The sequence below is a fragment of the Burkholderia sp. IMCC1007 genome (assembly GCF_027257875.1).
Lineage (GTDB): Bacteria > Pseudomonadota > Gammaproteobacteria > Burkholderiales > Burkholderiaceae > Burkholderia.
On sequence record NZ_JAPVQY010000049.1, the window covers coordinates 1 to 56,901 of the forward strand.

A 56,901-nucleotide genomic window follows, 5' to 3' on the forward strand; every position below is an offset into this window, starting at 1 on the left:
GCGGCGGCGCGCACGCCGCACGGGCCGGCCAGCACCGCGAGCGGCAGCGGCTCGCCCGCGCGCGGCGCCCAGTCGGGTGCGGCGAGCCAGGTGAGCGGCTCGGTAAACAGCAGCGTGCCGTCGTCGCGCGGCGGATCCTCGCCCGGTTCGTGCCGTACGACCACCGCGTCGAGTCGCCGCTCGTCGTACTGCACGAGCAGGTTCGACGACGTTCCCAGATGCATTTCGAGCGAGAGCCCCGGATCCTGCCGGTGCAGGCTCGTCAGCACGGCCGGCAGGTCCGGCACCGCGACGTGTTCGCTGACGCCGAGCGACAGGCGGTGCGTGCCGGTGGAGATCGTGTCGAGCGCGTGATCGTGCGCGTCGAGCAGCGCCCGCGCGGCCGGCAGGAAGTTCTCGCCGTCGGCCGCGAGCTTGACGACGCGCGGCGTGCGCGCGAGCAGCGGCTTGCCGAGGTGGGTTTCCAGCCGCTTCAGCTTCAGGCTGACGGCCGACTGCGTGGTGCCGAGCGCGTCGGCGGCACGCGTGAAGCTGGCGAGATCGGCGACCAGCACGAACGCGCGAACTGCATCGAGGTCGAGGACTTTCATTTCTAATGTAAATAAATGAAATATGTATCGATGACTGTTCATTATAGCTCGGCGCGCCTAACCTGACGTGGCGTTCTCGTTTTTCAACGTCATCGAAAGGAGCAGGACCATGCCATTTACCCGTATCGCAGTGCGCGAAGGCAAACCGGCCGCCTACCGCGCGGCGCTCGTCGACGGCGTGCATCGCGCGCTGATGCACACGTTCAATGTGCCCGAGGACGACATCTTCATGGTCGTGACCGAGCATTCGGCCGAGAACTTCGTATTCGGCCGCCATTACCTCGACATCGAGCGCAGCGACGATCTCGTGATGATCCAGATCACCGCGAACAACACGCGCACGCTCGAGCAGAAACAGGCGCTGTACCGGACGATCGCCGAAAACCTCGCGCGGCAGCCCGGCGTGCGGCAGCAGGACGTTTTCATCAGCCTCGTCGAGGTGCTGAAGGAGGACTGGTCGTTCGGCAACGGCATCGCGCAATACGCCGTTTGATGCACGGCAGGGCGGCGGGGCGACAAGGGCCGGATCGTCGCCCGCGCGTCTGTGCGCCGTGTACTATGGAAGCTGCTTCATTGACGACGCCGGCAGCGGGCATGCGCCGGCGCTTCTTCATGTGCGGGAGTCTCCATGTCGCGTGTGCTGGAAATCGTGTTGTGCCTGTCGCTCGAAGGTTGGCCGGTCAAGGCGGGAAGCCGGACGCGAGGCGCGCAGCGCGACTTCGGTGCTGAACTCGTGCGCGCGTGGCGGATCTGCCCGCAGGTGCGCATGCGTCGCGGCCACGAGCGCGTGACGATCGAGCCGTGCCAGATCGAAGAGGCCGAGCCGAACCCCGGCGAGAGCTGGTGGACGTGGGTGGAAGCGAATGCACAGGGGCGGCGCGTCGTCGCGTCCCGCACGAGGGCGTTTGCGCCGGGTGTCGTGGAGCGCGAGCTGTTCGACGCCGAGCATGCGGGCATCGTCGTCGCGATGCCGGACCCTGCAACGCAGGCAGACCCAGAATCGGCAGAAGCAACGGACGAGCGCGATCGCGCGCCCGCGGGCGCCGTGGACGAAGCGGCGCTCGCCGCGTCGGCCGCGCCGCCGCCGTTGCAGCTCGTGAGCGAGCGGCGGCGCGGCCGATGGGCGGACGACAGCGGCGTGGTGGTCGAGATGACGCTCGACGACATCGCGCTGCATGGCGGCAGCGAGCCGCCACGCCGTCGCGTCGAGCTGCGTCTCGCGGCGCCCGACTGGGAAACACCGCCCGCGCGCGCAGCCGCATTGCATGCACTGTTCGCCGCCGCGCGCGAACTGAGCGGCGCGTGGCCCGCATTCGTGCAACTCACCAGCGTGATCGATCGCGCGTGCGCGGGCGAGCCCGCCGTCGCCGAGCCGGTCAAGGCGCAACCCGTCGACCTGACCGGGATCCGCTCGCAGCGCGCCGCGCTGTTCGCGCTGTCCGGCGACATCGCCGCGCAATGGCTTGGCAACGAAAGCGGCGTACTCGATCGCGACGATCCCGAATTCGTGCACCAGATGCGCGTCGCGCTGCGCCGGTTGCGCACGCTGATGCGCTTGTTTCCGCGCTTCGCGGACGAGCAATGGCAGAACACGTTCGGCGTCGACCTGCGCTGGCTCGCCGCGCTGCTCGGCACCGTGCGCGACTGGGACGTGTTCTCGACCGAAACCCTGCCTGCGCTGATCGAGGCCGACGGCGGCAGCGCCGACTGGAACGGCACGCTCGACGCCGCGCGTGCGCAGGCGGCCGCCGCGCGTGTCGAATTGCGGCAGGGCGTGCATTCCGCGCGCTATGCGCGGCTGACGCTCGGCTGGCTCGAATGGCTGAGTACGCTCGCGCTGCCGTCCGCCGAAGACGACGCCGCCCCGTCGCTGCGGCGCCACGCGACCAAGCGCGTGCGCCGGTTGTTCGGCCATCTGTATGCATCGCCGTCGCTCACGTCGCTCGACACGGCCGCGCGGCACCGGGTGCGGATCGATGCGAAGCGGTTGCGCTATGCGCTCGAATTCTTCGCGTCGCTGGCGTCGCGCCGCACGCGCAACGAGACGGTCAAGACGCTCGCGCGCGTGCAGAGCGTGCTGGGCGAGGCGAACGACACGATGGCCGCGCTGCATCATCTCGAACAACTGGCGGCGCCCGCGTACCAGCTCGGGTTCGTGCGTGGCTACGGGGCCGCGCTCGAGCAACACACGGCGCGCGACGCCGAGACGCTGCTCGCGAGCCTGCGCCCGCCGAGGCTCGACGGGAAGTCGGGTTGAGCGGTGCGCTCACTATAATGACCGCCCATTTTCTTCGACCAGACCGATGACCGACGCGTCGCCTCCTTCCTCTTCCGCCGAACCGCTCGAACTGGGCGGCGAACTGTGGCTGCGCGCGGGCGAGCAGACGCTCGGCGGCGCCACCCGCATCGCGCTGCTCGAGGCGGTCGGCGACACCGGTTCGATCACGCGCGCGGCGAAGGCCGTCGGCCTCAGCTACAAGGCCGCGTGGGATGCGATCGATACGATGAACAACCTCGCCGGCGAACCGCTCGTGATGCGTTCTACGGGCGGCAAGGGCGGCGGCGGCACGACGCTGACGCCGCGCGCGACGTCGCTGATCGCCGCGTTCCGCACGATCGAGCGCGAGCATCGCCGTTTCATCGCGGCCGCCGGCGCGGCCGTGGCCGGCTTCGACGTCGACTGGGCGCTGATCGGCCGGATCGGGATGAAGACGAGCGCGCGCAACCAGTTGTTCGGCAAGGTCGAATCGATCGTGCGCGGCGCGATCAACGACGAAGTGACGCTCGTGCTGCCCGGCGGACAGGCGCTCGTCGCGGTGCTCACGCATGAAAGCGCCGACGTGCTCGGCTTGCGGCCCGGCGCGGACGCGTGCGCGCTGGTGAAGGCGTCGTGGATCGTGCTGGCCGTCGACGCCGATGGCGAAGCCGAGGGTGCAGCAGCGTTGAAGGTGTCCGCGCGCAACCAGTTGCGCGGCACGGTCGAACACGTTGCGGCCGGTGCGGTGAACAGCGAGGTGACGCTTGCGCTCGATGGCGGCGGCACGCTCACGGCCGTCGTCACGAACCCGAGCGTCGATGCCTTGCGGCTCGACGCGGGCCGGCGTGCGATCGCGTTGTTCAAGGCATCGAGCGTGATTCTGGCGGTGACGGGCTGACGACACGCGGCGGCACGGGTCTGTGCCGAGGTGTGTCCCGGGGATGCATCCGGACGGACGCGAAACCGGCGCCGCCCAGGGTTGCGACGCGCCGGCTTCGATCCCGTTTCAACTTATGCCGCCCGTGCGGCTTCTCTCAGGCTCCAACGTGGCTGCCGGCGCCACTGCCTTCGCGCGCTCAGTTCACGCGCGTCGGCCACTCGGCGTGCGGCGTCGTCGCCTGCACGCGTCCTTCGCTCAACTGCACAACCTGGTCGCCGAAGGCGGCGACGTCGTCCGGGTCGTGCGAGATGAGCACCATCGGGATGTCGAGCCGCGCCTGCAATTCGGCCAGCTCGTGACGCATGCGCTGGCGCATCGCGCCGTCGAGCGCCGCGAACGGCTCGTCGAGCAGCAGGATGCGCGGTTGCGCGACCAGCGCGCGCGCGAGCGCGACGCGCTGCTTCTGTCCGCCCGACAACTGCGACGGAAACTGCCCGGCGAGCGCGTCGAGTTCGAACGCGTTCAGCCAGTACGCGACTTCGGGCGGCACCGTCTTCGCGCGCGGATTGCGCAGCCCCGGCGAGAGCCCGAACGCGATGTTCTGGCGCACGTTCAGGTGCGGAAACAGCGCGTAGTCCTGGAACAGGTATGCGACGCCGCGTGCGCGCGTCGGCACGTCGATGCCGCGTGCGGCATCGAACAGCGGTTCGCCGTTCAGCGTGATCGTGCCTTCGTCGGGCGACAGCAGGCCGGCGATCGCCTGCAGCGTCATGCTCTTGCCTGCGCCGGACGGCCCGAACAGCACGACGCGCTGCGTGGTGGCGGTAAACGACACGTCGAGCGTGAAGCGGCGCTCGGCGCTCGCGCAGGTCTTGCGGATATCGACGCAGACGGTCATGCCGGCCTCCGTCGTGCAGCGCCGCGCGCGGCGGGGAAGCCGATCGTCGCGCGGCGCGCGGCCGTACGACGCGGATGTGGCACGCGCGTCATGTCAGCTGGCTCCGGGCGGCCCGCGACGGCACGAGCCAGCCGGTCGCGAGCAACACGAGCACGCAGGTGATCGACGTCACGAGCACGAGGAAATTGGCGGTGCTGTCGTCGCCGGCCTGCACGGCGGCGTAGATCGCGACCGACAGCGTCTGCGTGCGGCCGGGCAGGTTGCCGGCGATCATCAACGTCGCGCCGAATTCGCCGAGCGCGCGCGCGAACGCGAGCAGCGCACCAGCGAGGATGCCGCGCACGGCGAGCGGCAACGTCACGCGGAAGAACACCGCGGCCTCGCCGAGCCCGAGCGTGCGCGCCGCGCGCTCGAGGTCCGGATCGACGCTCTCGAACGCGGCGCGCGCCGACTTCAGGATCAGCGGGAACGCGACGACCATCGATGCGACCACCGCTCCCTGCCACGTGAAGACGAGCTCGATGCCGAGCTTGTCGAGCCATGCGCCGAACACGCCGCGCCGGCCGAGCAGCACGAGCAGGTAGTAGCCGAGCACCGTCGGCGGCAGCACGAGCGGCAGCGTCAGCAGCGAATCGACGACGTCGCGCAGCGGCGAGCGCCAGCGCGCGAGCGCGAAGGCGGCCGCGACGCCGAGCACGATGTCGAGCACGGTCGCCCAGCCGGCGACCTTCAGCGACAGCAGCAGCGGTACCCACGCGTCCTGCATCACGCTACGCTCACTTGCCCGCGGGCTTGAAACCGAACGTCGACAGCACGGCCTGGCCCTGCGGCGACGCGACGAAGTCGATGAACGACTGCGCCTGCGCGGCATGGCGGCTGTCCTTGACCACCGCGATCGGATAGGTGATGGCCGTTTGCGTCGGCACGGTCAGCGCGACCTTCACGCGGCCCGGCATGATCGCCGCGTCAGTGCCGAACACGAAGCCCGCGTCGACTTCGCCGCGCGCGACGTAATCCAGGCTCTGGCGCACGTTCGCGGCCAGCACGCCCTTCGCGCTGACGGCGTCCCACACGCCTGCGGCGCGCAGCGCGCCTTCGGTGTAGCGGCCGACCGGCACCGACGCCGGGTCGCCGTACGCGACCCGCTTCACGCCCGGCGCCGTCAGGTCGTTCAGCGACGTCGGCGCGGCCGCGCGGCTGTCGGCCGGCACGATCAGCACGAGCGAGTTCGCGGCGAAATCGCGGCGCGTGCCGGGCACGATGACGCTTTCGCCGGCCGCGCGATCCATCGCCTTCTGATCGGCGGACGCGAACACGTCGGCCGGTGCGCCCTTGGCGATCTGCTGCACCAGCACGTCGGACGCGCCGAAGTTGAACAGCACCTTGGTGCCCGGATGCTGCTTCTGGTACGCATCGCCGACGGCCTTGAACGCGTTCGTCAGGCTCGCGGCGGCCGACACCACCAGTTCGTCGGCAGCGCAAGCCGGCGCGCTGCACGCGATCCCGGCGGCAAGCGCGGCGATCGGCAGAAAGCGGAGCACGGTGCGGCGGAGCGGGCGAACGGTTGAGCGCATGGTCTGGTCGTTTGAATGATCGAAAACCGTCATCGTAATATAGCGCGGGTTATAACGCTCGACATACCGCTCATGTGACGGCGCACATGGAATCGTCAAACGTGAAAGCGGGCGGGAATGACGTGCGCGCGGCCCGTCACGCGTGCAGCAAAGCCGCCGACGATTCGCCGCGTTGCGGCGACGGTGCCGGCGGCTGCGACGCGGGCCGGTAGTTTGGATTGGCTTTCCAGCGCGCGCGAACGAACGGACGCTCGTGGCCCGACAGCTCCAGCGCGACCTTCGTGACCCAGCGGTGCGACGGGACCGTGATGCCGTGCAGTGCGACCGTGACGAGCGCGAGGCTCGCGATCACGGCCGGCACCGACCAGCGGTGCGGCACGGCGTGCCACGAACCGGCGATGAACGCGAGCGCGGCGATCGCGCCGACGATGCAGCCGGTGATCGATTCGGACGGCGAATGGGCATCCAGCGCGACGCGCGACACGCCGACCGCGATGCCGGCCGCGAGCCCGAGCGCGATGCCGGCGAGGCGGACCGGCGTGCGCGTGCGGATCAGCGCGAGGAAGATGGCGACCGGATACACCGACGTCGACAGCATCGCGTGGCCGCTGAAGCCCGTGAAGTCCCACGCGCGGATGCCGATGCCCCAGCCGAGGAACGCGATCTTCGTGAGCGCGACCACCGCGATCGCGGTCGCGAGCACTGCCAGCCACGCGGCGGAGCGCTTCCACGAGTAGCCGAGCGCCAGCCAGACGGCGATCGTGACCGCGAGCGGCAACGTCAGGCCGGCGCCGCCGAACGCGGTGATCATGATCCACAGGTGAGACGACAGGTCAAACATCGGGAAGGAAGCGGGGCAGAGGCGGGACGAATGCTTAAATCAACGCGCGAGCCGGAAAGAACGACTACAACGGATACAAGCGGCCAAACCCGAGTATAGCGCCGCGTGTGATCGAGGCCCGTTTTTCGCGGCGCGGGGAACTATCGGCGAGCAGGAGAAATCCCAGAAACAATGTTATGGTGCATTGCACAAACATGAACGATGCACCTGAGTGGTGTCCCTATTTTCCCGACTGCGAATCCGATCGATGACCAAAAGTCTGACGAAGGTATGGCTTGGCAGCATGAAACGCATGCTGTCTCCGGCCGCCAAACGTGCGGCGCGCGATGCTCAGCGGATCGCGCGCGATACGCTCGAGGCTGCGGCGTCGTCCGCTGCCGCTGATCTGTCCCCGCCGCGCGAATCGCGCGTGCGGCCCCGGGCGGCTGCGTGGGCGGCCGGCGAATGGACGCGGGGCGAACATCCGATGGCGCCGGCGCTCGGGCGCCTGGTCCAGCAGCTTGCCTACGGCCTCTACGTGCCGCCGGGCCGCCGGCGCGGCGCGATGCCGCTCGTCGTGATGCTGCACGGCTGCCAGCAATCGGCCGACGAGTTCGCGCAGGGCACGCGGATGAACCTGCTCGCCGACAAGCACGGTTTCGCGGTGCTGTACCCCGAGCAATCGCAGCGCGCGCACTCGCACGGCTGCTGGCACTGGTACGAAGACACCGACCGCGCGGGCCGCGGCGAAGCGGATACCGTCGCATCGCTCGTCGACACACTCGTCGAAGAGCGCGGTTTCGATGCGTCGCGCGTGTACGTCGCCGGCCTGTCGGCCGGCGCGGGCCTCGCGTCGTTGCTCGCGCTGCACCATCCCGACCGTTTCGCGGCGGTCGCGCTGCACTCGGGCCCCGCGTTCGGTGAGGCGAATTCCGGCATCAGCGCGATGGACGTGATGCGGCGCGGCCTGCGGCAGAACCCGGCCGCGGCCGTCGATGCGCTCATCGACGCCGGTTCGTATCCGGGCATGCCGGCGCTGATCGTGCACGGCGACGGCGATCATGTCGTCGCGCCGAAGAACGCCGATCAGTTGGCCGTGCAGTTCATGCGCCTGAACGGGCTCGCGGACAGCCGCGGCGCGCTGCGCGGCGGCGATCGCGTGGAGACGCGCGAGACGGGCGTCCAGATCACCGACGTGCGTCGCGACGGCGAGCCGGTCGTGCGGCTGTGTCGCGTGAAAGGGCTCGATCATGCGTGGGCGGGCGGCGACGAAGCCGTGCCGTTTCACGCGGCCGTCGGCCCCGACGCGAGCGCGATGATCTGGTCCTTTTTCGAACAGAATCGTCGCACTGTGGCGACGGAACGACGCACCGTCTGATCGACGCTGGTCAAGATCTAGGGTTTTCCCTATAATTCGGGAAAACCCTAGTGAAAGACTTTTGGATTGCGGAGATCGAACATGTACCTGCTGAGCCACCTCTTCCTGATGCTGACCAAGAACGCCGAGAAGGCCGCGAAAGAGCGCGCCGACGCGTACCTGTCCGAAGCGACCGACATCTACGATCTCGAATTCCGTATGCGCAAGATCGATCGCGAAGCGGCGATGAACCGTCCGTTCTCGTTCGGCTCGCGTTAAGCAGCGCAGCACGGGCCGGCGCGTAGCTGGCCCCGCGAATCACGCAAAAGGGCGTGTGCGGCATCTGGCCGCGCACGCCCTTTTTGCATTCAGCGCCCGGCGTCGCGTCAGACGACGGTCAGGCGTACCGGCACGTTGTTGCGCGTGGCGTTCGAGTACGGGCACACGTGGTGCGCCTTGTCGACCAGCGCCTGCGCGTCGGCCTTGTCGAGACCGGGCAGCGACACGCGCAGCTCGATGTCGAGGCCGAAGCCACCTGCGTCGTTCGGACCGATGCCCACTTCCGCCGTGACCTGCGTGTCGGCCGGCAGCGTCTGCTTGTTCTGGCCGGCGACGAATTTCATCGCGCTCAGGAAACAAGCCGAGTAGCCTGCGGCAAAGAGCTGCTCCGGATTCGTGCCTTCGGCGCCCGTGCCGCCGAGCTCGCGCGGCGCGGCCAGCTTCACTTCCAGCTTGTTGTCGGCGGATACCGCGCGGCCGTCGCGGCCGCCCGTGCTCGTGGCGCTCGTCTTGTACAGAATGTTCATCGTGAAGCTCCTGTCGAAAGAAAGGGGAAAGCGGCCCGGTCGGACGGGTGTCGCCGGCCACGGGGAAAATATAGAACACAAATGATTAGTGTGCAAATGAAATTTCGAAGAAAAGGCCCGGCGGTGCCGGGCCGGTAGGCGCTGGAGCGGGTGCGTCAGCTTTCGTTCGCGTCCGACAGCGCGTTGCGCAGCTGCTGGAGATCCGCTCGCAGCCGCACCAGGAACTCGGGTTTTTGCTTCATCGCGCAAAAGAGATCGGCGGGGACCGATCGTGCTTTGTCCTTCAGCGCGCGTCCTTGCGCCGTCACGCGCACGTTCACGACGCGCTCGTCGGTCGCGCTGCGCACGCGCTCGACATAGCCGAGCGCCTCGAGCCGTTTCAGCAGCGGCGTGACGGTGGCCGGGTCGAGGTCGAGCCGGGCGGCGATGTCCTTCACCGCGATGTCGTCGCGTTCCCACAGCACCAGCATCGCCAGATATTGGGGATAGGTCAGCGACAGCTTGTCGAGCAACGGTTTGTACGCCTTCGTCATCGCATGCGACGTGGCGTACAGCGCGAAGCAGAGTTGCTCGTCGAGCGTCTGGGGCAATTGAGGCAGACGGTCCATGATTCAGGCGGCGCGGCTCACGCGCTAACGATTTGCACGCAAATTATTTTGCGCGCAAATGATTCGATTGAACAGCGGAGGTCAGGCACGCGGCGGCGCGCTGGAGAGGGCCGCGGGTGGCGTCCGGCCCGCGCAGGGGAAGGGCGGCCGGCGACGCGCGCCGGCCGATGCCCGGCTCAGCGGCCCGGCGCGGGCGTCGGGGCGCCCGGTTCCTGCACGCCGAAGCAGCCGCGATAGGTCGCGTAGAACGAGCAGTACATCATCGTCACGATGATGATCGTCACCGGCATCATGATCGTCAGCCCGTAGGCGCCGGCGCCGAGCGCCTGCAGCAGGAGCGACAGGCCGAACGACGTGCCGAGCGCGACGCCGAACCACAGCAGCCCGTACACGACGAACGCGCCGCGATTGCGCCAGCAGCTGACGATGCTGAAGAACAGCGCCTTGGCGGGCGGGATGTCATGCCACGCGGTGAGCACGGGCGCGAACCAGAACAGCATCGCGACCGGCGCATAGAGCAGCGTCGCGAGCAGCAGCGCGCCGAGCGTGCCTTGCGCGGCGAGCGCTTCAGGCGTGGTGGTCGTGTCGCCCGTCGTGCCCAGCATCATGTGGAGCAGGGCGCCGCCGTCCACGATCGACGATGCGGCGAACACCAGCACCATCAGCGCGACATAGACGACGCCGAGCAAGAGCAGCCGCTGCGTCGTGGCCGGGCCGTACGAGCGGAAGCCGTCGATCAGGATCGTCGGCATGACCGGCTTGCCGGCCACCGTGTCGCGGCACGCGGCCATGAAGCCGACCGCGATGCCGGGGATGAACAGCAGCGGCAGCGCCGCGCCGATCACCGGCACCATCGACACCAGCGTGATCGCCAGCAGGTACGTGAAAAACAGCGTGATGAACGCGAGCGGATTCCGGCGGAACAGCCAGATGCCTTGACGGAACCAGACATAGCCCGCTTTCGCGGGCACTTCGATCAGTTGCATGCGGTGTGGATCTCGGGAAGCGCCGGCGTATGGGCGATACGCTCGCGCAGGATGCGTTCGAAATGGCCGGGGTCGTGCGGTTTGAGCATTTCGGCCGCGCGCGGCAGGTAGAAATCGTACAGGCGCGACACCCAGAAGCGGTACGCGCCGGCGCGCAGCATGTCGCTCCAGTGGCGGCGCTCCTCGGCCGTGAACGGGCGCACCGTCTGGTACGCGCGCACCAGCGCGTCCGCGCGCGCGACGTCGAGCACGCCGGTCGCGAGGTCGACGCACCAGTCGTTGACGGTGACCGCGACGTCGAACAGCCATTTGTCGCAGCCGGCGAAATAGAAGTCGAAGAACCCGCCGAGCCGGACGTCATGGCCCGTATCGGGCGCCGCGTGCGCGAACAGCACGTTGTCGCGGAACAGGTCGCAGTGGCACGGGCCGCTCGGCAGCGCCGCGTAGTCGTCCGACGCGAAGAATGCGGCCTGGTGCGCCAGTTCACCCTCGAGCAGCGTGCGCTGCGCATCCGAGATGAACGGGACGATCGCCGGTACGTTCTCCTGCCACCACGGCAGGCTGCGCAGGTTCGGCTGGTAGCGCGGGTAGTCGCGCCCCGCCAGATGCAGGCGCGCGAGCATCTGCCCGACCTCGATGCAGTGTTCGACCCCCGGCGCGAGCTCGGCGGCCCCTTCGAGCTTCGTGACGATCGCCGCCGGCTTGCCGTGCAGCTCGCCGAACAGCGCGCCGTCGTCGCGCGGGATCGGATCCGGCACCGGCACGCCGTGGCCGGCCAGATGGCGCATCAGGTGGAGGTAGAACGGAAGTTGTTCCGCCGTCAGCTTTTCGAAGATCGTGAGGACGTACTCGCCGCGGGTCGTCGTCAGGAAGAAATTGCTGTTTTCGATGCCGGACGGAATGCCGCGGAACGCCAGCACGTCGCCCAGTTCATAGTGGCGCATCCATTGCGCGAGATCGGAGTCGGAAACAGCGGTGAAAACGGCCATGCGAGATGCGTCTGGTCAGTTGTCGGCCCGCGCGGGGCGTGCAGCGCGACAGGAGGTGAACGGGAAGCCGGCGCGCCGCGCCGGGATCGGCGCGGCAGGAAATCAGTAGCGCAGGTTGACCGACGGAAGGCGCGTGATCGGGACGCCCGCGTCGTGCGGCTTCGGCGAGGTGTCGAGCGTCGAGCTCATCTGGTAGCGCGTGCCGAAGTTCGACTTCACGTCGATCTCGACCGGCTTGCCGCGATCGCGATACTCGGTGACCTCGGTGCCGTTCTTGCTCTTCTCATGGAAGCTCGGCGTGCGGCGGATGTCGGCGAAGTCCACTTTCGACGTGACTTCGGCGCCCGGCCGGTTGATCTTGCGGAGATCGGGCAGGCCGGCGGCTTCGTTGGCCTCGGCCTGGGCCCGCGCGTCGGCGTCGGGCGTACTGCCGGCGGCGCAGGCAATGCCGGCAGTGGCAAACGTGCCAGCAAACGCGACGGCAGCGGCGACGAGAATGAGCGGCTTCATGATGAGTCTCCAGTGAACCTTCCGATTTTAGCAAATACTGCGCGCGGGCCGGCCTTCGCGTGCAAGCGGGGTGCAAGCGGCGTGCAAGCGGGCCGCCATGAGCGTGACCGGGTTCCGTGGTAATGTCGTCAGATCAGACGAGGTGATGAAAATGAAAAACGATTTGAGCCGCCGGCACCGGGTGCTCACGCCCGAGAGCCCGCCCGTCGAAGCATTCGACGACCCGATCGCCGCCGTCGCGCGGCTGTCGGCCATCTACGACACGAACGCAGGTTTCCTGCGCGATGCATTCGCGCGTTATCGCCGCCACGAAGCGATCACCGAGCACGTGCGCGCGTGCTATCCGTTCGTGCGAATCCGCACCGAGGTCAATACGCACGTCGATTCGCGCCGCTCGTACGGTTTCGTCGCCGGCCCGGGGGTGTTCGAGACGACGGTCACGCGTCCCGATCTCTTCGCGAACTACTATCGCGAGCAACTGCGTCTGCTGACGAAGAACCACCATGTGAAGGTCGAGGTCGGCGTATCGTCGCAGCCGATTCCGATTCACTTCGCGTTCCCCGAAGGCATCCATCTCGAAGGCGAACTCGACCGCGACCGCCTGCTCGCGATGCGCGACATCTTCGATACGCCCGATCTGTCGTACCTCGACGACCGCATCGTCAACGGCACGTTCGAGCCGGCACCCGGCGAGCCGCATCCGCTCGCGCTGTTCACCGCCGCGCGCGTCGACTTCTCGCTGCACCGGCTGCGCCACTACACGGCGACGTCGCCCACGCACTTCCAGAACTACGTGCTCTACACGAACTACCAGTTCTACATCGACGAGTTCGTGAAGCTCGGCCGCACGATGATGACGGAAAGCGACGATCCCGAGGAGCGCGCGTACCGCAGCGAGTACAGCGCATTCGTCGAGCCGGGCGACGTCATCACGTACAACGCTAACCTCGGCAGCGAGGCGGCCGAAGGCACCGCGCCGCCGCGCCTGCCGCAGATGCCCGCGTATCACCTGAAGCGCGCGGACGGCAGCGGGATCACGATGGTCAACATCGGCGTCGGTCCGTCGAACGCGAAGACGATCACCGACCACATCGCGGTGCTGCGTCCGCATGCATGGGTGATGCTCGGTCACTGCGCGGGCCTGCGCAACACGCAGCGTCTCGGCGACTACGTGCTCGCCCACGGTTACGTGCGCGAGGATCACGTGCTCGACGCCGACCTGCCGCTGTGGGTGCCGATTCCGGCGCTCGCCGAGGTGCAACTCGCACTCGAGCGCGGCGTGGCCGAAGTCACGCAGCTCGACGGCGTCGAACTGAAGCGCGTGATGCGCACGGGGACGGTCGCGAGCGTCGACAACCGCAACTGGGAGCTGCGCGATCACCGCGAGCCCGTGCAGCGGCTGTCGCAGAGCCGCGCGATCGCGCTCGACATGGAAAGCGCGACGATCGCCGCGAATGGCTTCCGCTTCCGCGTGCCGTACGGCACGCTGCTGTGCGTATCGGACAAGCCGCTGCACGGCGAGTTGAAACTGCCGGGCATGGCCGACACGTTCTATCGCGGGCAGGTCGACCAGCATCTGCAGATCGGCGTGAAGGCGATGGAGATCCTGCGCACCAACGGGCTCCACAAGCTGCACAGTCGCAAACTGCGAAGTTTCGCGGAAGTGGCGTTCCAGTAACACCGTCGGGCAGCGGCGCAGCCGCGCCTGCAACGACAAAGGCCGCGCGCGAACTCTCGTTCGCGTGCGGCCTTGTTCTCGATGCGTCAATGCGCGGGCCGATCGGCCCGGCGCTCAGTGACTCAGCATTCGCCTTTCTTCGCGTGTCCCGGCGGGCAGTGATAGCCGCCGCGGCCTTCGTGACCATGATGACGCTCGTGGTCTTCCCATTCGCGGCGTTCCCAGTAGCGGCGGCCGTCCCAGTAGCGGTCGCCGTGCCAGCCGACCACCACCACGGGCGCGGGCGCGGGCGCGACGACGACCGGCGCGGGCGTGCCGATGTTGACGTCGACGTTGACGGCGTGAGCGAGGCCGGACAGCGAAAGGCCGAGGCCGGCGAAGGCGAGGGCGATCAGCGAGCGTTGCATGTTCTTTTCCGTGGTGTCGTTGTTGAAAGGTCGGCGCGACGCGATGGACGCGAGGGGGAATCGTTCCACCGGGGGGCCGCCACGCCGACGACTGCAGTGTGCGGGCACAGCGTGGAAAAGGCGAGGCGGATTTATTACGGCGGATTGGCGTGACGCAGCGCGACCGGCTCGCGCGTGCGCAGCGTGATTTGACAATGACGAGCCGCCCGTGCGGCACGTTGCGCGTATTGCGCGGTGCTGGGCCACCGGAATTTGACATTCGACGGCACGCGGCCGCGAAACGGGATTAACGCGGCGTTACAAAGTCATGCGCGGCAGCAGGCCGCATTGCCATGCCGGCCGCGCATGACGCGATGCGCCGGCCATGAGGCCGGCCATCGGCATCGATCGACTGACCGATTTACAGATAGAACATGCGGTCTTCTTCGGGCGGCGGCGGATGACCGTCGCCCTCGTCCGAGCCTTCTTCCTCGCCGCTGTCCTCGTAGAACGCGAGCACCGCGTCGAGCACCTGGTCGGGATCGTCGATCACCTGCATCAGGTCCATGTCTTCCGGATTGATGAGGCCGTTCGGAATCAGCTGGTCGCGGAACCATTGCAGCAGCCCCTTCCAGAACTCGCTGCCGACGAGAATGATCGGCACGAGGCGCGACTTCTTCGTCTGGATCAGCGTGAGCACTTCGGACAGCTCGTCGAGCGTGCCGAAGCCGCCCGGCATCACGATCACCGCGTCGGAGTTCTTCACGAACGTGACCTTGCGCGTGAAGAAGTGACGGAAGCGCAGCGAGATGTCCTGATAGTGGTTGCCGGCCTGCTCGTGCGGCAGCTCGATGTTCAGGCCGACCGACGGCGCCTTGCCGGCGTGCGCGCCCTTGTTCGCGGCTTCCATGATGCCGGGGCCGCCGCCGGAGATCACGGCGAAGCCGGCGTCGGACAGCTTGCGCGCGATCTGCACCGCGAGCTTGTAGTGCGGCGTGTCGGGTTTGAGACGGGCAGAACCATAGATACTGACAGCCGGGCGGATCTCCGACAGGTACTCGGTCGCCTCGATAAACTCTGCCATAATCGTGAACATCTGCCACGATGCGCGCGCCTTCTTGGCCGTCGCGCGCTCTTGATCTGCGAGCGAACGCAGACTCGGAATCACTTTTCTCTTGTTCATAATGCCTGAAGAACGAAATCTGGAAGGTAAGACCCTGCTATTGGTTGACGGTTCGAGCTATCTGTATCGGGCTTACCATGCGATGCCTGATTTGCGTGGCCCTGGCGGGGAGCCGACCGGAGCGCTCTACGGAATCATCAACATGCTGCGCCGTATGCGCAAGGAAGTCAGTGCAGAGTATAGCGCTTGCGTGTTCGATGCAAAGGGCAAGACGTTCCGCGACGACCTTTATGCCGACTATAAGGCAAACCGCCCGTCGATGCCGCCCGATCTTGCACTGCAGGTCGAACCGATTCACGGCGCGGTGCGCGCGCTCGGCTGGCCGCTGCTGATGGTCGAGGGCGTCGAAGCCGACGACGTGATCGGCACGCTCGCGCGCGAAGCCGAACGGCACGGGATGAACGTGATCGTGTCGACTGGCGACAAGGATCTCGCGCAGCTCGTCACCGATCACGTCACGCTCGTCAACACGATGACCAACGAGACACTCGATCGCGACGGCGTGATCGCGAAGTTCGGCGTGCCGCCCGAGCGCATCATCGACTACCTCGCGCTGATCGGCGACACCGTCGACAACGTGCCGGGCGTCGAGAAGTGCGGCCCGAAGACGGCCGTCAAATGGCTGTCGCAATACGACAGCCTCGACGGCGTGATCGAGCACGCGGGCGAGATCAAGGGCGTGGTCGGCGACAACCTGCGCCGCGCGCTCGACTTCCTGCCGCTCGGCCGCAAGCTCGTGACCGTCGACACGGCGTGCGATCTCGCGCCGCATCTCGAATCGATCGAAGCGTCGCTGAAATCCGACGGCGAAGCGCGCGACCTGCTGCGCGACATCTTCGCGCGCTACGGCTTCAAGACATGGCTGCGCGAAGTCGAGAGCGCACCGGCCGAAGGCGGCGGCGCGGATGCGCCGGAAGGCGACCCGGCACCGGTGGTGACGGCCGACATCGTCCGCGAATACGACACGATCCAGACGTGGGAGCAGTTCGACGCATGGTTCGCGAAGATCGATGCGGCCGCACTGACCGCGTTCGATACCGAAACCACCGCGCTCGATCCGATGACGGCGCGGCTCGTCGGCCTGTCGTTCTCGATCGAGCCGGGCAAGGCTGCCTACCTGCCGGTCGCGCACCGCGGCCCCGACCTGCCCGAGCAGCTTCCGCTGGACGACGTGCTCGCGCGCCTGAAGCCGTGGCTCGAATCGGCCGATCGCAAGAAGGTCGGCCAGCATCTGAAGTACGACGCGCAGGTGCTCGCGAACTACGGCATCGCGCTGAACGGCATCGAGCACGACACGCTGCTCGAATCGTACGTGCTCGAATCGCATCGCACGCACGACATGGACAGCCTCGCGCTGCGTCATCTGGGCGTCAAGACGATCAAGTACGAAGACGTGGCCGGCAAGGGCGCGAAGCAGATCGGCTTCGACGAAGTCGCGCTCGAGCAGGCCGCCGCGTACGCGGCCGAAGATGCGGACATCACGTTGCAGCTGCATCAGGCGCTGTACCCGCAGGTCGCGCGCGAGCCGGGCCTCGAGCGCGTGTATCGCGACATCGAGATGCCGGTGTCGGTCGTGTTGCGCAAGATGGAGCGCACCGGCGTGCTGATCGACGATGCGCTGTTGCAGGCGCAAAGCAGCGAGATCGCCACGCGGCTCATCGAGCTCGAGGCCCAAGCGTACGAACTGGCCGGCGGCGAGTTCAATCTCGGCTCGCCGAAGCAGATCGGGCAGATCTTCTTCGAGAAGCTGCAGTTGCCCGTCGTGAAGAAAACGCCGAGCGGCGCGCCGTCGACCGACGAAGAGGTGCTGCAGAAGCTGGCCGAGGATTATCCGCTGCCGAAGCTGCTGCTCGAGCATCGCGGGCTGTCGAAGCTGAAGTCGACTTACACCGACAAGCTGCCGCGCATGGTGAACCCCGAAACCGGCCGCGTGCATACGAACTATGCGCAGGCCGTGGCGGTCACGGGCCGCCTTGCGTCGAACGACCCCAATCTTCAGAACATTCCGGTGCGCACGGCCGAAGGCCGGCGGATCCGCGAGGCGTTCATCGCGTCACCCGGCCATCGGATCGTGTCGGCCGACTATTCGCAGATCGAACTGCGGATCATGGCGCACATCTCGGGCGACGCATCGCTCCTGCGTGCGTTCTCGCAGGGCGAGGACATTCACCGCGCGACTGCCGCCGAAGTGTTCGGCGTGACGCCGCTCGAGGTCAATTCCGACCAGCGCCGGATCGCGAAGGTGATCAACTTCGGGCTCATCTACGGGATGAGCGCGTTCGGCCTCGCGTCGAACCTCGGTATCACGCGCGACGCGGCGAAGCTCTATATCGACCGCTACTTCACGCGTTACCCGGGCGTCGCGCAGTACATGGAAAACACGCGCGCCGTGGCGAAGGAAAAGGGCTACGTCGAAACCGTTTTCGGCCGTCGCCTGTGGCTGCCCGAGATCAACGGCGGGAACGGCCCGCGCCGCCAGGCGGCCGAGCGCGCGGCCATCAATGCGCCGATGCAGGGCACGGCGGCCGACCTGATCAAGCTGTCGATGATCGCGGTGGACGACTGGCTCGCGCGCGACGGCCTGGCGTCGCGGATGATCATGCAGGTGCACGATGAACTGGTGCTCGAGGTGCCCGACAGCGAACTGTCGCTCGTGCGCGAGAAGTTGCCGGAAATGATGTGCGGTGTCGCGAAGCTGAAGGTTCCGCTCGTCGCCGAAGTCGGCGCCGGCGCGAACTGGGAAGAGGCGCACTGACGCGTCGCTGCCTGATTCCCGTATTCCCGCCGCATATTGTTGCGGGGATGCTGAATATCGAGATGGTTTGCTTGTGGTCGACGCGCAAGCTCCCGGACAATGCATGTCAGTCAGGTCATTGTCGCGGGGGCAGCGCGCCCCGCGTTCCGGGATCGGTCACATCGAAGTGTTTCGAACTGCACATCGATGATGTCCGAACTGGTTAATCCAGCGGGCGGTGCGCACGCATCGCGTCTGTATCGTCCGGCGGCAGAAGCTTCGAATCGCAAAGGGGGAGTCAGATGCATCGGATCATCATCGTAGGCGGAGGCGCAGGCGGCCTCGAACTGGCGACGCGGCTCGGCGACCGTTACGGCGCGCGCGGCAATCGTCCCGCGCGTGCGCTCGTCACGCTCGTCGACCGCAATCCGACCCACATCTGGAAACCGTTGCTGCACGAGGTCGCGGCCGGCAGCATGGACCCGTTCACGCAGGAGCTCGAATACGCGGCGCAGGCGCGCTGGCACGGGTTCGAGTTCCAGCAGGGCGAACTGAGCGCGCTCGACCGCGCCGCGAAGCGCATCACGTTGTCGCCCGTCAACGACAGCGACGGCGAGGAGCTGCTGCCGGCGCGCGACCTCGAATACGACACGCTCGTGATCGCGATCGGCAGCACGACGCACTTCTTCGGCGTGCAGGGCGCGGCGGAAAACACGATCGCACTGGATACCGTCGGCGAGGCCGAGCGTTTCCGCAAGCGGCTGATCGCCGCGTGCATGCGCGCCGAACATCAGACGCCGGCCGAGCCCGTGCCGGGTGCGGCGATCGAGCCGCGCATCCAGGTGGTGATCGTCGGCGGCGGTGCGACGGGCGTCGAGTTGTCGGCGGAGTTGCGCAACACCGCGCAGGTGCTGTCCGTGTACGGGCTGCACAAGCTCGATCCGCGGCACGACGTCGGCATCGTGCTGATCGAATCGGGGCCGCGGATTCTCCCGGCGCTGCAGGAGCGCGTGTCGGTGGCGACGGCCGAACTGCTCGAAAAGCTCGGCGTGCGGCTGATGCTGTCGGAGCGCGTGACCGAGGTCGCGCCGGGCGTCGTGCATACCGCGAGCGGCAAGGCCGTGCGCGCGGACCTCACGGTCTGGGCGGCCGGCATCAAGGCGCCGGCGGTGCTGTCGCATCTCGACGGCCTTCAGGTCAACAAGCTGGGCCAGCTCGACGTGCGTCGCACGCTTCAAACCTTCACCGACGACAACGTGTTCGCGCTCGGCGACTGTGCCGCATGCGTGTGGCCCGGCAACGAGCGCAACGTGCCGCCGCGCGCGCAGGCCGCGCACCAGCAGGCGAGCTTCCTGCTGAAGGCGATCGGCTGCCGGCTCGACGGGCGTCCGCTGCCCGAGTTCACGTATCGCGATTTCGGCTCGCTCGTGTCGCTCGGTCACTTCAGCGCGGTCGGCAACCTGATGGGCGGGCTGATCGGCGGCAACATGCTGATCGAAGGTCTGTTCGCGCGGTTCATGTACATGTCGCTGTACCGGCTGCATATCGCGGCGCTGCACGGCTATCCGCGCATGATGCTCGATACGTTCGCGCACTGGCTGCGGCGCACGACGTTGCCGCGCGTCAAGCTGCACTGAGCTGAGCGCACGGGTCGCGCATGGAGCGGGCAGGGAACGCGTTCCCTGCCCGTCGTTGCTTGGGCTGACGGAAGCGTCGCGGCGCGTTGCGCTTGCCGGCGCACCGCGGGCCGTCACGGCCTTTTTCGTTGCGATCTGCAAGCACCCGCTATTCGCTCACGCAGCGGCGTGTTGCGCATGCTGCCTGTGTGCGGATTTTCGGCCGCCGTCCATGCGCGTCGACATCGCCGTCGACGCCGCGCGCGAACCGTCGTAATCGAGTCTTACACATCTGACAGTTGACGCGACAACGGATTATTGGGCATCTTGTCCGGGTTTCCGTTTGCGGCGAGGTGCCCACCGCCGCGACATCCGCGCCGTCCGCCGGCGCGATGCCCCGTCGGGTCGAATTCATGACCGCGACGGTGGCGCCCAATCGAGGAGTGCATTCATGTTGAAACCCGAAGTCGACAGCCTGGTTCCCCACGTTCCGTTCTCGCGCCGCAAGTTCATGCAGGCCACGCTCGGCGGCGCCTTCGCGGCGGCCGTGCTGCCCGTGTCGGCGCAGACCATCACGACCGACAGCGCCGGGCTGGAGGTTGGCACCATCGAGATCCGCTCGGGCGATGCGAGCATCCCCGCGTATCGCGCGCAACCGGTCGACAAGACGAACCTGCCGGTCGTCATCGTGATCCACGAGATCTTCGGCGTGCATGCGCATATCGCCGACGTCTGTCGCCGCTTCGCGAAGCTTGGCTATCTCGCGATCGCGCCGGACCTGTTCGCACGGCAGGGCAACGCGGCGAAGTATCAAACGATGAAGGAGCTGGACGACCACATCGTCAGCAAGGTGCCGGACCGGCAGGTCACCGAGGATCTCGATGCGACCGTCGCATGGGCCGGAAAGAACGGCGGCGACCTGTCGCGTCTGGGCGTGACCGGGTTCTGCTGGGGCGGTCGTCAGGCGTGGCTGTATGCGGAGCACAATCCGCACGTGCTGGCCGCCGTGGCGTGGTACGGGTTCGTCGAAGGCAAGACCGACGAGATGACGCCGTTCAATCCGGTCGACCATGCGTCGTTGCTGAAGGTGCCGGTGCTCGGGCTGTATGGCGAGAAGGATCAGAACATCACGCAGGCGTCGCTCGCGGACATGCGCAAGGCGATCCAGGCGAGCGATTCGAAACGCGCGCGCGAGTCGCAGATCGTCGTGTATCCGGATGCCGGTCACGCGTTCTTCGCCGACTACCGGCCGAGTTACGTGAAAGGCGATGCCGAAGATGGCTGGAAGCGCGCGATCGAGTGGTTCCACAAGTACGGCGTGATGTAAACGCCGAAGCGGCGGCAACTGCCGCCGCGGGATCGGTCGCTGCAGCAACTGCGCCGCGGCGCCGGCCGCCGCTTCATCGTCGTCGCGCCGCGCGGGTGCTCAAGGATTCGGGCCGGTCGCGATCGGCCGCGACGGATCGGCGCTCCATTCGCTCCACGAGCCCGGGTACAGCGACGCGCCGTGCAGGCCGGCCACTTCCAGCGCCAGCGCGTTGTGGCAGGCGGTAACGCCGGAGCCACATTGCAGGATCACGCGATTCGGCTCGGTGCCGGCCAGCAATGCCGTGAACGTCTCGCGCAATTCGTGGCCAGTCTTGAAGCGCCCGTCGGCGTTCAGGTTGTCCTTGAAGAAGCGGTTGCGTGCGCCCGGAATGTGGCCGCCCACACGGTCGATCGTTTCGTTTTCGCCGCGATAGCGGTCCGGTGCGCGTGCGTCGATCACGACGCGCGCGGGCGACGCAACGTTCGCGAGCACGGTTGCCGCGTCGACCGTCGATTCGAGCGGCGCGCCCGTACGGAAATCGCCGGCGGCCGGGTGCGGCACGTCGGTCGTCAGCGGCTCGCCGGCCGCTTCCCATGCCTGCAGGCCGCCATCCAGCACGGCGACCGAATCGTGTCCGAGCCAGCGCAGCAGCCACCACAGACGCGCCGCATAGGCGCCGCCCTGCGCGTCGTAGGCCACGACCTGCTGGCCCTGCTTGACGCCGCGGCTCGCGAGCAGCGTGGCGAGCGCGTCCCGGCTCGGCAGCGGATGACGGCCGTTGGTGCCCGTCTTGCGTCCGGACAGGTCGCGATCGAGATGAAGGTACTGGGCGCCCGCGATATGGCCGGCTGCATAGGCGGCTTCGCCCGCGTTCGGATCGGCGAGATCGAAGCGGCAGTCGAACACGGCGACGCTGCCGGGCGCGGCGGCCAGGCGCTCGGCGAGATTGGCTGCGGAGATGAGCGTGGTGTAATGGGTGTGTGGCATGACGGCTCCCTGGAGTGCAAACGGCCTGATACTCCAAGTCTAAACAAAAAAAGACGGGCCGAAACCCGTCTTTTCATATGCCGAATGCCGGCGAAGCCGGCGCGCCGCGGCGGCCGTCAGAGATCGCCGAGATGGCGGCGCAGGAACTCGTGGAAGTGCTGCATGCCGTCTTCCATCGGGCTCTGGTAAGGACCGACCTGCGACTCGCCGCGCGCCATCAGCGCGCGCCGGCCCGCGTCCATCCGCATCGCGATTTCGTCGTCCTCCACGGCCGTCTCCATATAGGCGGCGCGCTCGGCCTCGACGAACTCGCGCTCGAACAGCGCGATTTCCTCGGGGTAGTAGAACTCGACGATGTTCGTCGTCTTCTGCGGGCCGCGCGGGATCAGCCACGACACGACGAGCACGTGCGGATACCATTCGATCATCAGGCCCGGGTAGTAGACCATCCAGATCGCGCCGAACTCCGGCGGCACGCCGTTGCGGAACTTGAGCACCTGCTCGTGCCATTTCTGGTAGGTCGCGCTGCCCGGCTTGGCGAGCGCGTTGTGCACGCCGACCGTCTGCACGCTGTACCAGTCGCCGAACTCCCATTTGAGATCGTCGCACGACACGAAGCTGCCGAGGCCCGGGTGGAACGGAACGACGTGGTAATCCTCGAGGTAGACCTCGATGAACGTCTTCCAGTTGTAATCGCACTCGTGCACTTCGACGTGATCGAACAGGTATTCGGAGAAGTCGAAGTGATGCTTGGTGCCGAGATTCGCCAGATCGCGCGCGACGTTGCGGCCTTCGGCCTCGAACAGCAGCCCCTGCCAGTTCTGCAGCGGGCTCTTGCCGAGGTTCAGGCATGGCTTGTCGGGGAAGTGCGGCGCGCCGAGCAACTGGCCTTCCAGATCGTACGTCCAGCGGTGCAGCGGGCACACGATGTTCTGCGTGTGGCCGCGCCCGTTGAGCATGATCGCTTGCCGGTGGCGGCACACGTTCGACAGCAGTTCGATCTGGTTCGCCGGGTTGCGCACCAGCACGCGGCCTTCCTTCTCGGACGGCAGCGCAAAATAATCCCCCGCCTCGGGCACCATCAACTCGTGCCCGACGTAACGAGGTCCTTTCTTGAAGAGGGTTTCGATCTCGCGCTCGAGTAGCGCCTCATCGAAATATGCAGTGACTGGAAGCTGGCTGTGAGCCGACTTCAACTGAAGTGCGTCGCTCAGATTGGACATTCCCACTCCCGGTGTTAGCGTGAAAGCAGTGAACAACCCAACCATCGAAAAATCGATTTAGGGAAACGGAGAATTATACCCGGTTCGCCCTGCAAGGCCAGGATTAAGTGCCTGATTTGTGTCAATTTTTTGTCGGGTTGCGTCCGATTGGCGCACAATGTGTGCCTAGGAAGGGGCCCGACTGCGTGCCCGGGCGCCCAAGTCGGCAGGTCGGAAAATTCTCTTTTGCCGTAGAATGTCCGACTTGTTTTGAAATTTGACACCCTCGTCCATGGCGAAAACCGCATCCCCAGGCGCCACCCCGCCCGACAACGGCACCGAACCGTTGCCGGACAACTATGAAACGGCGCTCGCGGAACTCGAGACGCTGGTCGCCAGGATGGAAGGCGGCGCGCTGAGCCTCGAGGATTCGCTCGCCGCGTATCGCCGCGGTGCGGCCCTCGTTGCGTTTTGCCAACAGCAGCTTGAGAAAGTGGAGCAGCAGGTCCGCGTGCTCGACGGCGCGACGCTGAAGCCGCTTTCGTCCGGAACGGCCGCCACGGACAGCGAAGACGACGATCTATGACATTCGAACAATGGATGCGGTCCGTGCTCGACCGCGTCGAGGACGCACTCGGCCACTATTTGCCGGCTGACAACGTGGTGCCCACGCAACTCCACGAAGCGATGCGCTACGCGGTCCTCGGCGGCGGCAAACGCGTTCGCCCGCTGCTGTGCCATGCAGCAGGCGAGCTGACCGGCGCGACGGAAGCGGCGCGCAACGCGGCGGCGGCGGCGCTGGAGATGATCCACGTCTATTCGCTCGTGCATGACGACATGCCGTGCATGGACGACGACGCGCTGCGGCGCGGCAAGCCGACCGTGCACGTGCAGTACGACGAGCCCACGGCGCTGCTGGTCGGCGACGCGCTGCAGTCGCAGGCCTTCGTCGCGTTGACCGACGCCGATGCGCTGTCGCCCGTGCAGCAGGCGGCGCTGGTGCGCGAGCTGGCGCTCGCGAGCGGCTCGATCGGCATGGCCGGCGGTCAGGCGATCGACCTGGCGAGCGTCGGCCTCAAGCTGACGCGCGAACAGCTCGAGACGATGCACCGGATGAAGACGGGCGCGCTGTTGCGTGCGGCCGTGCGGATGGGCGCGCTGGCTGGCGACGCGCCGTCGGCGGAAGCGATGGCTGCGCTCGATGTATACGCGGGCGCCGTGGGTCTTGCCTTCCAGGTCGTCGACGATATTCTCGACGTCACGACCGATTCGGCGACGCTCGGCAAGACGGCCGGCAAGGATGCGGCAAACGACAAGCCGACCTACGTATCGATCCTCGGCCTCGACGCGTCGCGCGAGCTCGCAGCCCAGCTGCGCGCCGAAGCGCATGACGCGCTGAAACCGTTCGGCGCACGCGCACAGCGTCTCGCCGAACTTGCCGACCTGGTGGTGAACCGGGTCAGCTGACGCGAAAGCCCGCCGCTGCGCACACGCTACGGTGCGTGCAATAGAATGCGGGCGCGTTTGATTTCCTACAATGGAACGACGATGTACGACTTGCTGAAAACCATCGACGACCCGGCGGATTTGCGCCGCCTCGATCGTCGCCAACTCCAACCGCTCGCGGATGAACTGCGCGCGTTCGTGCTCGACAGCGTGTCGAAGACGGGCGGCCATCTGTCGTCCAACCTCGGGACGGTCGAGCTGACGATCGCGTTGCACTACGTGTTCAACACGCCGAACGACCGGATCGTCTGGGACGTGGGTCACCAGACCTACCCGCACAAGATCCTGACGGGTCGCCGCGACCAGATGCATACGCTGCGCCAGTACGACGGCATCTCGGGTTTCCCGCGCCGCAGCGAGTCGGAATACGACACGTTCGGCACCGCGCATTCGAGCACGTCGATCTCGGCCGCGCTCGGCATGGCGATCGGCAGCCAGCTGAACGGCGACGACCGCTTCTCGATCGCGGTGATCGGCGACGGTGCGATGACGGCCGGCATGGCGTTCGAGGCGATGAACAACGCGGGCGTGTCGGAAGATGCGAAGCTGCTCGTGATCCTGAACGACAACGACATGTCGATTTCGCCGCCGGTCGGCGCGCTGAATCGCCATCTCGCACGCCTGATGTCGGGCCGCTTCTATGCGGCCGCGCGCGCGGGCGTCGAGCGGGTGCTGAGCGTCGCGCCCCCGGTGCTCGAACTCGCGCGCAAGCTCGAGGAGCATGCGAAGGGCATGGTCGTGCCGGCTACGCTGTTCGAAGAGTTCGGCTTCAACTACATCGGCCCGATCGACGGTCACGATCTCGATTCGCTGATCCCGACGCTGCAGAACATCCGCGAACTGCGCGGCCCGCAGTTCCTGCACGTGGTCACGAAGAAAGGCCAGGGCTACAAGCTCGCCGAAGCCGATCCCGTGCTCTATCACGGCCCCGGCAAGTTCAACCCGGCAGAAGGCATCAAGCCGTCGCCCACGCCCGCGAAGAAGACGTACACGCAGGTGTTCGGCGAATGGCTGTGCGACGAAGCCGAGCGCGATACGCGCGTGGTCGGCATCACGCCCGCGATGCGCGAAGGCTCGGGCATGGTCGAATTCGAGAAGCGCTTCAAGGATCGCTACTACGACGTCGGCATCGCCGAGCAGCACGCGGTGACGTTCGCGGGCGGTCTCGCGACCGAAGGGCTGAAGCCCGTCGTCGCGATCTACTCGACGTTCCTGCAGCGTGCGTACGATCAGCTGATCCACGACGTCGCGCTGCAGAACCTGCCCGTCGTGTTCGCGATCGACCGCGCGGGCCTCGTCGGCGCCGACGGTGCGACGCACGCGGGCGCATACGATCTCGCGTTCATGCGCTGCATCCCGAACATGACGATCATGGCCGCGTCCGACGAGAACGAATGCCGCCAGATGCTGCACACGGCGCTCCAGCAGCCGAACCCGACCGCGGTGCGCTATCCGCGCGGCGCGGGCACGGGCGTGGCGACGGTGAAGGAATTCACCGAGATCCCGCTCGGCAAGGGCGAAGTGCGTCGCCGTACGTCGCAGCCGGAAGGCAAGCGCGTCGCGATCCTCGCGTTCGGCACGATGGTCGCGCCGTCGCTGGTGGCGGGCGAAGAGCTCGACGCAACGGTCGCGAACATGCGCTTCGTGAAGCCCGTCGATGCGGCGCTGGTGCGCGAACTCGCCGAGACGCACGACTACCTCGTCACGGTCGAGGAAGGTTGCGTGATGGGCGGTGCGGGCTCCGCCTGCGTCGAAGCCCTGATGGAGAGTGGGGTTATCCGACCCGTAATACAATTGGGCCTCCCTGACCAGTTCATCGATCACGGCGACCCCGCGAAGCTGCTGTCGCAATGCGGCCTCGACGGCGCGGGCATCGCGAAATCGATTCGCGAACGCTTCCTGAGCCCGGCGGCCGATGTCGCCGGTCAGGCGAAGCGCGTCGCGTAAGCTGGCGCCGCCTGCGGGCGGTGTCGGTGCGACTGGCGCAACCGGTCTTCATTGATGCGGAAAACATGGGCCTGCGGGCCCATGTTGCTTTTCCGGCTGCCGCATGGCGCGGCGTGCGCGTCGTCGGACGCGCGGCTTACAAGGATTGAACAAATGAACCAGATGAATCCCGCCTTCGTGATGCCCGACGTGCAGAGCACGGTGGATACCCGGCAGATCCCGATTCAGCGCGTGGGCGTGAAGGCGGTCCGGCATCCGTTGACGGTGCGTACCGAAAGCGGCGACGTGCAACCGACGGTCGGTGTCTGGAATCTCGACGTGCGCCTGCCGGCCGATCAGAAGGGCACGCACATGTCGCGCTTCGTCGCGCTGCTCGAAGAGAATCGCGCGCCGCTGACGGTCGAACGCTTCCGCGCGATGCTCGCATCGATGCTCGAGAAGCTCGAAGCCGAGGCCGGCCGCATCGAAGTCACGTTCCCGTATTTCGTGAACAAGACGGCGCCGGTGTCCGGCGTGCAGAGCCTGCTCGACTATGAAGTGACGCTCGCGGGCGAAAGCCGCAACGGCGACACGCGCCTGTTCCTGAAGGTGCTCGTGCCGGTAACGAGCCTGTGCCCGTGCTCGAAGAAGATCTCCCAGTACGGCGCGCACAACCAGCGCTCGCACGTGACGATCGATGCAGAGCTGGCCGCCGACCTGCCGGTCGAGGCGCTGATCCGCATCGCGGAAGAGGAAGCGTCGTGCGAGCTGTGGGGCCTGCTGAAGCGTCCGGACGAGAAGTTCGTCACGGAGCGTGCGTACGAAAACCCGAAGTTCGTCGAGGATCTGGTGCGCGACGTCGCGCAGCGTCTCGATGCGGACGAGCGCGTGATCGCGTACGTGCTCGAAGCCGAGAACTTCGAGTCGATCCACAATCACAGCGCGTATGCGCTGATCGAGCGCGACAAGCGCGACGCGGCATAACGCTGCGGCGTTTTGTCGCGCCAATGAGAAAGGCCGCTCGAACGAGCGGCCTTTTTGTATCGTGCTCGCGGCGTCGCGTGGCGCGACTCAGCGTGCGAGCGACGCAAGATCCCAGCGCGGCTTCACCGTGAACGCGTAGTCGGCATTCGCCTGTTCCGGCCAGCGGCCGAGCCGCAGTGCGCCGGCGAGCGCGATCATCGCGCCGTTGTCGGTGCAGAGCGCGAGGTCGGGGTAGTGCACGGCGAACCCGCGCTTGGCCGCAGCGGCCGATAGTGCCGCGCGCAACTGACGGTTCGCGCCGACGCCGCCCGCCACCACCAGGCGCTTGAGCTTCGTCTTCTTCAGCGCGGCGAGCGACTTCGCGACGAGCACGTCGACGGCCGCATCGACGAAGCCGCGCGCGAGGTCGGCCTTCGCGCGCTCGAGCGCGTCGCCTTCGAGCTTCGCGGCCTCGAACTTCTTCATCTGCGTGAGCACGGCCGTCTTCAGGCCGCTGAAGCTGAAGTCGAGATCGCCCGAATGCAGCATCGGACGCGGCAGCACGACGGCGCCCGGCGTGCCCGTTTCCGCGAGCTTCGATACTTCGGGGCCGCCGGGGTAGCCGAGGCCGATCAGCTTCGCGGTCTTGTCGAACGCTTCGCCGGCCGCGTCGTCGAGTGTCTCGCCGAGCGTCTCGTACACGCCGACGTCGGTCACGCGCATCAGTTGCGTATGGCCGCCCGACACGAGCAGCGCGATGAACGGGAACGGCGGCGGCTCATCGACGAGCAGCGGCGACAGCAGGTGGCCTTCGAGGTGATGGATGCCGACGGTCGGCTTGTTCCACGCGAGCGCGAGCGCGTTCGCGATGCTCGCGCCGACCAGCAGTGCGCCCGCGAGGCCGGGGCCCTGCGTGAAGGCGATCGCGTCGATGTCGTCGCGGTGCGTGCCGCTTTGCGCCATCACTTCCTCGAGCAGCGGCAGCGCGCGGCGGATGTGGTCGCGCGATGCGAGCTCGGGCACGACGCCGCCGTATTCGCGATGCATCGCGATCTGCGAATGGAGCGCGTGCGCGAGCAGGCCGCGCTGCGTGTCGTAGAGCGCGAGGCCGGTTTCGTCGCAGGAGCTTTCGATGCCGAGAACGAGCATGGGTGCGGGCAGGGCGCGCCGTATCGGGCGCGCCGCAGGATGGTCAACGTAACCAGCAATTATAGCAGGCGGGGGCTGGCCGCCGCTGCGGGCGGCTCGGGCTGCAGGCCGGACAGGTACAATCCGCGCCATGGAAACTTATGACATCGCCGTGATCGGCGCGGGCGCCGCCGGAATGATGAGCGCCGCGGTCGCCGGGCAACTCGGCCGCCGCGTGGTGCTGATCGACCACGCGCCGCGGCTCGCCGAGAAAATCCGCATCTCGGGCGGCGGCCGCTGCAACTTCACGAATCTGTACGCCGGCCCCGACAACTACCTGTCGTCGAATCCGCATTTCGCGCGCTCGGCGCTCGCGCGCTATACGCCGCGCGATTTCCTCGGGCTGCTCAAGCGGCATCACGTCACCTGGCACGAAAAGCACAAAGGTCAGCTCTTTTGCGACCACGGCAGTGACGCGATCATCGACGTGCTGAAGCACGAATGCGACGCGGGCGGCATCGCGTGGCGCCGGCCCGTGGTCGTCGACGCAGTGCGCCATGCGCCGGAGCACGGCTTCACGCTCGACACGCAGCAGGCGGGGCCGATCCGCGCACGCGCGCTGGTCATTGCGACGGGCGGCCTGTCGATCCCGAAGATCGGTGCGACGGACTTCGGCTATCGGCTCGCGAAGCAGTTCGGCCACAAGCTCGTCGATACGCGGCCCGCGCTCGTGCCGCTCACCTTCGCGCAGCAGGACTGGGAGCCGTTCGCGGCGCTGTCCGGCGTGTCGCTCGAGGTGCGCGTGTCGACCGGCGACAAGAAGCGTGGCGGCGAATTCGTCGAGGATCTGCTGCTGACCCATCGCGGCCTGTCGGGGCCCGGCATCCTGCAGATCTCCAGCTACTGGCAGTCCGGCGACCCGATCCGCATCGACCTGCTGCCGCAGCGCGACGCAGTGGCCGAGCTGCTCGACGCAAAGCGCACGTCGAAGCGCCAGATCGGCTCGCTGCTCGCGGACTGGGTACCGTCGCGTCTCGCGCACGTCTGGCTCGACACGCACCGCGTCGCGGCCGATGCGCGGCTCGCGGACCTGGCCGACAAGACGCTGCGCCAGATCGGCGATGCGTTGTCCGGCTGGACGCTGACGCCGAACGGCACCGAGGGCTACAAGAAGGCCGAGGTGACGAAGGGCGGCGTCGATACGCGCGAACTGTCGTCGGCGACGATGATGAGCGCGCGGGTGCCGGGGCTGTTCTTCATCGGCGAAGCGGTGGACGTGACGGGCTGGCTCGGCGGCTACAACTTCCAGTGGGCGTGGGCGTCCGGCACGGCAGCCGGCCAGGCGGCGGCGGAGTTCGCGCGCGGCGCGTGACGGCCCGCGGGCGGCTCGTGGATGAAGGGACCCGGCCCTTATGTCTTTGTGCGGCGCTCTGCTATACTCGTAAGTCTTCCCCGCAAACCTTTATTCGTGTCGGATCATGACGATCATTCGCGTTAAAGAGAACGAGCCGTTCGAAGTCGCCATGCGTCGCTTCAAGCGCACGGTCGAAAAGAATGGTCTGCTGACCGAGCTTCGTGCGCGCGAGTTCTACGAGAAGCCGACCGCCGAACGCAAGCGCAAGAAGGCTGCCGCGGTGAAGCGTCATTACAAGCGGATCCGCAGCCAGACGTTGCCGAAGAAGCTGTACTGAACGATTGAGCGCCGCGCGATTCACCGAGCGGCGCACCGGCGATTCCGCAGGTCGGTTACGATCGCGGGGCGTGTCGCCGATGCCGGATTCGAGCAACCCGCTTGAGACATTGTCCCAAGCGGGTTTTTGTGTTGACGCCTTTTGCGGGCGTCGAAGTCACACTTCCATCCCGGGTGCAAGATGAGTTTGAAAGAGCAGATCAGCGAAGACATGAAGGCCGCGATGCGCGCGAAGGAAAGCGAGCGTCTGGCGACGATTCGCCTGCTGATGGCCGCGATCAAGCAACGCGAGGTCGACGATCGCGTGACCCTCGACGATGCGGGCATTACGGCCGTGATCGACAAGATGATCAAGCAGCGCAAGGATTCGATCAGCCAGTTCGAGGCCGCAGGCCGCGACGATCTCGTCGCGAAGGAACAGGCCGAACTGACCGTGCTGGGCGCGTACATGCCCGCGCAACTATCGGACGCCGAAGTGGCCGCCGAAGTGCAGGCCGCGGTCGCGGCCACGGGCGCGGCAGGCCCGCAGGACATGGGCAAGGTGATGGGCGTGCTGAAGGGCAAGCTCGCCGGCCGTGCCGACATGACGGCCGTTTCCGCGCAGGTCAAGGCCGCGCTTTCGAAGTAACTCCCGCTTCCCGGCGCGTCGCATGCGCGTGCGCCGGGGCATCGTATTGTCTTTTTTTCGGTCGATCCCACGGTGATTCCGCATTCGTTCCTGCAGGATTTGCTGAACCGCGTCGATATCGTCGACGTGGTGGGCCGGTACGTGCAGCTCAAGAAGGGCGGCGCGAACTTCATGGGGTTGTGCCCGTTCCACAACGAGAAGAGCCCGTCGTTTACCGTCAGCCCGACCAAGCAGTTCTATCACTGCTTCGGCTGCGGCGCGCACGGCACGGCGATCGGCTTCCTGATGGAACACGCAGGCCTGACGTTCCCGGAAGCGGTCCAGGAGCTCGCGCAATCGGTCGGCTTGACCGTGCCGCACGAGCCGTCGATGCGCGGCGGTGGTGGCGGCGGTGGCGGCGGTGGCGATTACCCGGCGCCCGTATCGAAGTCGGTCACGACTGCGCTGTCCGACGTGATGTCGGCCGCGTGCGACTACTACCGCAAGCAGTTGCGCGGCGCGACGGTCGCGATCCAGTATCTGAAGAACCGGGGCCTGACCGGCGAGATCGCCGCGCGCTTCGGGCTCGGCTATGCGCCGGACGGCTGGCAGAACCTCGAAACCGCGTTCCCGGACTACCGCGACGATTCGCTCGTCGAATCGGGGCTCGTGATCGTCAGCGAGAAGACCGACGGGCAAGGTGTCGCGCGCCGCTATGACCGGTTCCGCGAGCGGATCATGTTCCCGATCCGCAACGTGAAGGGGCAGGTGATCGGGTTCGGCGGCCGCGTGCTCGGCAGCGGCGAGCCGAAGTACCTGAACTCGCCCGAAACGCCGCTGTTCAACAAGGGCAGCGAACTGTACGGGCTGTTCGAGGCGCGTCTCGCGATTCGCGAGCGCAAGTACGTGCTGGTCGTCGAAGGCTACATGGACGTCGTCGCGCTCGCGCAGCTCGGGTTCCCGAACGCGGTCGCGACGCTCGGCACGGCGTGCACGCCGATCCACGTGCAGAAGCTGCTGCGCCAGACCGACACGGTCATCTTCAGCTTCGACGGCGATTCGGCCGGCCGGCGCGCGGCGCGCCGTGCGCTCGAGGCATGTCTGCCGCATGCGGCGGACAACCGCACGATCCGATTCCTTTTCCTGCCGTCCGAGCATGATCCGGACAGCTACGTACGCGAATTCGGCGCCGACGCGTTCTCCGAGCAGGTCGAGCGCGCGATGCCGTTGTCGCAATTTCTGTTGAACGAAGCAATTGCCGGCAAGGCGCTCGATCAGCCGGAAGGCCGCGCGAAGGCGCTGTTCGATGCGAAGCCGCTGCTGCAGGCGCTGCCCGCGAACGCATTGCGGGCGCAGATCATGCACATGTTCGCCGACCGGCTCGATATCCCGTTCGAGGAAGTGGCCGGGCTATCCGACGTCGATGCGCGGATCGCCGCGCCGCCGCGCCAGGCGCCCCCGCGCAGCGAACGGCGGCGCGTGACCGACAGCGAAAAGCGGGCATTGCGCACGCTCATCATGCATCCGCGGATCGCGTCGCAACTCGACGACGACCAGATCGCGACCCTGCGCGCGCTGCCGCGCATCGGCGAGTTGTTCGCCGAGGTGGTCGATCATGCGCGCGCGCTGGGCGACGGCGCCGAGTTCCGGCTGCTGTCGGATGTCCTGCGGACGTCCCCGCATGCGGCGACTTACGAGGAAATCTTCCGCGAAATTCTGGACTATGATGAAAATGTCCGCGACTTGCTGTTACAGAATCCGGAAGACGAGACGGTGCCCGAGCGGCAGCGTGAACAGGAACGGATCGCGGGGGAAGAGCTGCAGGCAGCGGTGCTCAAGATGCGCTATGACGCTTGCTGCGACCGGCTCGACAGGCTGGCGCGGCAATCCACTTTCACACCCGAGGAACTGGCCGAATTGACGGAATTGAACCAGCAGCGAACCGACATGAAGCGTCGGCTCGGGCTGTAGGCGGCCGGGGCGCCAGGAGAGGGCTCCCCCGCGTGCTATAATATAAGGTTTCCAGCGGTTTGTTTTCTAAGCAGAGGCGAAATTCGCGATGGCAAAGACGACAGGCGGAAAGAAAGCAACGGGCAAGGGCTCGACGGAGCTGACCACGAAGGTCACAACGGCCAAGTATGCTTCTTCCACCAGGACAACGTCTTCGGTCACGTCAGCCCCGGCGGGAAAGAAAACCGCGGCCGGCACTGCTCAGGCTGCGCCGGCGTCGGCAGCCAGAACACGGGCTGCCAGACCCGACTCCGGGCCGGCCCAGCCGGCGGCGAAGCGGGCAAGTGCGAAAAGCGCAAGGGACACGACTGCCGCCGCGGACGAAACGGCAGTACGTACTACTCATGCACCAACGGTTCAACCGGCTGTCGTCCAGCAGCCGCGAGTCGATATAGCCGGTACGGCGAACTCCATGACCAAAAAGCTGAACGAAGTATCCGTCGATGACGACGCAAATCAGAGCGACGAGCAGCCCGCAGCCGCGGCTGCCCCGGGCAAATCCAAGGTGCGCGACCGTCGCGCCAAGGAGAAGGCGCTGCTGAAGGAAGCGTTCGCGACGAGCACGCCCGGCACGGCCGAGGAGCTCGAAGAGCGCCGCGTGAAGCTGCGCGCGCTGATCAAGCTCGGCAAGGAGCGCGGCTTCCTCACGTATGCCGAAATCAACGACCACCTGCCGGACAACTTCACCGAGACCGAAGCCCTCGAAGGCATCATCGGCACGTTCAACGACATGGGCGTGGCGGTTTACGAGCAGGCGCCGGACGCGGAAACGCTGCTCCTGAACGACAACGCGCCGGCCGCGTCGTCGGACGATGAAGTCGAAGAGGAAGCGGAAGTCGCGCTGTCCACCGTCGATTCGGAATTCGGCCGCACGACCGATCCGGTCCGGATGTACATGCGTGAAATGGGCACGGTCGAGCTGCTCACGCGCGAAGGCGAAATCGAGATCGCGAAGCGGATCGAGGACGGCCTGCGCCACATGGTGATGGCCATCTCCGCGTGCCCGACGACGATCGCCGACATCCTCGCGATGGCTGAGCGCGTCGCGAACGAAGAGATCCGCGTCGACGAGCTCGTCGACGGCCTGCTCGATCCGAATGCCGCGGACGCCGCCGATACCGACGGCTTCTCCGCGAAGGAAGCGGAAGCGATCGAGAACGAGGACGAGGACGCCGAAGAGGAAGAGGAAGAAGAGGAAGAGGAGGAAGACGACGGTGCCGCGCAGGCATCGGCGAACGCCGCCCAACTCGAAGCCCTCAAGCGCGCGTCGCTCGAGAAGTTCTCGCAGATCAGCGAGTGGTTCGACAAGATGCGCCGCGCGTTCGAAAAGGAAGGCTACAAGTCGAAGGCCTACCTGAAGGCACAGGAAACGATCCAGACCGAGCTGATGACGATCCGCTTCACCGCGCGTACCGTCGAACGCCTGTGCGACACGCTGCGTGCGCAGGTGGACGAGGTGCGTCAGGTCGAGCGTCAGATCCTGCACATCGTCGTCGACAAGTGCGGCATGCCGCGTTCGGAATTCATCGCGCGCTTCCCGGGCAGCGAGACGGACCTCGACTGGGCCGAGAAGATCACCGCGGAAGGCCATCCGTACAGCGCTGTGCTGTCGCGTAACGTTCCGGCGATCCGCGAACAGCAGCAGCGCCTGCTCGACCTGCAGGCGCGCGTCGTGCTGCCGCTGAAGGACCTGAAGGAAACCAATCGCCAGATGGCGGCCGGCGAACTGAAGGCGCGTCAGGCGAAGCGCGAAATGACCGAGGCGAACCTGCGTCTCGTGATCTCGATCGCGAAGAAGTACACGAACCGCGGCCTGCAGTTCCTCGATCTGATCCAGGAAGGCAACATCGGCCTGATGAAGGCGGTGGACAAGTTCGAATACCGCCGCGGCTACAAGTTCTCGACCTATGCGACGTGGTGGATCCGTCAGGCCATCACGCGCTCGATCGCGGACCAGGCGCGCACGATCCGTATTCCGGTTCACATGATCGAAACGATCAACAAGATGAACCGCATCTCGCGGCAGATCCTGCAGGAAACCGGTCTCGAGCCGGATCCGGCAACGCTCGCCGAGAAGATGGAAATGCCGGAAGACAAGATCCGCAAGATCATGAAGATCGCGAAGGAGCCGATCTCGATGGAAACGCCGATCGGTGACGACGACGATTCCCATCTCGGCGACTTCATCGAGGACAACAACACGGTCGCGCCGGCGGATGCCGCGCTGCATGCAAGCATGCGCGACGTCGTGAAGGACGTGCTCGATTCGCTGACGCCGCGCGAGGCGAAGGTGCTGCGGATGCGCTTCGGCATCGAGATGAGCACCGATCACACGCTCGAGGAAGTCGGCAAGCAGTTCGACGTCACCCGCGAGCGGATCCGTCAGATCGAGGCGAAGGCGCTGCGCAAGCTGCGTCACCCGAGCCGTTCCGACAAGCTGAAGTCGTTCCTCGAAGGGAACTGATTTCCAGCGTCTCTGCCACGAACGCCGCCGGTATCCGCATGACGCCGGTGGCGTTTGTCCCCTCTGCCGTCTTTGTTGTTACAATGCCGGCCCGGCCTCGTTGCCGGGGCAGCGTGTAGCACGCTTTGCTTCTCGTCTGGGCCCCTAGCTCATGCTTGGTTAGAGCAGCGAACTCATAATTCGTTGGTGCCGGGTTCGACTCCCGGGGGGCCCACCAGATTCGCTCCCGTGGTTGTATGGGGAAGCCTCGAAAAACCCGCGATGCCGCCCGGCGTCGCGGGTTTTTCTTTTGGTGCGTCGCCTGAACGTGTCGAACGTATTGAACGCGCTCGCGCCGGCGCCGCATGTCGCATCTTCGCCACCGGGGAAACACGGAAAGCGTGCCGTCCCGATATCAATCGAAGTATGCTGTAGCGCGATCCGGTCGCACGCTGGTCCGTTCAGCGCGCGCACCGTGGACCAAGGCCGCGCTCCGTCCGGCAGTCAGAACAAACACAATCCGACTTCGCCCGACAGTGGGGGGCGGCCAACATGATCATGCTGCGTTCGTGGGTTGCGTTTCTGTCGTTGCTGATGCTCGCCGCGTGCGCGAGCCTGCCGCCGCAGGCCGAGCGCGCGCCGACGCATGCATTCACGGATACCGAGCACACGCGCCTCGGCACGGCATTTCGTCAGCAGGCGGCCGCCCATCCGGGGCAGGACGCGTTTCATCTGCTGCGCGACCCGGTCGATGCGCTCGATGCGCGCGTGCTGCTCGCCGATCGCGCGGACCGCTCGCTGGACCTTCAGTACTACATCTGGCACGACGACCTGACCGGGCATGAGCTCGCGGATGCGATCATGCGCGCGGCCGATCGAGGGGTACGCGTGCGCGTGCTGCTCGACGATCTCGGCACGAACGCGGACGACCGCAAGCTGCTCGAAATCAGTTCGCATCCGAACATCGACATTCGGCTTTTCAATCCGGTTGCGACGCGCCGCTTCAAGAAGATCGGCACGGTGTTCGAATTCGCGCGCGTCAATCGGCGCATGCACAACAAGGCGATGATCGCGGACAACCAGGCGGCGATCATCGGCGGCCGCAATATCGGCGACGAGTACTTCGGCGCGTCGTCGATGCTGGAGTTCGGCGATCTCGACGTCGTCGTGCACGGCCCGGTCGTGAACGACATCTCGAACGAATTCGATACGTTCTGGAATTCGCCGTATGCGTATCCGATCGACGCGCTGGTCGGGCATGACGCGCCACCGGGCGGACTCGATCAGGAGCGCGCACGATTGCGCGATTACCTGCGCGCGATGGAAGACAATCCGTACGTGCTCGAGGCGCGGCACCGGCTCGACCAGATCGTGCACGGCGACGGCACGGAACTCTCGTGGGGGCATGCCACGCTGCTGTACGACGATCCCGCGAAGATCGCGCGGGCGCCGAAGGACGCCGCAGGGCACCTGATGCCGCAGCTGCGCGCGCTTGCGCTGCGGCCCGAGCACGAGTTGCTGATCGTGTCGCCGTATTTCGTGCCGGGCAAGGACATGGTCGAACGGCTGCATGCGCTCACTGCGCGCGGCGTGCGCGTGACGATCCTGACGAACTCGCTCGCATCGACCGACGTCGCGGCCGTGCATGCCGGCTACCGGCGCTATCGGCGCGACCTGCTGGAGGCCGGCGTGCGGCTTTACGAGCGCCGGCCGTTCGGCGACAAGAGCATCTCGAAGCAGGTCATCATCGGTTCGTCGCGCGCGTCGCTGCATGCGAAGACGTATGTGTTCGATCGCAAGAGCATCTTCATCGGGTCGATGAATCTCGACCCGCGCTCGCTGAACCTCAACACCGAGATCGGCGTGTATTGCGAGAGTCCGGCGATCGCGTCCGAAGTCGCGAACGACCTGGAGCCGCGGCTCGATCGCATCGCGTGGCGCGTCGAACCGAGGACGGACCCGGCGGGGAACGGGCAGCTCAAGTGGATACAGACCGACGCGGACGGGAAGGTGACCGAGCTCGACCACGAGCCGGAAGTGTCCGCGACGCGGCGGATGGAAGTGTGGTTTCTCGGCCTGTTTCCGATCGAGTCGCAGCTGTGAGCGATGATGCGGGCGTCCGGCGACGCCTGTCTTCGTTGCCGGATGCCCGCGGGCTTGTGCTACCGAATGGCCCTGCTCGTGCTCGAGACGTCGCCACATGCGCTGTAGCGGTCGCTACCGCTGCCGTTATTGCCCGACGTGACATCGTGCAGCCGCGCCGCGTGGCGCATCCGGCGAATCAGCCTGGCGAGATCGATGGCCGCTGCGATGAGCCCGATCAGCAGCATCGTCAGGAGAACGACATAGGTCGACGCATCGTGATATATCGCATCGCTCGGCCACGCGAGCGGATGACGCAGCGCGCCGACGATCATCGCAGCGGTGCCTGCCGCCATGCCGACGACGATCGCCAGCAACGTGGTCGCCGTCCCGATTGGCCGGCTGCGTGTCGCCGGCCGCTTCATTGCGCGCCTCGCAGCCGATACCCGACGCCGCGCATCACTTCGGGCATGCCGTGCGCGCCGGCCTGTTCGAGCTTCTTGCGCAGCCGGCACACGTGGCTGTCGATCGTGCGCTCCAGCGCGTTGACGTCGGCCGAGCACGCGTCGAGCAGCTCGCTACGCGTGAACACGCGGCTCGGCGAGCGCGCCATGTGCGAGAGCAGCCGGAATTCCGTGAGCGTCAGCGAAACCGGCACGTCGGCCGATTCGGTGCGCACGCGCACCAGATAGCTGTCGGTGTCGATCTCGAGGTTGCCGACCCGCAGCGCGCGTGCCGACGGCGGCGTGCGCGAGCGATGCAGGATCGCACGCAGGCGTGCAACCACCTCGGCCGGATTGAACGGCTTCACGATGTAGTCGTCCGCGCCGGCGCCCAACGCGCGCAGCCTGTCGATGTCGCGATCGAACGCGGTGATCATGACGACCGGCGTATTGCAGCGCCGCCGCAGTTCGGTCAGGACGCCCAGGCCGTTCTTGCCCGGCAGTTTGACGTCGAGCAGGATCAGGTCGGGCGTCAGGTGCGGCTGCACGTCCAGCACGGCTTGCCCGTTGCCGACGCGGTAGGTGCGAAAGCCGTCGTGACTGAGATATGCGTCGAGGATCTCGGAGATGTCGGGCTCGTCCTCGGCGATCAGGATCAGCGCGTTCATGATTGCTGCGCCACGCTGTCCGACGGCGCGACGTCGGTGTCGGTCAATCCGCCGCCGAGCGCCTTGTAGAGCGCGACGGCGTTGGCGAGCTCGCTGCGGCGCAGGTCGAGCAGCGCCTGCCGCGCCGCGTACAGCTGACGCTGCGAGTCGAGCAGTTCGAGCCGCCCCTCGACGCCCGCGCGATAGCGCAGGGTCGACAGGTCGGTGCGGCGTTCGGCGGAGCTCACCACACGCGTCTGCGCTTCGATCTGCCGGCCGAAGGTTTCGCGTCCGGCGATGCCGTCGGCCACTTCGCGGAACGCGGCCTGGATCGCGCGTTCGTACTCGGCGACCGCAGTGGACTTGCGCACTTCCGCGAGACGCAACGCCGAACGCAGCTGGCCGCCCTGGAAGATCGGGACGGTGACCTGCGGCGCGAAGCTCCATACGCGCTGGCCGCCGTCGAACAGGCTGCCCAGCGCCGGGCTGAGGAACCCGATCGACGACGTGAGCGACAGCCGCGGAAAGAATGCGGCGCGCGCCGCGCCGATGTCGGCGTTGGCCGCGACGAGGTTCTGCTCGGCCTGCTGGATGTCGGGCCGGCGGAACAGCAGTTCGGACGGCAGGCCGGCCGGCAGTTGCGTCATCACCGGCTGACGCTCGAGCGGCAGCGGCTCGGGCAGATCCTTCGGCGGCTCGCTGCCGAGCAGCAAGCGCATCGCATTGCGCGCCTGCTCGACGGCGCGCGTGCGCGCTTCCAGATCGGCCGTTGCGCTCGCAACCTGGCCTTCGGCCTGCGCGATGTCGACGCCGCTCGCCTGATGCGCGTCCTTCAGGCGGCGCGCGAGTTCGAGCGACTGCTGCCAGTCGCCGAGCGTGCGCTCGGCGAGCTGGCGCTGCTCGTGGGCGAGGCGTTCCGCGAAGTACGCGTCCGCCACCGCCCCGACGAGCGAGATCTGCACCGCGCGGCGGCCGTGATCGGTCGCGAGATAGCGGGCGAACGCCGCATCCGACAGCGACTTCACGCGGCCGAACAGGTCGATCTCGAACGCGCTGATCCCGACGTTGACGCCATACTGGTTCTGCGTCGATTCGAGTAGCGGCGGATTCGACTGCGTGTCGGCCGCGCTGCGTTGGCGCGTGAAGTTCGCGCCCGCGCCGATCGACGGCAGGCGCGCGGCGCGCTGGATGCCGTACTGCGCTTCGGCGGCCTCGACGTTCAGCGCCGCCACGCGCAGATCGCGATTGTTCAGCAGCGCCACTTCGATCAGACGCTGCAGGCGGCGATCGCCGAACATCGTGCGCCAGCCGAGATCGGCCGCGTTCGCGTGCTGGTCGGCGGCAGCGGTGGCCGTGTAGGCCGTCGGCACCGGCATCGCGGGTTTCACGAGCGCCGGCGCGAGCGAGCACGCCGACAACGCGAGGACAACGGGAAGAATAAGCAATCGCATGGTATCAACCTTGTTGTTCGTTATGCTGACCGACGGGTTTGCGACGGCCGCTCCGCCATGCGCCGATGCGCTCCTGGATGCTCATCACGAACACGAAGAACACCGGCACGAAGAAAATGGCCAGCACCGTGGCGGTCACCATCCCGCCGAACACGCCGGTGCCGATCGCGTGCTGCGTTTCGGCGCTCGCGCCGGTCGCGATCATCAGCGGCACCACGCCGAGGCCGAACGCGAGCGACGTCATCAGGATCGGGCGCAGCCGCAGCTTCGACGATTCCACGGCTGCCTCGATCAATCCCTTGCCTTCCTCGCGCAACTGCTTCGCGAATTCGACGATCAGGATCGCGTTCTTCGCGGACAGGCCGATCACGGTGATCATCCCGACCTTGAAGAACACGTCGTTCGGCAGGCCGCGCAACAACACCGCGCCGATCGCGCCGATCAGGCCGAGCGGCACCACCAGCATCACCGACAGCGGGATCGACCAGCTCTCGTACAGCGCGGCGAGCACCAGGAACACGACGATCATCGACAGCGCCATCAGCATCGGCGCCTGTGATGCCGAATCGCGTTCCTGCAGCGACTGGCCGGTCCACTCGACCGCGAAGCCGGGCGGCAGTTGCGCGGCAAGACGCTCCATCTCGGCCATCGCCGCGCCGCTCGACTGGCCGGGCGCCGCGTTGCCCGAGATGCGCGCGGACGGATAGCCCTTGAAGCGCACCATCTGCAGCGGCGTGTCGGCCCACACCGGGCGCACCACTTCGGACAGCGGCACCATGCCGCCGGCCGCGTTGCGCACGTACAGCTTCATCACGTTGTCGATCTGCATGCGCGCCGGTGCGTCGGCCTGGATGATCACCTGCTGCATGCGGCCCGCGTTCGGGAAGTCGTTCACGTAGGTCGAGCCCATCGCGGTGGACAGCGTGTCGCTGAGCGTCGTGAACGACACGCCGAGCGCCTCCGCCTTCGCACGGTCGATCTCGAGGCGGATGCTCGTGCCGGCCGGCAGGCTGTCCGGGTACACGCCGGTCACGACCTTGCTTTGCGCGGCGAGTTCGAGCAGCTTCGCTTCAGCGGCCTTGAGTGCCGCATTGCCCTGATTCGCGCGGTCTTCCAGGCGCATCGAGAAGCCCGAGCTGTTGCCGAGTTCGTCGATCGCGGGCGGTAGCAGGCTCATCACCATGCCTTCGGTGGCGCCGGCCATCGCCTGTTGCGCGAGCGCGCCTTCTTCGAGCGTCGACGAGCCGCCGCGATTCTTCCAGTCCTTCATGACCGACCAGTTGAGCGCCGCGTTCGAACCTTGCCCGGAGAAGCCGTAGCCGATCACGGAAATGCTCGACTCGATTGCCGGACGCGAAGCAAGATGCTTCTCGAGCGTCTTGACCACATCGAGCGTACGTTCGGCGGTAGCGTCTGCAGGCAGCAGAAAGCTGGTGATGAAGTAGCCCTGGTCCTCCTCCGGCAGGAACGACGACGGCAGGCTGCGGAAGCCGAACACCAGCGCGCCCGCGATCGCGACGAACACCAGCATCACGCGGCCCGTGCGGCCGACCAGCCGGCCGACGCGCGTCGCGTACCATTGCGTCAGGCGGTCGAAGCGGCGGTTGAACCAGCCGAAGAAGCCGCGCTTCTCGTGATGGCCCGGCTCGAGCGGCTTGAGCATCGTCGCGCACAGGGGCGGCGTGAGCGTCAGCGCCAGCAGCGCGGAGAACAGGATCGACACGGCCATCGACAGCGTGAACTGCTTGTAGATCACGCCGACCGACCCGCTCGCCATCGCCATCGGCAGGAATACCGCGGTCAGTACCAGCGTGATGCCGATGATCGCGCCGGTGATTTCCTTCATCGCCTTCGACGTCGCGTCCTTCGGCGACAGGCCTTCCTCCGCCATCAGCCGCTCGACGTTCTCGACGACGACGATCGCATCGTCGACGATGATGCCGATCGCGAGCACCATGCCGAACATCGTCAGCACGTTGATCGAGAAGCCGGTCAGCAGCATCACCGTGAAGGTGCCGAGCATCGCCACCGGCGCGACGATGGCCGGGATCAGCGTGTAGCGCACGCTCTGCAGGAACAGGTACATCACGAGGAACACGAGCACCATCGCCTCGAACAGCGTCGCGATCACCTTCTCGATCGAGATCTTCACGAACGGCGACGTGTCGAACGGAATCGAGTAGGTCATGCCCGACGGCATCGACTTGCTCAGTTCGGCCATGCGCGCGCGGATCGCGTCCGCGGTCTTCACCGCGTTCGCGCCCGGCGCGAGCTGGATGCCGGCGAGGGTGGCCGGCTTGCCGTTCTCGCGACTGACGAACGTGTAGTTCTGCGAGCCGAGTTCGACGCGCGCGACGTCGCCGAGCACGACCTTCGAGCCGTCCGCGTTCGCGCGCAGCACGACCTTCGCGAATGCTTCCGGCGTCGTGAGCTGGCCCTGCGCGGTGAGCGGCACGGTGACGCGCTGGCCCGGCAGCGCGGGCAGCGCGCCGAGGTTGCCCGGCGCGATCTGCACGTTCTGCTGGCCGATCGCGGTCGTCAGGTCGTTCATCGACAGACCGAAATTGATCAGCTTCTGCGGATCGACCCAGATGCGCATCGCGCGTTCGGAGCCGAACTGCAGCACCCGCCCGACGCCGTCGATTCGCCGCAGCTCCTCGGACACGCTGCGCGCCATGTAGTCGGCCAGTGCGCCTGCGTCGAAGCGGCCGTTGTCGGAGCGCAGGCCGATCAGCATCAGGAAGCCGGACGACGCGGATTCGACGATCAGCCCGTTCTGGCGCACGGCCGCAGGCAGGCGCGGCTCGACGGACTTGATCTTGTTCTGCACGTCGACCTGCGCCAGCTCCGGATTGGTGCCGGGCTTGAACGTCACGGTGATCTGTGCGGCGCCGGACGTATCGGCCGACGATTCGAAGTACAGCAGGTTCTTGACGCCGGACAGCTCGCGCTCGATGAGGCTCAGCACGCCGTCATTCATCGTCTGGGGCGTGGCACCCGGGTAGCTCGCGAAGATCATGACGGACGGCGGCGCGACCGACGGGTAGCGCGCGACCGGCAGTTGCGGGATCGCGATCAGCCCCGTCAGGATGATGAAGAGTGCGATGACCCACGCAAAGACCGGGCGGCGGATAAAGAATTCAGCCATGATTCGAGGCTCCTTGTGGGTCAGTGCGCGGACGCGGTGGCGGCCGCGTCAGGCGACTTCCAGTCGGTTGCGGCGGTCGGCGTGCCGTCGATCAGGCGCTCCATCCCTTCGACGACGATCTTCTGGCCGGCCTGCAGGCCCGACTTGATGCGATAGCTGCGGTTCGTCAGCTCGCCGATCTCGACGGCCTTCAGATGCGCGGTGCCCTTCGCGTCGAGCACCCAGACCTGCGGCTTGCCGCCGGCGCGCACGACGGCCTGCTGCGGCACCGTCACGGCATTCGCGTAGTGCAAGCGCGGAATGCGGGCGCGCACGTACATGCCGGGCAGCAGTTGGCGCTTCGGGTTGTCGACCAGCACGCGCAGCAGCACGTCGCCGGTGCCCGGATCGACGTTCACGCCCGAGAACAGCATGCGGCCGCGCGCGTCGTAACGCGTGTCGTCGTCGCGCAGCACGTCGACCGGCAGGCCGTTGCTGCCCGACGCTTCCGGCTGCGCGGCGAGCGCGCCGCGCAGCGCGTCGAGCGACGCGGCCGGCTGGCGCACGTCCACGTAGACCTGGTCGATCTGCTGGATGCGCGCCATCGGCTGGCTGTCGGCGCTCGATACCAGTGCGCCTTCGGTCACGAGCGCCTGGTCGATGCGGCCGGCGATCGGCGCTTCCACCGTCGCGAATTTCAGGTCGAGCTGGCGGCGCGCGAGCGTCGCGCGCGCCTGCGCGACGTCGGCGGCGGCCTGGTCGCGTTGCGATACGGCGTCGTCGTACACCTGGCGGCTGATCGCATCGGCTTCCACGAGCGGCTTGAAGCGAGCCGTCTGCACCTTCGCGCGTTCGAGCGCCGCCTGCGCGCGCTGCAGCGACGCGGCGGCCGTGTCCATGTCGGCCTTGAACGGCGCGGGGTTGATCTGGAACAGCGGCTGGCCGGCACGCACTTCGGTGCCTTGCTCGAACAGCCGGCGCTGCACGATGCCGCTGACCTGCGGCCGGATTTCAGCGATTCGGACGGCCGCGACGCGGCCCGGCAGATCCTCGGTCACGTCGAGGCGCGCGGCGGTCAGCGTCATCGCTGCGACCGGCGTGGCCGGCGTGGCGGCCTGTTGCCGGGCCGGTCCGCAACCCGCCAGCAGGGCCGCGAGCAGCGCACCTGCGGCGCCGTAGCGGCATCGTTGTTGATTTTTCATGGCGACTCCAGAAAGTGCAGGCAGCCCACTGCCTGCTTTGATGGGCTGGAGTCTGAGGCGCCTGGTTGGCGTCTTTTATGCGGGAAGATGGAGATTCGATGGAGACGGCGAAAGAACCGGAAAGTCAGGTCGGCTCGGGGAGGGCGCGAGGCGGGGCGCTGCGGAGTGGTTCCGTCTGACGAACCGATCGCGCGTGGCATCGCGATCGGCGCGTCGGTTCACGGTGCCGAAGACGCTGGGGCAGCGGGTGGCGCAGCGGCCGTCGGCGCGAAGCCGGCCGCGCCGGCGAGCGCATCGAAGCGCGTGCCGCGCGCGAAGAAAACCGCCGCGCGCTGAGCGCGGCGGTCAAGCTCTCAAGAAGCGGATAACGCCGCCGGCTTCGGCGCGATCAGTCCGGCTGGCGCGACGTTGGCGGTGGTGGTGGCGCGGGCTGCGGCGGTTCGGCGGCCGGCGTGCCGGCGGCGTGGTCGCCGTTCCCATTGCTCTCGTCGTTGCCGGGCGCTGCAGGCCGCGAACCCGGGTCATACGCGACGACACTGCGTTGCGGATTCGCGATCCGGATCCCGCGTTCGGCGAACATCACCGCGATCCGCCGGTTGAATTCGCGTTGCACGCCCCAGCGCGCCGAGTCCGTGCACTGCACTTGCCCCGCCAGCGCGATCGTCGCGCCGTCGACCTGGTCGATGCCCCAGTAGCTGAAGTCCGACAGGATGCCGTCCTTGTAATTCGGGTCCTCGCGCAGCGCGGCGCCGATCTCCTTCAACGTCGCGATCGCGCGATCGATGTCCTGGCCGTACGCGATGCTGACCTTCACGGCCGCGTTGCCGAGCCCGCGATTCGTGTTGTTGACGGTCGTCACCGAACTGAACGGGATCGTGTACAGCGATCCGTCGCCCGCGCGCAGCCGCACCGTGCGGATCGACAGGTATTCGACCGTGCCGGACACGCCGGCGAGCGTGACCCAGTCGCCGACCTGCATCGCGTTTTCCATCAGCAGGAAGATTCCGGTGATGAAATCCTGCACGAGCTTCTGCGAGCCGAAGCCGAGCGCGACGCCGAAGATGCTCGCGCCGGCGAGCAGCGGGCCGATGTTCACGCCGATTTCGCTGAGGCCCGTCAGCACGACGACGAGCGCGATCATGATGAACAGCAGCGAGCGCAGCATCGGCAGCAGTGTGCGCAGCCGCGCGGCCCGCACGAGATTGCCTTCGCGGGTCCATAGCTGCAGGCGGCGCTCGATCGCGATGTTCGCGGCTTCCCACACGATCAGCGCGACGCCGGCCGCGATCGCGATCGTGATCAGCGCCGACGCGAGCCGATGGCCGATCGTGCCGCGCTCGAATGCGTGGAAGATCGGCACGCCCCAGATCTGCAGCAGCAGCGCGACGGTCACGACGGCGATCACCGCCGACACGATCTGGCGCAGCAGCGGGTAGTAGCGATAGGCGTGAAGGTGGACGAGCGTGCGATCGTCGTCGCGGCGCTGGAACAGCCGCGCGAGCGCGCCGAACACGACGATCGACACGATTCGCATGGCGATCATCACGGCGATCGAGCGGCCGCCGAGCGCGATCAGCACGCGATAGCCGTTGTGGACGTCGAGCGCCCATACGAACCACAGCGCCATCACGATGAACACCGACACGGGCGCCCACGCGTCGGCGAGCGCATTGCCGACCATCGCGAAGGCCGGGCGGTCCTCGCACGCCGCGCGGATGCGCGCGGCGACCGGCCGGCGGCACTGCAGGATCAGCGCCGAGACCATCAGGTGGCCGACGAGCGCGACGGCCTTCAGCAGCGCGAGGTGGCCGGCGTCGCTCAGGCCGAAGCTCGCGGCGATCTCGACCGCGGCCGTGCAGGCGCCGACGACGATCGCGATTCGCGCGATCGAGCGCTGCGCGAACGCGGCCCATGCATCGCTGATGTGCACCAGCCGCAGTTGCCGCGCATCGGGCTGGAAGAACAGCCGGCTGACGATCGTCACAAGGCGGCAGATCACATAGATGTCGATCAGCGATTCGAGCGCGCTCCGGACCGGTGTGCCGGCATCGTCGAGGACCGACATCGTCAGGCTTGCAACACCGACGAACACCAGCAGCGGCACGACCCGCAACGCGAGGCCGACCAGCGCGCGCGGCATCCGGCGCAGCAGGGTCGTGTGGCGGCGCGCGTGGCCGCGGCCTTGCGACGACGAGTGGCTCGCGTCCCGCGTGCCGGGCTGGCCGGTGGAGCCGGGCGGCGCAGGCTCTGGCGCGGTGTCGTCGTCGTCGGGCTCATGCGATTCGGCCTCCGTGTGCCGCGACGCTTCGGCGCGACGCGCGGTGAGTGCGGCCAGCGCGCGCCGCAGCAGCCGCCTCGCGAACCATTCGACGACGAATGCGGGCACGAGCACGGCGACGATGGTCAGGATCGCGCGCATGAGATCCGCACGCGCGTCGGCGCTGACCAGCCGGTCGTGCCACCAGGTTCCGACCGAGCCGACTTCGAGCAGCGAGTGCAGCGATTCGTTCAGCGCGCCGCCGATTTGCGCCGCCCAGTGCGAGCCCTGCCGGACGACCATCGACGCGAGCCCGTTCGTCGTGAGCGCGACGGGTGCCGCGGCCGACGACGCGCCGCTGGCCGCGGCTGCGCCGCTCGCGGGAATCGCGGGCGTCGTCAGCACGCCGACGGCCGCGATCGCACGCAGAGTCGTCTCGACCTGTTCGCGTTCGCGCGGGTTTTGCAGCACGGAGAGCGCCTGCTGCGCCTGTTGCGGCGTCAGCGCGGGCGTGGCGCCGGAGGCGGCCGACGCAGCGGCCGGGGCAGGGGCGGCCGCATGGGCGGCCGATACGACGGCGGCAAGCAGCCAGCCGAGCAGGAAATGTCGCATGGATAGGCATGCGGGCGCGCTTTGACACGCGGCCCGCCGGTCTGGACGATGGACGGAAGTTAACATGATCGCGACCGGAACCGAATAGTTCCGTCGACCAATTTCGAAACGGGCTTGCGGCAGGCGCGACAGGCGTGTGCGGCTCGCCGGAAGATGCGCATCGGACGGGAAATCGTGTGGCCGCGAATGCTTGCGGCTCACGCTTCGGGAATGGCGTTCGTGCGCGACCTCGGCCTGTGACCGGGCGGCCTCGATGGCGCTCGAGCCGGGAACGCAACGTGCTCGCTGGCGATGGCTGACGTGATGCCTTCAGCCATGGCCGCACGGAGTCGATTCGAATTCCTGATGAATCAGCCGTGTTCGTCATGGAAGATCGGCAGCACGTGCTCGGCGATTTCCTCGATGATCTCGCGTACGGGCCGGTCCGAGCCGGGGTTCAGCGTGACGTGATGCGTGCCGGCCGCGCGCATGTCGCGCAGGATGTCGATCAGCGCGTGCCGGCCGGTCGCATAACCGAGCGGCAGCGCGGTGGCCGGCGCATTGCGGTTCGACGCGAGATCGAGCCGCATCGATACGCCGAACGCGCGAAATGCCGGCTGCGGCAGCCGGTCGACGGCGGCGCGCCACATCGAATAGCGGGCGCGCTGCGTGTCCGGATCGCGGTGATACGTCATCCAGCCGATCGCATTTCGCGCGATCCAGTCGACGCTCTGTCCGCCCGAGCCGACCGCGAGCATCGGCACCGCGTCGTCGCCGCGCGGCAGCAGCGCGAACTCGGGCGCGTCGGGCGGCGCTTCGTCGGGCAGCACGCGCGACGGCACGCCGAGCGCGGCCGCGACGATTTCCCAGTGCCGGCGATACCGGTCGCGTCGCGTTTGCGCATCCACGCCGAACGCTGCATATTCGGGCGGCCGGTCGCCGGAGCCGAGCCCGAGGATGAAGCGCGAACCGGACAGCGTCGCGACCGACAGCGCGCCTTTCGCGATATGCAGCGGGTGGCGCAGCGGCAGCACGATCGCCCCGCTGGCCAGCACGATCCGGCGCGTGCGCGACGCGAGCGCGCCGAGCAGCACCCACGGATCGAGATGCCCGACCGGGTCGGGATAGTCGGCGCTGTTCAGCGGCACGTCGCGAATCCACAGTGCGCGAAAGCCGAGCGCATCGGCAAGCGCTGCGAGTTCGAGCTGCTCGTTGAAATCCGCGACGGTGTTGCCGCTGCGAAGCAGCGGCAGCGTCAGGCCGATCGACAGCCGCTCGGCCGAGAAGACGCGGTGCGCGACGTCGGCGCGGTCGGGCAGGGACATGTCCATTCCTTGAAGACGGGTGAGGCAGGGCCGTTACGCGAGTCGTGCCGTGCCCGCATGCTAACGTGTTTGCGCGCGGCTTGCGGCGTGTGCGGGCCGGCAATCGGACGCATCGGCGGTTCCGGCATAATCGGCGCGTTCCGTCATCACGCAATGATCAGAATGAACGCACGTCGACAGAAGATGGCCGGCCTCGCGGCGAGCGTGGTGTGGTCTGCGGTGGCATGCAGCGCTGTCGCGGAAGACGCGCCGCACGCCGATATCTGCAAGACCGCCGAAGAGTCGGGCGTCACGGCCGACATTCTCAATTGCCTCGGACTGAAATACGATGCGGCCGACAAGCGGCTGAACGCGGTCTACAACGCGAAGATGGCGAGCCTCGACGAAGCGGGCAAGCTGAAGCTGCGCAACGACGAGCGTCGCTGGCTCAAGGCGCGGGATGCCCGCTGCGCGGAGTCGCGGCAGCCCGATGCAGGCGGCACGCTCGGGCGCGTCGAGCACCACAGTTGCATCGTCGACGAAACCGAACGCCGCGTGAAGGCGCTCGAAGCCTATCGTTGATCGGGGCGCTTCAGTCGCGCGATCGACTGTAAGAGGATCGTCAGCATCCTCTCGACGCCACACCGCGTTCCATTCCTGTAACACGACGGTCACGGCAAACGCCGCGTGCCGCCGTCGAGCGCGCGGGGCCTTTCCCGTCGTTTCACTTTCGAAACGTTCGCGTGGTTTCATCGCGGCCCGATTGCCGCGCGGCCATTTCACCTGCCCGCGCGGCCTTGTGCCGCGAAGCATGGTGCGCTCCTTGCATATCCATCTGGGCCGTGAGCGCGATCGCCGGCGAAGTCGGTCCGGCAATCGCTTCAGTAGGTCGGATGCATAGAAGACGGGGACAAGAGAATGAAAACATACCGAATCGCAACGCACCGTGTTGCAAACATGAATCGCCGACCTGCCCGTGGCTTCGCTTCGCCGCTGATCGTGGCGACATGAGCACACGGCTTTCCGTTCCATCCGATCGAATCGGGTTCGTTCCGGACGACGACGTGCAGGCTTGACGCACGAGGCCGACCGTGCCAGTCGGCCGTCGGGGATGAACTGCTGGTGCACGCAGATGGGCAAGCATGACTTCCGGATCGTTGATTCGACACGCAAGACGCGAGCGCGACGCATGCATCGATGCGTCGCACGCGCCGCATGGCGGCGATCCGCGCGACATCGGGCAACCGAAGACGTAGTTGAGGGGAAAGGTCCGCCGGCCGCATCGCGGCGGATGCGACGACACCGTGCTGTCAGTTGATCCACTACCCCGATGGATCAATTGTTGAAGCGCCCATCGCCATGTGGTCGATGGGCGTCTTTTTTTGTGCGCCGGGCTGCCGCGCGGAGCGCCGGCCGGATCGCACGGCGTTCTGTATCATGTGCTGGCGCGCTGGCCGCCCGTGCGGGCGCACGGCCTGCCGGCGCCCCGATCACGCACCGCCGCCATGAACGATTCCGCCTTGCACGACCCTTCCTCCGCCGGCCTCGAGCCGGCCGCGCTCGATGCGCTGCACACGTTCGTCGAGCGCCATCCGCGGCTGCTCGTGCTGACCGGCGCCGGCATCAGCACGGATTCCGGCATTCCCGGCTATCGCGACCGCAACGGTCAATGGATGCGCTCGCCGCCGATCCAGCTGCACGAATTCCTCGGTTCCGACGCGGCGCGCCGACGCTACTGGGCGCGCAGCATGATCGGCTGGCCGGTGGTCGGCCGCGCGCAGCCGAACCGCTCGCACGCCGCGCTCGCGCGGCTCGGCGGCGCCGGCCGGATCGAGCGGCTCGTCACGCAGAACGTCGACGGGCTGCATCAGCGCGCGGGCAGCGGCGACGTGATCGAACTGCACGGCGGGATCAACGGCGTCACTTGCCTCGATTGCGGCGCGCATCATGCACGCGCGACGATCCAGACCGTCCTCGAAACGGATAACCCCGAACTGCTCGGCGCGCAGGCGGAGCCGGCCGCCGACGGCGACGCGCACCTCGAATGGGCCGCGCTCGACACGTTCCGCATTCCGGCCTGTCCCGCGTGCGGCGGGCTGCTGAAGCCGGCGGTCGTGTTCTTCGGCGAGAACGTGCCGCGCGAACGCGTCGCGCTGGCGTCGCAGGCGCTCGACGCGGCCGATGCGCTGCTCGTCGTCGGTTCGTCGCTGATGGTGTATTCGGGCTACCGCTTCTGCGTGTGGGCGCAGGCGCAGAACAAGCCGGTTGCCGCGCTGAACCTCGGCCACACGCGCGCCGACCCGATGCTGACGCTGAAGGTCGAGGCGCGCTGCGCGCCCGCGCTCGATGCGCTGACGGCGCGGCTGGGCGTCGGCGTTGGCGATACCGCGCCGGAGCGTGCATCGTGAGCGGGCCGACGTCGTCGCCGGATGCACCCGATCCGTCCGCGCGGCTGTCGGCGCCCGCGGCCGAGCGCAACCGCGAACCGATTCTCGACGTGCTGCGCCGCGTGCTGCCGGCGCGCGGCGACGTGCTCGAGATCGCGAGCGGCACGGGGCAGCATGCGGTCCATTTCGCGCAGGCATTGCCGGCGCTGCACTGGCAGCCGAGCGACCCCGACGCGCACGCGCGCCGCTCGATCGCCGCGTGGGTTGCGCATGCGGGCCTCCCGAACCTGGCCGAGCCGCTCGCGTTCGACGTGCGCGACGCGGCGTGGCCGAGCGCGGCGCTCGATGCGATCGTCTGCATCAACATGATCCACATCTCGCCGTGGGCGTGCACCGACGCGCTGTTCGCCGGCGCGGCGCGCGCGCTGCGCCCGGCAGGCGTATTGTTCCTGTATGGCCCGTATCGCCGCGAAGGCCGGCACACGGCGCCGTCGAACGAAGCATTCGACCTGCAGCTGCGCAGCCGCGACCCGTCGTGGGGCGTGCGCGATCTCGAGACCGTCGTCGCGCTCGGCCTCGACCGCGGGCTCGATTGCATCGAGGTCGTCGAGATGCCGGCGAACAACCTGAGCGTCGTGTTCCGGCGCCTGCCGCACGCCGAGCAGTGACACGCATCCGCGCAGCGTGGCCGGGTTTCCACTATCCTCTCGCCTGTGCGCGCGGCCCGGGTCGGGTCGCGCCCTGTTTTTTCCGGAGAATTGAATAATGGGCAAACAAGCAATCGGTGTGATCGGCCTCGCGGTGATGGGCCGCAATCTCGCACTCAATATCGAGAGCCGCGGTTACGCGGTATCGGTGTACAACCGCAGCCGCGAGAAAACCGACGAACTGATCGCCGAATTCCCCGGCCGCAATCTGGTGCCGACCTATACGCTCGAGGAGTTCGTCGCGTCGCTCGAAACGCCGCGCCGGATCCTGATGATGGTGAAGGCCGGCGAAGCGACCGACGCGACGATCGCGTCGCTCAAGCCGCTGCTCGAGAAGGGCGACGTGCTGATCGACGGCGGCAACACGCATTTCACCGACACGATCCGCCGCAACCAGGAACTCGCGCAGTCGGGCCTGCACTTCATCGGCACCGGCGTGTCGGGCGGCGAGGAGGGCGCGCTGCGCGGCCCGTCGATCATGCCCGGCGGCCAGCGCGATGCGTACGACCTGGTCGAGCCGATCCTCAAGCAGATCGCCGCGAAGGCGCCGTCGGACGGCGAGCCGTGCGTCGCGTACATGGGCCCGGACGGTGCGGGCCACTACGTGAAGATGGTCCACAACGGGATCGAATACGGCGACATGCAGCTGATCGCCGAAAGCTACTCGGTGCTGAAGGACGTCGCGGGCCTGACCAACGAAGAACTCGGCGCGGTGTACACCGAGTGGAACCAGGGCGAGCTCGACAGCTACCTGATCGAGATCACGTCGAAGATCTTCGGCAAGAAGGACGAAGAGACCGGCAAGCACCTCGTCGACGTGATCCTCGATCGCGCCGCGCAGAAGGGCACCGGCAAGTGGACGAGCCAGAACGCGCTGGATCTCGGCGTGCCGCTGCCGCTCATCACCGAGTCGGTGTTCGCGCGCGTGCTGTCGTCGCTGAAGACGGAGCGCGTCGCGGCCAGCAAGATCCTGTCGGGCCCTGCCGCCGCGCCGTTCGACGGCGATCGCGCCGCGTTCGTCGTAGCGGTGCGCCGCGCGCTGTACCTGAGCAAGGTGATCTCGTACGCACAGGGCTTCGCGCAACTGCGCACGGCATCCGAAGAGTACGGCTGGAACCTCGACCTCGGGACGATCGCGAAGATCTTCCGCGCAGGCTGCATCATCCGCGCGCGCTTCCTGCAGAAGATCACGGACGCGTACGCGAAGGATCCGGCGCTCGCGAACCTGCTGCTCGACCCGTACTTCAAGGACATCGCCGCGAACTACCAGGCATCGCTGCGCGACGTCGTGGTCGCCGCGGTGAAGGCAGGCGTGCCGGTGCCGGCGTTCGCGTCGGCGGTCGCGTACTTCGACAGCTACCGTTCCGAACGGCTGCCGGCGAACCTTGTGCAGGCGCAGCGAGATTTCTTCGGCGCGCATACGTTCGAGCGGACCGACAAGCCGGGCAGCTTCCACGCGAACTGGTCGTAACCGGCCGCGACGGCGGTATTGTTGCGAAATTCTATTCTTTGAGTAGGGTTTTTGATTGCCGGATCCCGGAATTGTTGGCTCCGCAGAAACAGTGTTTTCGTTCTTTCATGGTTTTCCCTAGGGGACGCGAGGACTAAACTCTGTTCCATCGCTGCAGACATGGTGTGTGCGGCGGAGCAAAAAAATTCCGGAGGTAATCATGAAATCGCTGATCGCAACGTTCGCTGCAGCTGCCGTCCTCGCCGTTCCCGCCGTGTCGTTCGCTCAACAGAACGCGCCCGTCACCCGTGCGCAGGTGAAGGCCGAGCTGTCGGCTCTGCAACAAGCCGGCTACAAGCTGGGTAGCGACCGTACGGACTACCCGGCAGGCATCCAGGCCGCTGAAGCCCGTCTGAACCCGCAACAGAGCGTCGCCGCTGCCGATACCACCGGCTACGGTGCACAACCGGTCGGCCAGCAAGAGTCGGGCGCACCGGCCGCTGCGAAGACCGGCTGGCAAGTCAAGCGCGTGTCGGATGGCGCACCCGTCTACAAGGGTCGTTGATTGAACGGCCGCCCGAGCGGCCTGATCGAACCCGAAGTACAAGCAGCCCGTCGTTCCGGATCGCGGAACGACGGGCTGTTTTCATTGGTGGGCCGGCCCTGTCAGTGCAGCGGCCGCGGACCGCGACCGATCGCCGCGAACGGCCCGCCGGCCGGCTCCAGCGCCTGCAGCCACGTTTCGTCGTAACCGCTGAGCGAGTCGAGCGCGTCGCGCAGCCGCTCGATCGCAATGATCGGCAGCTCGACGCTGTGGCGGGTGGCTCCCGTCAGATGCGTGACGCTCGCCAGCTGAACGAGCGCATCGGCCGCTTCGGCGACGTCCGTGGCGAACAGCAGGTGTCGGTTGAGCAATTCGACGAGGCCGCTGGAACCGGCGAAATCCTCGGCATTGAGCTGCACGGATAGAAACGTCGCGTTGTTCATGATGATCTCCTCGTTATCGCTGGATCGCGCTGCATTTCGCAGTATAGGAGGCGTCCGGCGGAGACGCGGCGGGTGGCTCGATGGCCGATCCGCGCGGCCTCGCGGTCCGGCGCAAGCCCGCGGGAGGGGCCGCCAGGCGCGGCTTGCGAGCCGCAGCCTCCCCGTGTGCGGCGCCGCAGGAATGTTGCCGGAACGCGCGGGTGCCGCGGTCCTGACCACGACAAATGGTATCTTTGCCGATCGGAGCGACGCGAAAAGGGGCCGGTGAGCCCGTTCGCGTCGACGTTCCGCTGTGGAAACTGACGGCCGCGAACGCGGTCGGATAACTGGTCGGTCCGGCTTCTGTGCCGGACATCGTGCGTCGCGCGCCGGGGGGCGGTGGGCGGCGCGACGACGCAACTCCGGGAGGACCCTTGAAAAAAAATATTCCGATCCACGATTCCCTGGCGCGCTGGCTGCCGCAGGCGGCACTCGTCGCCGCGGCCGCCGCGCTGACGGGCTGCACGATGACGCCGTGGACCGACAGCTGGCAGCCGGTGCGCCCGTCGACGCGGGCCTCGGTCGCCACGCCGGGCGTGATCGCCGGCTACTACCGCGTGAATCCGGGCGACACGCTCGCCGGCATCGCGGCGGCCTACGGCCAGCGCGTGCAGGACGTCGCCAGCTGGAACCACATGGCGCCCACCGACGCCGTGTCGCCGGGCCAGGTGCTGCGCGTCGCGCCGCCGCCGGCCGCGACGTCGTTGGGGCAGCCGTCCGCAGCCGCCGCACAACCCGGCTCGCTCGCCTGGCCGGCCACGGGCAGTGTCGTGACGTCGTTTTCGCCCGGCAAGACGCGCGGCATCGTGATCGCCGCATCCGGGCCCGATCGTTCGGTGCGTGCGGCGGCAAACGGGCGCGTGGTGTATGCGGGGTCGGGCGTGAAGGCTTACGGGCCGCTCGTGATCCTGAAGCACGATAACGGGCTCATCACGGCCTACGGGCACAACGGCCAACTGCTCGTCAACGAAGGCGACGCAGTGCGCGCGGGCCAGCCGGTCGCGCAGATGGGCACCGACGCGAGCGGCCGTGCGACCTTCGAGTTCGAAGTCCGGCAGAACGGCAAGGTCGTCGATCCGATGAACTTCCTGCCGCGCAACGGCGGCTGACCGGCCGCATCACGACGTGTGCGCCGTGCGGCGCACACGTTTCCGCCTTCATCCTTCGGTGAGCGTCGCGGCGCCGGACTGTCTCGCATGATTGCCGAGCCAGCGGATGCCGAGCGCGAGTCCCACCGCGCCGAGCGCGATCAGCGAGCACTGGATGGCCACGGGCACGTAGCCGTTCGGCCGCGGATCGACGAACGGGTACGGATACCAGTTTTCCACCGAACCGCGCACGAGCGTATAGCCGAGATAGACGAGCGGAAAGCCGAGCCACGCGAACGCGCTGCGCCACGCGATCGGCGAGCGCGGCTCGACGTACAGCCAGTCGCACAGCACCACGAGCGGCACGATGCGGTGCAGTACCCAGTTGTTGAAGGCCGGCGTGATGTGGCGCAGCGCATCGAGCCGTGCGAGCAGCAGCTCGTAGACGATCGCGGTAATCAGCACGTACAGCACGGCGGCGCCGCGCATCGATTCGTAGCGGGCCGAGCCCGGGCGCGCGATGCGCCGCAGCCCCACGGCCAGCATGGCGGCCGCGTAGAGGCTGCTCAGTTGCGTGAAGTAGCTAAGATAGTTGCCGAGATGAAAGCTCGGCATGGCCCAGTAGTTCGCGATGCTGTGCAGCGTGGTGGATACCGCGAGCAACGCGGCGATCAGCCGATAGGCCGCAACGAAGAACGCCTTGCTCATGATGGCCGCGTAACGTCGCACCAAAGCTCCATCGTGCCACAGCCGTTTGCGCGCGCGATGCGGACTTTCCATATGCCGGTGCGCGGCCGGGCGGGGCGGTTTCGATTCTTCGGTTATTTGACCCGGTCGAGCAACAGCATGCGCGCGGACGGCTACAATCGGGGCAGCCGCCGGGCCCAGGCCAGCCGCGGCGCGCTTTCCCGAATACAACACGAGAAATACGAGACGAAGCATGAGAAACATCCTTGCGAAACAGACGCGCTACAGCACGCCTGCGATCTTCTTTCACTGGGCCATCTTCCTGCTGGTGGCGCTGGCCTACCTGGCCATCGAGATTCGCGGGCCGAAAGGCAGCGACAGTCGCGTGTTCTGGATGAACGTGCATTTCCTGGCCGGTACGTTCGTGCTCGTGCTGTCGGTGTTGCGCGTGCTGTGGCGGATGGTCAGCCGCGTGCCGCAGGCCATTCCGCAGTCGGCGCTGCTGAAGTGGCTGTCGAAGCTCGCGCATTTCGCGCTGTACGTGTTCATCATTGCGCAGCCGCTGCTCGGCATCATGATGGTCAACATGGGCGGCAAGCCCGTGTCGCTCGACTGGATCGGCGTGTCGTTCACGCTGTTCGGCCCGGACAAGGCGCTGCGGCCGACGATCAAGGCAGCGCACGAGCTGATCGGCAATGCGTTCTACTTCGTGATCGGCCTGCATGCACTGGCCGCGCTCTATCACCATTTCATCCGGCGCGACGACGTGCTGCGGCGCATGGTGTGAGCGCCGCGCGCTGACGCCGCGC

General features: G+C 67.1%; 50 protein-coding genes and 1 tRNA gene. 27 read left to right on the forward strand and 24 right to left on the reverse strand.

Going from position 1 to position 56,901, the window contains the following annotated elements; genetic code table 11:
- On the reverse strand, positions 1–590 hold a 590-nt coding region (locus tag O1Q03_RS30265), incomplete at its 3' end, for a LysR family transcriptional regulator (protein ID WP_269507839.1).
- 109 nt (positions 591–699) lie between these two features.
- Between O1Q03_RS30265 and O1Q03_RS30270 the strand changes: the two genes are divergently transcribed.
- From O1Q03_RS30270 to O1Q03_RS30280, 3 genes are all read left to right on the forward strand, one after another.
- Positions 700–1,083 (forward strand): tautomerase family protein, encoded by a 384-nt coding sequence (locus O1Q03_RS30270; RefSeq protein WP_006753387.1) that lies wholly within the window; start codon positions 700–702, stop codon positions 1,081–1,083.
- A gap of 135 nt (positions 1,084–1,218) precedes the next feature.
- Positions 1,219–2,847 carry a CHAD domain-containing protein gene (locus tag O1Q03_RS30275; protein ID WP_269507840.1) on the forward strand — a complete coding sequence of 543 codons (1,629 nt, stop codon included), beginning with the start codon at positions 1,219–1,221 and terminating at the stop codon, positions 2,845–2,847.
- 46 nt (positions 2,848–2,893) lie between these two features.
- Positions 2,894–3,745 (forward strand): TOBE domain-containing protein, encoded by an 852-nt coding sequence (locus O1Q03_RS30280; protein ID WP_269507841.1) that lies wholly within the window; start codon positions 2,894–2,896, stop codon positions 3,743–3,745.
- Between the two features lie 178 nt (positions 3,746–3,923).
- Here O1Q03_RS30280 and O1Q03_RS30285 read toward each other — a convergent pair whose 3' ends face one another.
- The 4 genes from O1Q03_RS30285 to O1Q03_RS30300 all read right to left on the reverse strand — a co-directional run bounded on the left by O1Q03_RS30285 (position 3,924) and on the right by O1Q03_RS30300 (position 7,040).
- Positions 3,924–4,625: an ATP-binding cassette domain-containing protein gene (locus tag O1Q03_RS30285; RefSeq protein WP_269507842.1), complete on the reverse strand. Its 702-nt coding sequence runs from the start codon at positions 4,623–4,625 to the stop codon at positions 3,924–3,926.
- Positions 4,626–4,713: 88 nt separating this feature from the next.
- Positions 4,714–5,391, reverse strand: a complete 678-nt coding sequence (modB, locus tag O1Q03_RS30290; protein ID WP_269507886.1) for a molybdate ABC transporter permease subunit — start codon at positions 5,389–5,391, stop codon at positions 4,714–4,716.
- A 10-nt stretch (positions 5,392–5,401) separates the two neighbouring features.
- Complete coding sequence (gene modA, locus O1Q03_RS30295; RefSeq protein ID WP_269507843.1) at positions 5,402–6,199, reverse strand: molybdate ABC transporter substrate-binding protein; 798 nt, start codon at positions 6,197–6,199, stop codon at positions 5,402–5,404.
- Positions 6,200–6,335: 136 nt separating this feature from the next.
- Entirely contained in the window at positions 6,336–7,040 is a 705-nt protein-coding gene (locus O1Q03_RS30300; RefSeq protein ID WP_269507844.1) for a phosphatase PAP2 family protein, read from the reverse strand.
- Between the two features lie 247 nt (positions 7,041–7,287).
- Between O1Q03_RS30300 and O1Q03_RS30305 the strand changes: the two genes are divergently transcribed.
- Both O1Q03_RS30305 and O1Q03_RS30310 read left to right on the forward strand, forming a co-directional pair.
- A complete protein-coding gene (locus O1Q03_RS30305; RefSeq protein ID WP_269507845.1) occupies positions 7,288–8,397 on the forward strand; it encodes an extracellular catalytic domain type 1 short-chain-length polyhydroxyalkanoate depolymerase in 1,110 nt (369 codons plus the stop codon).
- 81 nt (positions 8,398–8,478) lie between these two features.
- Positions 8,479–8,655, forward strand: a complete 177-nt coding sequence (locus O1Q03_RS30310) for a DUF3563 family protein (protein WP_006753395.1) — start codon at positions 8,479–8,481, stop codon at positions 8,653–8,655.
- Positions 8,656–8,762: 107 nt separating this feature from the next.
- Here O1Q03_RS30310 and O1Q03_RS30315 read toward each other — a convergent pair whose 3' ends face one another.
- The 5 genes from O1Q03_RS30315 to O1Q03_RS30335 form a co-directional block, all read right to left on the reverse strand.
- Positions 8,763–9,182 carry an organic hydroperoxide resistance protein gene (locus tag O1Q03_RS30315; RefSeq protein ID WP_011658280.1) on the reverse strand — a complete coding sequence of 140 codons (420 nt, stop codon included), beginning with the start codon at positions 9,180–9,182 and terminating at the stop codon, positions 8,763–8,765.
- 155 nt (positions 9,183–9,337) lie between these two features.
- The gene (locus O1Q03_RS30320) at positions 9,338–9,790 is read right to left on the reverse strand and encodes a MarR family winged helix-turn-helix transcriptional regulator (RefSeq protein ID WP_269507846.1); all 453 of its coding nucleotides are present in this window, start codon (positions 9,788–9,790) and stop codon (positions 9,338–9,340) included.
- 176 nt (positions 9,791–9,966) lie between these two features.
- The gene (locus O1Q03_RS30325; RefSeq protein ID WP_269507847.1) at positions 9,967–10,776 is read right to left on the reverse strand and encodes a BPSS1780 family membrane protein; all 810 of its coding nucleotides are present in this window, start codon (positions 10,774–10,776) and stop codon (positions 9,967–9,969) included.
- Entirely contained in the window at positions 10,767–11,765 is a 999-nt protein-coding gene (locus O1Q03_RS30330) for a homoserine kinase (protein ID WP_269507848.1), read from the reverse strand. Before O1Q03_RS30330 ends, O1Q03_RS30325 begins: the two co-directional genes overlap by 10 nt.
- Before the next feature lie 102 nt (positions 11,766–11,867).
- Positions 11,868–12,275 carry a hypothetical protein gene (locus tag O1Q03_RS30335; protein WP_269507849.1) on the reverse strand — a complete coding sequence of 136 codons (408 nt, stop codon included), beginning with the start codon at positions 12,273–12,275 and terminating at the stop codon, positions 11,868–11,870.
- 151 nt (positions 12,276–12,426) lie between these two features.
- Between O1Q03_RS30335 and O1Q03_RS30340 the strand changes: the two genes are divergently transcribed.
- Entirely contained in the window at positions 12,427–13,953 is a 1,527-nt protein-coding gene (locus O1Q03_RS30340; RefSeq protein WP_269507850.1) for an AMP nucleosidase, read from the forward strand.
- Between the two features lie 122 nt (positions 13,954–14,075).
- On the opposite strand, the gene O1Q03_RS30345 is transcribed toward O1Q03_RS30340, so the two are convergent.
- Together O1Q03_RS30345 and O1Q03_RS30350 are read right to left on the reverse strand one after the other, a co-directional pair.
- Positions 14,076–14,360: a hypothetical protein gene (locus O1Q03_RS30345; RefSeq protein ID WP_269507851.1), complete on the reverse strand. Its 285-nt coding sequence runs from the start codon at positions 14,358–14,360 to the stop codon at positions 14,076–14,078.
- 400 nt (positions 14,361–14,760) lie between these two features.
- Positions 14,761–15,522, reverse strand: a complete 762-nt coding sequence (locus O1Q03_RS30350; RefSeq protein ID WP_269507852.1) for a TIGR00730 family Rossman fold protein — start codon at positions 15,520–15,522, stop codon at positions 14,761–14,763.
- A 1-nt stretch (position 15,523) separates the two neighbouring features.
- Between O1Q03_RS30350 and polA the strand changes: the two genes are divergently transcribed.
- The 3 genes from polA to O1Q03_RS30365 all read left to right on the forward strand — a co-directional run bounded on the left by polA (position 15,524) and on the right by O1Q03_RS30365 (position 21,199).
- Positions 15,524–18,277, forward strand: a complete 2,754-nt coding sequence (gene polA / locus O1Q03_RS30355; protein ID WP_269507853.1) for a DNA polymerase I — start codon at positions 15,524–15,526, stop codon at positions 18,275–18,277.
- A gap of 281 nt (positions 18,278–18,558) precedes the next feature.
- On the forward strand, positions 18,559–19,893 hold the full coding sequence (locus O1Q03_RS30360) for an NAD(P)/FAD-dependent oxidoreductase (protein WP_269507854.1): 1,335 nt from the start codon (positions 18,559–18,561) through the stop codon (positions 19,891–19,893).
- A gap of 430 nt (positions 19,894–20,323) precedes the next feature.
- Positions 20,324–21,199 carry a dienelactone hydrolase family protein gene (locus O1Q03_RS30365; RefSeq protein WP_269507855.1) on the forward strand — a complete coding sequence of 292 codons (876 nt, stop codon included), beginning with the start codon at positions 20,324–20,326 and terminating at the stop codon, positions 21,197–21,199.
- Positions 21,200–21,298: 99 nt separating this feature from the next.
- Here O1Q03_RS30365 and O1Q03_RS30370 read toward each other — a convergent pair whose 3' ends face one another.
- Positions 21,299–22,168, reverse strand: a complete 870-nt coding sequence (locus tag O1Q03_RS30370; RefSeq protein ID WP_269507856.1) for a sulfurtransferase — start codon at positions 22,166–22,168, stop codon at positions 21,299–21,301.
- Between the two features lie 116 nt (positions 22,169–22,284).
- Entirely contained in the window at positions 22,285–23,391 is a 1,107-nt protein-coding gene (locus O1Q03_RS30375) for an aromatic ring-hydroxylating oxygenase subunit alpha (protein ID WP_269507857.1), read from the reverse strand.
- 271 nt (positions 23,392–23,662) lie between these two features.
- Here O1Q03_RS30375 and O1Q03_RS30380 point away from each other — a divergent pair, with 271 nt between their 5' ends.
- The 4 genes from O1Q03_RS30380 (at position 23,663) to folE2 (ending at position 27,786) form a co-directional block, all read left to right on the forward strand.
- The gene (locus O1Q03_RS30380) at positions 23,663–23,956 is read left to right on the forward strand and encodes an exodeoxyribonuclease VII small subunit (RefSeq protein WP_269507858.1); all 294 of its coding nucleotides are present in this window, start codon (positions 23,663–23,665) and stop codon (positions 23,954–23,956) included.
- Positions 23,953–24,837: a polyprenyl synthetase family protein gene (locus O1Q03_RS30385; protein ID WP_269507859.1), complete on the forward strand. Its 885-nt coding sequence runs from the start codon at positions 23,953–23,955 to the stop codon at positions 24,835–24,837. The genes O1Q03_RS30380 and O1Q03_RS30385 overlap by 4 nt, the downstream gene beginning before the upstream one ends.
- A gap of 81 nt (positions 24,838–24,918) precedes the next feature.
- Positions 24,919–26,823 carry a 1-deoxy-D-xylulose-5-phosphate synthase gene (gene dxs, locus O1Q03_RS30390; protein ID WP_269507860.1) on the forward strand — a complete coding sequence of 635 codons (1,905 nt, stop codon included), beginning with the start codon at positions 24,919–24,921 and terminating at the stop codon, positions 26,821–26,823.
- Positions 26,824–26,976: 153 nt separating this feature from the next.
- Positions 26,977–27,786, forward strand: a complete 810-nt coding sequence (folE2, locus tag O1Q03_RS30395; RefSeq protein ID WP_269507861.1) for a GTP cyclohydrolase FolE2 — start codon at positions 26,977–26,979, stop codon at positions 27,784–27,786.
- Between the two features lie 87 nt (positions 27,787–27,873).
- Here folE2 and tsaD read toward each other — a convergent pair whose 3' ends face one another.
- Positions 27,874–28,914 carry a tRNA (adenosine(37)-N6)-threonylcarbamoyltransferase complex transferase subunit TsaD gene (gene tsaD / locus O1Q03_RS30400; RefSeq protein ID WP_269507862.1) on the reverse strand — a complete coding sequence of 347 codons (1,041 nt, stop codon included), beginning with the start codon at positions 28,912–28,914 and terminating at the stop codon, positions 27,874–27,876.
- A gap of 121 nt (positions 28,915–29,035) precedes the next feature.
- Here tsaD and O1Q03_RS30405 point away from each other — a divergent pair, with 121 nt between their 5' ends.
- The 7 genes from O1Q03_RS30405 (at position 29,036) to O1Q03_RS30435 (ending at position 37,746) form a co-directional block, all read left to right on the forward strand.
- Complete coding sequence (locus tag O1Q03_RS30405) at positions 29,036–30,265, forward strand: NAD(P)/FAD-dependent oxidoreductase (protein ID WP_269507887.1); 1,230 nt, start codon at positions 29,036–29,038, stop codon at positions 30,263–30,265.
- Positions 30,266–30,371: 106 nt separating this feature from the next.
- Positions 30,372–30,584 carry a 30S ribosomal protein S21 gene (gene rpsU / locus O1Q03_RS30410; protein WP_269507863.1) on the forward strand — a complete coding sequence of 71 codons (213 nt, stop codon included), beginning with the start codon at positions 30,372–30,374 and terminating at the stop codon, positions 30,582–30,584.
- Between the two features lie 180 nt (positions 30,585–30,764).
- The gene (locus O1Q03_RS30415; protein WP_059524656.1) at positions 30,765–31,211 is read left to right on the forward strand and encodes a GatB/YqeY domain-containing protein; all 447 of its coding nucleotides are present in this window, start codon (positions 30,765–30,767) and stop codon (positions 31,209–31,211) included.
- Between the two features lie 72 nt (positions 31,212–31,283).
- Positions 31,284–33,161 (forward strand): DNA primase, encoded by a 1,878-nt coding sequence (dnaG, locus tag O1Q03_RS30420; RefSeq protein WP_269507864.1) that lies wholly within the window; start codon positions 31,284–31,286, stop codon positions 33,159–33,161.
- Between the two features lie 88 nt (positions 33,162–33,249).
- Positions 33,250–35,664 carry an RNA polymerase sigma factor RpoD gene (rpoD, locus tag O1Q03_RS30425; protein ID WP_269507865.1) on the forward strand — a complete coding sequence of 805 codons (2,415 nt, stop codon included), beginning with the start codon at positions 33,250–33,252 and terminating at the stop codon, positions 35,662–35,664.
- Positions 35,665–35,802: 138 nt separating this feature from the next.
- Positions 35,803–35,881, forward strand: a tRNA-Ile gene (locus O1Q03_RS30430).
- Positions 35,882–36,195: 314 nt separating this feature from the next.
- Positions 36,196–37,746 (forward strand): phospholipase D family protein, encoded by a 1,551-nt coding sequence (locus O1Q03_RS30435; RefSeq protein WP_269507866.1) that lies wholly within the window; start codon positions 36,196–36,198, stop codon positions 37,744–37,746.
- Positions 37,747–37,805: 59 nt separating this feature from the next.
- On the opposite strand, the gene O1Q03_RS30440 is transcribed toward O1Q03_RS30435, so the two are convergent.
- From O1Q03_RS30440 to O1Q03_RS30470, 7 genes are all read right to left on the reverse strand, one after another.
- Positions 37,806–38,102, reverse strand: coding sequence for a hypothetical protein (locus O1Q03_RS30440; RefSeq protein ID WP_269507867.1), 297 nt, complete (start codon positions 38,100–38,102; stop codon positions 37,806–37,808).
- 44 nt (positions 38,103–38,146) lie between these two features.
- The gene (locus O1Q03_RS30445; protein WP_269507868.1) at positions 38,147–38,836 is read right to left on the reverse strand and encodes a response regulator; all 690 of its coding nucleotides are present in this window, start codon (positions 38,834–38,836) and stop codon (positions 38,147–38,149) included.
- A complete protein-coding gene (locus O1Q03_RS30450; protein ID WP_269507869.1) occupies positions 38,833–40,266 on the reverse strand; it encodes an efflux transporter outer membrane subunit in 1,434 nt (477 codons plus the stop codon). The genes O1Q03_RS30445 and O1Q03_RS30450 overlap by 4 nt, the downstream gene beginning before the upstream one ends.
- A gap of 4 nt (positions 40,267–40,270) precedes the next feature.
- Positions 40,271–43,414 (reverse strand): multidrug efflux RND transporter permease subunit, encoded by a 3,144-nt coding sequence (locus tag O1Q03_RS30455; RefSeq protein ID WP_269507870.1) that lies wholly within the window; start codon positions 43,412–43,414, stop codon positions 40,271–40,273.
- 20 nt (positions 43,415–43,434) lie between these two features.
- Entirely contained in the window at positions 43,435–44,595 is a 1,161-nt protein-coding gene (locus tag O1Q03_RS30460) for an efflux RND transporter periplasmic adaptor subunit (protein ID WP_269507871.1), read from the reverse strand.
- A gap of 388 nt (positions 44,596–44,983) precedes the next feature.
- Positions 44,984–47,464: a mechanosensitive ion channel family protein gene (locus tag O1Q03_RS30465; protein ID WP_269507872.1), complete on the reverse strand. Its 2,481-nt coding sequence runs from the start codon at positions 47,462–47,464 to the stop codon at positions 44,984–44,986.
- A 350-nt stretch (positions 47,465–47,814) separates the two neighbouring features.
- Entirely contained in the window at positions 47,815–48,768 is a 954-nt protein-coding gene (locus O1Q03_RS30470) for an LLM class oxidoreductase (protein WP_442865889.1), read from the reverse strand.
- Positions 48,769–48,930: 162 nt separating this feature from the next.
- Here O1Q03_RS30470 and O1Q03_RS30475 point away from each other — a divergent pair, with 162 nt between their 5' ends.
- The 5 genes from O1Q03_RS30475 to O1Q03_RS30495 all read left to right on the forward strand — a co-directional run bounded on the left by O1Q03_RS30475 (position 48,931) and on the right by O1Q03_RS30495 (position 53,856).
- Positions 48,931–49,329, forward strand: coding sequence for a lysozyme inhibitor LprI family protein (locus O1Q03_RS30475; RefSeq protein ID WP_269507874.1), 399 nt, complete (start codon positions 48,931–48,933; stop codon positions 49,327–49,329).
- Between the two features lie 923 nt (positions 49,330–50,252).
- Complete coding sequence (locus O1Q03_RS30480) at positions 50,253–51,155, forward strand: NAD-dependent protein deacetylase (RefSeq protein ID WP_269507875.1); 903 nt, start codon at positions 50,253–50,255, stop codon at positions 51,153–51,155.
- Positions 51,152–51,802: a DUF938 domain-containing protein gene (locus O1Q03_RS30485; RefSeq protein WP_269507876.1), complete on the forward strand. Its 651-nt coding sequence runs from the start codon at positions 51,152–51,154 to the stop codon at positions 51,800–51,802. The genes O1Q03_RS30480 and O1Q03_RS30485 overlap by 4 nt, the downstream gene beginning before the upstream one ends.
- 97 nt (positions 51,803–51,899) lie before the next feature.
- A complete protein-coding gene (gene gndA, locus O1Q03_RS30490; protein ID WP_269507877.1) occupies positions 51,900–53,312 on the forward strand; it encodes an NADP-dependent phosphogluconate dehydrogenase in 1,413 nt (470 codons plus the stop codon).
- Positions 53,313–53,511: 199 nt separating this feature from the next.
- Positions 53,512–53,856: a DUF4148 domain-containing protein gene (locus O1Q03_RS30495; RefSeq protein ID WP_269507878.1), complete on the forward strand. Its 345-nt coding sequence runs from the start codon at positions 53,512–53,514 to the stop codon at positions 53,854–53,856.
- A gap of 101 nt (positions 53,857–53,957) precedes the next feature.
- On the opposite strand, the gene O1Q03_RS30500 is transcribed toward O1Q03_RS30495, so the two are convergent.
- Complete coding sequence (locus tag O1Q03_RS30500; RefSeq protein ID WP_269507879.1) at positions 53,958–54,278, reverse strand: hypothetical protein; 321 nt, start codon at positions 54,276–54,278, stop codon at positions 53,958–53,960.
- A 413-nt stretch (positions 54,279–54,691) separates the two neighbouring features.
- Between O1Q03_RS30500 and O1Q03_RS30505 the strand changes: the two genes are divergently transcribed.
- Positions 54,692–55,426 (forward strand): peptidoglycan DD-metalloendopeptidase family protein, encoded by a 735-nt coding sequence (locus O1Q03_RS30505; protein ID WP_269507880.1) that lies wholly within the window; start codon positions 54,692–54,694, stop codon positions 55,424–55,426.
- Positions 55,427–55,474: 48 nt separating this feature from the next.
- Here the strand turns inward: O1Q03_RS30505 and O1Q03_RS30510 are convergent, their stop codons facing one another.
- Positions 55,475–56,113: a Pr6Pr family membrane protein gene (locus O1Q03_RS30510; protein ID WP_269507881.1), complete on the reverse strand. Its 639-nt coding sequence runs from the start codon at positions 56,111–56,113 to the stop codon at positions 55,475–55,477.
- A gap of 232 nt (positions 56,114–56,345) precedes the next feature.
- On the opposite strand from O1Q03_RS30510, the gene O1Q03_RS30515 reads away from it, so the two are divergent.
- A complete protein-coding gene (locus tag O1Q03_RS30515) occupies positions 56,346–56,879 on the forward strand; it encodes a cytochrome b (protein WP_269507882.1) in 534 nt (177 codons plus the stop codon).
- The last annotated feature ends 22 nt before the right edge of the window (positions 56,880–56,901 follow it).

Coding starts and splice junctions, on each gene's coding strand:
- O1Q03_RS30270 (WP_006753387.1), top strand. CDS start 700: ATGCCATTTACCCGTATCGCAGTGCGCGAAGGCAAACCGGCCGCCTAC.
- O1Q03_RS30275 (WP_269507840.1), top strand. CDS start 1,219: ATGTCGCGTGTGCTGGAAATCGTGTTGTGCCTGTCGCTCGAAGGTTGG.
- O1Q03_RS30280 (WP_269507841.1), top strand. CDS start 2,894: ATGACCGACGCGTCGCCTCCTTCCTCTTCCGCCGAACCGCTCGAACTG.
- O1Q03_RS30285 (WP_269507842.1), bottom strand. CDS start 4,625: ATGACCGTCTGCGTCGATATCCGCAAGACCTGCGCGAGCGCCGAGCGC.
- modB (WP_269507886.1), bottom strand. CDS start 5,391: ATGCAGGACGCGTGGGTACCGCTGCTGCTGTCGCTGAAGGTCGCCGGC.
- modA (WP_269507843.1), bottom strand. CDS start 6,199: ATGCGCTCAACCGTTCGCCCGCTCCGCCGCACCGTGCTCCGCTTTCTG.
- O1Q03_RS30300 (WP_269507844.1), bottom strand. CDS start 7,040: ATGTTTGACCTGTCGTCTCACCTGTGGATCATGATCACCGCGTTCGGC.
- O1Q03_RS30305 (WP_269507845.1), top strand. CDS start 7,288: ATGACCAAAAGTCTGACGAAGGTATGGCTTGGCAGCATGAAACGCATG.
- O1Q03_RS30310 (WP_006753395.1), top strand. CDS start 8,479: ATGTACCTGCTGAGCCACCTCTTCCTGATGCTGACCAAGAACGCCGAG.
- O1Q03_RS30315 (WP_011658280.1), bottom strand. CDS start 9,182: ATGAACATTCTGTACAAGACGAGCGCCACGAGCACGGGCGGCCGCGAC.
- O1Q03_RS30320 (WP_269507846.1), bottom strand. CDS start 9,790: ATGGACCGTCTGCCTCAATTGCCCCAGACGCTCGACGAGCAACTCTGC.
- O1Q03_RS30325 (WP_269507847.1), bottom strand. CDS start 10,776: ATGCAACTGATCGAAGTGCCCGCGAAAGCGGGCTATGTCTGGTTCCGT.
- O1Q03_RS30330 (WP_269507848.1), bottom strand. CDS start 11,765: ATGGCCGTTTTCACCGCTGTTTCCGACTCCGATCTCGCGCAATGGATG.
- O1Q03_RS30335 (WP_269507849.1), bottom strand. CDS start 12,275: ATGAAGCCGCTCATTCTCGTCGCCGCTGCCGTCGCGTTTGCTGGCACG.
- O1Q03_RS30340 (WP_269507850.1), top strand. CDS start 12,427: ATGAAAAACGATTTGAGCCGCCGGCACCGGGTGCTCACGCCCGAGAGC.
- O1Q03_RS30345 (WP_269507851.1), bottom strand. CDS start 14,360: ATGCAACGCTCGCTGATCGCCCTCGCCTTCGCCGGCCTCGGCCTTTCG.
- O1Q03_RS30350 (WP_269507852.1), bottom strand. CDS start 15,522: ATGAACAAGAGAAAAGTGATTCCGAGTCTGCGTTCGCTCGCAGATCAA.
- polA (WP_269507853.1), top strand. CDS start 15,524: ATGCCTGAAGAACGAAATCTGGAAGGTAAGACCCTGCTATTGGTTGAC.
- O1Q03_RS30360 (WP_269507854.1), top strand. CDS start 18,559: ATGCATCGGATCATCATCGTAGGCGGAGGCGCAGGCGGCCTCGAACTG.
- O1Q03_RS30365 (WP_269507855.1), top strand. CDS start 20,324: ATGTTGAAACCCGAAGTCGACAGCCTGGTTCCCCACGTTCCGTTCTCG.
- O1Q03_RS30370 (WP_269507856.1), bottom strand. CDS start 22,168: ATGCCACACACCCATTACACCACGCTCATCTCCGCAGCCAATCTCGCC.
- O1Q03_RS30375 (WP_269507857.1), bottom strand. CDS start 23,391: ATGTCCAATCTGAGCGACGCACTTCAGTTGAAGTCGGCTCACAGCCAG.
- O1Q03_RS30380 (WP_269507858.1), top strand. CDS start 23,663: ATGGCGAAAACCGCATCCCCAGGCGCCACCCCGCCCGACAACGGCACC.
- O1Q03_RS30385 (WP_269507859.1), top strand. CDS start 23,953: ATGACATTCGAACAATGGATGCGGTCCGTGCTCGACCGCGTCGAGGAC.
- dxs (WP_269507860.1), top strand. CDS start 24,919: ATGTACGACTTGCTGAAAACCATCGACGACCCGGCGGATTTGCGCCGC.
- folE2 (WP_269507861.1), top strand. CDS start 26,977: ATGAACCAGATGAATCCCGCCTTCGTGATGCCCGACGTGCAGAGCACG.
- tsaD (WP_269507862.1), bottom strand. CDS start 28,914: ATGCTCGTTCTCGGCATCGAAAGCTCCTGCGACGAAACCGGCCTCGCG.
- rpsU (WP_269507863.1), top strand. CDS start 30,372: ATGACGATCATTCGCGTTAAAGAGAACGAGCCGTTCGAAGTCGCCATG.
- O1Q03_RS30415 (WP_059524656.1), top strand. CDS start 30,765: ATGAGTTTGAAAGAGCAGATCAGCGAAGACATGAAGGCCGCGATGCGC.
- rpoD (WP_269507865.1), top strand. CDS start 33,250: ATGGCAAAGACGACAGGCGGAAAGAAAGCAACGGGCAAGGGCTCGACG.
- O1Q03_RS30435 (WP_269507866.1), top strand. CDS start 36,196: ATGATCATGCTGCGTTCGTGGGTTGCGTTTCTGTCGTTGCTGATGCTC.
- O1Q03_RS30445 (WP_269507868.1), bottom strand. CDS start 38,836: ATGAACGCGCTGATCCTGATCGCCGAGGACGAGCCCGACATCTCCGAG.
- O1Q03_RS30450 (WP_269507869.1), bottom strand. CDS start 40,266: ATGCGATTGCTTATTCTTCCCGTTGTCCTCGCGTTGTCGGCGTGCTCG.
- O1Q03_RS30455 (WP_269507870.1), bottom strand. CDS start 43,414: ATGGCTGAATTCTTTATCCGCCGCCCGGTCTTTGCGTGGGTCATCGCA.
- O1Q03_RS30460 (WP_269507871.1), bottom strand. CDS start 44,595: ATGAAAAATCAACAACGATGCCGCTACGGCGCCGCAGGTGCGCTGCTC.
- O1Q03_RS30465 (WP_269507872.1), bottom strand. CDS start 47,464: ATGCGACATTTCCTGCTCGGCTGGCTGCTTGCCGCCGTCGTATCGGCC.
- O1Q03_RS30470 (WP_442865889.1), bottom strand. CDS start 48,768: ATGTCCCTGCCCGACCGCGCCGACGTCGCGCACCGCGTCTTCTCGGCC.
- O1Q03_RS30475 (WP_269507874.1), top strand. CDS start 48,931: ATGAACGCACGTCGACAGAAGATGGCCGGCCTCGCGGCGAGCGTGGTG.
- O1Q03_RS30480 (WP_269507875.1), top strand. CDS start 50,253: ATGAACGATTCCGCCTTGCACGACCCTTCCTCCGCCGGCCTCGAGCCG.
- gndA (WP_269507877.1), top strand. CDS start 51,900: ATGGGCAAACAAGCAATCGGTGTGATCGGCCTCGCGGTGATGGGCCGC.
- O1Q03_RS30495 (WP_269507878.1), top strand. CDS start 53,512: ATGAAATCGCTGATCGCAACGTTCGCTGCAGCTGCCGTCCTCGCCGTT.
- O1Q03_RS30500 (WP_269507879.1), bottom strand. CDS start 54,278: ATGAACAACGCGACGTTTCTATCCGTGCAGCTCAATGCCGAGGATTTC.
- O1Q03_RS30510 (WP_269507881.1), bottom strand. CDS start 56,113: ATGAGCAAGGCGTTCTTCGTTGCGGCCTATCGGCTGATCGCCGCGTTG.
- O1Q03_RS30515 (WP_269507882.1), top strand. CDS start 56,346: ATGAGAAACATCCTTGCGAAACAGACGCGCTACAGCACGCCTGCGATC.